The sequence below is a fragment of the Deltaproteobacteria bacterium genome (assembly GCA_016183235.1).
In the GTDB taxonomy this organism is placed as follows: Bacteria; UBA10199; UBA10199; order DSSB01; family JACPFA01; genus JACPFA01.
In genome coordinates, this window is the sequence record JACPFA010000047.1 from 1 (window position 1) to 57,671 (window position 57,671).

The following is a 57,671-nucleotide window of genomic DNA, read 5'->3' on the forward strand; positions in this document are numbered from 1 at the left end:
AGCGGGCACGGAAGCCTTCCGCGTTCTCGCCCAGAGGCGAGCCGCGGTTTTCCGTGCCCGCTAATCCGCATTGGGGGCCCCGGCGATTCCGCGATGGGTCGAAAAAGCTAACTCAACTGCAAAGCCACCTCACTCGCTTTTCAAATAATTCTCAAATATTTGCAGAGAAGTCTTTTCGGGGTGGGTAGAGGTAACTTGAGAGCCTGTAGCGCAGAAAGGAGGCCGTAGGAGGGCTAAAAAATTTTATTGTTTTTTTGAATTAGAGGATGACGAAGGAATACTCTAATTCAATTAAAAACAAAAAATTTTTTAGCCCGAGTAGGCCGACTGGGCGCGGGCTCTTAAGTTACCTCTACCCACCCCGAAAAGACGTGACACTAATTGTAAAGAAAATAAGGTCTGCCGGTGCGATTGGAAAGTTCTTGATGCACAGTTACGCCAAATACTTCGCGAATATTTTGTTCGGTCAAAACCTCTTTAGGATGTCCCATGCAATGAATCATCCCATCTTTAATTAAGAGTATGGTCTTGCACATCGCAGCGGCTAAGTTGAGATCGTGCAATACAGCTAGAATGGTCAAATTTTTTTCGCGATTAAGGCGCGTTAATAAAGAATAGATCACGGTTTTATGACGCAAATCAAGAAAGGTAGTGGGCTCGTCTAGTAATAAGATCCTTGGATTTTGTGCTAAGGCCCGGGCCAACATCACCCGCTCTCGCTCGCCCCCCGACAAGGTACGCACATCACGATCTGAAAATTGCAAACAGTCGGTTTGTTGCATGGCTTCTCGAACAAAGGCTAAATCATCAGCCGAGGGAGTTTGAAACAAACTTAGAAAAGGGGCCCTGCCCATCAAAGCAATCTCCCAAGCGCTAAAGGGATAATCCACATAGGCCTCTTGGGGTAATACGGCTAAACTTTGGGCCAAGGTTTTGCGTGGATATTCTTGCACGACTTTCCCCATCACCCGCACCTCGCCAATGTCGGACCTCTCTACACCAGCCGTCAATTTCAATAACGTTGTTTTGCCACAACCATTGGGGCCCAAAATACCTACAAAGTCCCCCGCCTCGATTTTTAAATCAAGCTTGGGGAAAATCATGCGATTTCGATAGGAAAATTGAACCTGTTGAAATTCGATGGCGCTTACCATTACCATAATTTAAACTTTTTCCGTCGTTTGAGTAGGTACACAAAGAAAGGCCCCCCTAACAAGGCTGTAATCACACCTACGGGGAGTTGAGTCGAATAGGTTTCGCCGGCAAAGAGTGAACGTGCCCCGGTGTCGGCGATCACCAAAAAGGTGGCCCCAAATAGGGCCGAAGCGGGTAATAACACACGATGATCACTGCCCATCCATAAGCGCATCAAATGGGGAATAAAGAGCCCCACAAAACCAATTAACCCCGATACACTCACACAAGCCCCAATAATGAGAGATGCTGCAAAAAAAATATTGCGTCGCACACGATGCGGATCGCACCCCAAGTAGGCTGAGGTTTCTTCGCCCAAAGCTAAAATGTTCATCTGCCCGGTTTGAAAAAATAAAAGCAAAACCCCAAAAATAACAATGCCGCTTACCAGGGCAATGTTAAAATAACTTTCGCCCGCTAATCCCCCCACCATTAAATACCAAATGCGATGGGCATTCTCAAAAGACACCAGTGAATTGATCAACATAATTACGGCAAAGGTAAAAGAATTATAAATAACCCCAGTTAATAATAACGTGTAAACCGGCAACCTCCCCTCCGTGGTTGCAATCCAATAAATGAGCATCATTGAAAAAAAACTGGCAAGAAAACTCAGGAGGCTGATCCAAGGCAAGCTCCACCCCAAAGAAATCCCCAACACACTTCCAAGGGCAGCCCCCCCGGAAACACCTAGAATAAAAGGATCCGCCAGTGGGTTACGCAGCAGGCATTGAAAAGACACCCCGCAGGCCGACAAAGCCATGCCCACCATAGCGCCCAATAAAATTCGAGGGAGGCGTGAATAAAATAAAATGGCATGCTCGACACTTTGGGAATCAAAGAAGGCTTTTTTCAGCGAAATAGTTTCAACACCTACCAGGCTCGCTAGCCCTAGCGTTACAACCAACAAAGCGGTCAAAACCAAAACAATTTTAATGAGTCGCCATTTACTGAAGTGAATGATCGCCATGGGCTAGGTTCCACAGATATTCATAACCTTGAACAACGCGGGAAGAAGCTCGCAATAAACTAATGGGCACTTTATAAACCCGCTTGTTTTTAATGGCAGGGACATTTTGTAGCCCCGGGCCAAAATCAGGGTCTAGACTGTCTTCGCTGCCCATGTACAGGTAAAAAATAATCTCTGGGGCTTTTAGCAAAATCAACTCCGAATCAACTCGCGGGTAAGGCAATTTAGAATTGCCAAACACATTGATCAACCCCACATAATCACAAGCCTCATTAAAAAAATTCCCACTGCCTACTACCACCAAGGGCCGATGCCCCACCACCAGCATGGCTTTCAGGGGTTTAACGCGCCCAGCTTTGTCTTTTAATTGATGAAGCCTTTGCTCCATCTCATTTACAATTTTACCGCCAACCTCTGCTTTGCCTAACAACATGCCCAATTTTAAAAAAGAGGCTCGAATGTCATTCAGGGTTTGAAAATTTAATTGTTCTACTCGCAAGCCCTGTTGCATCAAAAACAAAATATCTTTTTTGGAACTATTTTCTTCACTCGTCAAAATAAGATCGGGATGCAGGGTTAACACTTTTTCGACATTCACATTAATGTAGTCGGCCACCTTGGGTAACGATTTAACCTGCGCCGGGTAATCACAAAATTGGGTAACCCCCACTACTTGATCCCCTACTCCTAAAGCAAAGAGAATTTCGGTAATATTGGGTTTTAATGAGATGATGCGTTCGAAACTGTAGGCAGGCTTAGGGCTTACGATTAAGCAAAGAAACAAAATAATAGGGAACAGAATGGATCCCGGGTCAAGCCCGGGATGACGTTGGGCTGGGACAGCATGTTCAGGTAAGTGTTGTGTCATTTTGCTTTACTAAGGAGACCATAACCTACTGCACATATGACACAGGATCATGAGCCGAGACAAGGAAGATGAGCAAAAAATTCGGAGGCGTGGCCTAAGCCACGTTGATGAATTTTTTGTGAAATCTGACGCAGTCGTAGGCCATGAGCCGAAGTCAGATGTGTAGTAGGTTATGGTCTCCTTAGTAACTCTTGATCCCAATTTTCAAAAGTCTTTACCAGGCTATCGAGCGAAAACCCAATCCCCGCAATTTCTTGATTCTTCGTGTTAGTCAATATTTCTTGTAGTTTGATGGCCCGATCTTTAATTGCCCCAATGGCCTTGCGATACTGAGTGGGATTAAAATTAAAGGTATGCAAACTATCTCGCACCACCAGCAAGCTGGTAAATTCTAAATAAATTTTAGCCGCCTCTTGCACATTCCGATTTTCAATATTCGAAGAACCCTCAGATGTAAACGCACGCTTAAAATATTCTTTGGCTAATTTAAAATCGTTGATGGTTAAGGCAATTCTACCCTTTAGATAAAGGGCCTCTGCATCGAGAGGATGGTTCTCTAAATAATTCTCTAAAAGCTCAGCGGCTCGATCAACTTGGCCTAGATCAAACAATACCTTGGCTTTATAAACAACGATCTTAGGATTGGGCACAATGGCATTGGCAAGATCGTAAAATTTAAAGGCCGAGGCTAACTGGCCAATTTTTCGCAACTTATCAGCGATGCCAACCAAATAAATAGCCACCCTGGGGGCATAAGATTCTTTTAAAACCTCTACTTTTTCGGGATGCGCAAATTCGTTTAAAGGTGGGTCAAAATAAATTCCACTTAAATTTTTAGGCCAGCCTTGTTTGAGGCGATCAATATCTTTAGCTGTGATATGGGAATCACACAGCTCAAGCACGCGAGGGCGTGCTTCGTCTCGAATACTGCAAACATAAATTGATGCCATAACCTAAGCCCATTACGCCCTATGGCTTTCAAATGTCAACCTTGGCTGTCGCTTTAAACTCGGGATGTTCTACCACGACATAGCTGACGCCTTCCCCTTTTACTTTAAAATATCCAGCCGTCGCCAGCTTTTGCAACACGCCGGGAGCGGTTGATTTCCAAGTAATGCTTTCGCCATTATACGTAGAAGTAACCAACTGCTTGGTCCCATCATCAAAAGTGATTTGAACTTTTAATTTTAAGGTCTTGCCTACGGTTAAATTACTGAGCGTACTCACCTTTTTGCCCGTTTCATCAATGACACTTAAAGATGCGATTTCCACTTCTTCAGATTCAGGGGTGACCGTAGGGATAGGGGTCGGTTCGGGTTCTTGGGATGCCGAGGGTGCCGGGGTTGGCGCCTTGGAGGTGGTAGAATCTTCAGGGTCTAAAGGATCCCCCGGCAACTCACCATTATCACAAGGCCCTAAGGCCAAAAGCCATGGCAGAATGATTAAAAAACTAAATAATTTCAATATATTACGCGTTTTCATCGAAACCCCTTTTTGTATCGATATTTCAATATCGACTGGCTCAAGATTAAGTTGCCACCTGCTTTTGGGATTGCCGCTAGACAGACTATCCCTATTTTCGGTAGAATGTACTATTGGGAGGGAGTACTGGGGATGAGGGGAGTCCTTAAATTTCTTGCTGTTGCCTTTATTCAAGGCTTACTGCTTCAATGTAGCGGGGGTGATGCCTCACCACCGGTTACCCTGCCCACACCGGGGGCCGCCAATGCCAATGTTATTATGGTGACCTCGCCCGATGAAAATGGGTCGAGTAAAGTCGTTGGCGAGGCTGGGGCAGTTAATGCATCGGGAACGGTTAAGATTTATTCCCTAGATTCAACCAGTTTATTTCAATTACCAACCCGGTTAATTTCTAACATCGCCTACGCCCAATCGAATTTATTATGCAGCACCCTAGCGGACACCGATGGTTCCTTTAGTTGTTCCTTTTTGGCCAGCATTGGCACCTTGCTCTGCATTACTCAAGTTGATGCCAATGGTCAAAGCTCCGATTGTTTACAAAGAGAAGTCCCGGCTGGCATACCACCTTATAATTTAACCACCCTGATCGATGCCTCGATCGATGAGGCTAGCTCCATGACCTATTTGTTGGGGCAAGATGAAAATAACCAATACAAACTCAAAATTTTTAATAATCAAACCAAGGCTCATGCCGCAACTCTAACCCTGAATAATCTATCTACTTCCTTAGGCACGGCTCATTTAACGAGCGTGACCGCTTACAATGGTGAAGTGGTGATTACGGCTGACACTGAAGGCATGCTTTTCAAGATTACCCTCGATTCATCACTCACACCACAAGGCGAAGTGGCAACCCTGAATGTCGCTAGCGATCAACAATATGGCTGCAGTCTACCCACCTATGTGCGTTTTGACCCTGAACTCAATGCGGGCGAATCGAGCCCACGTTTCTTGCTGGTTTGCCAAAATAGCGGAGTCGAAAATCGCCGCTTCTTAGAATTTGATACTCAGCTTAATGCCGTGCATCGTTTTGGCCAAATCTCGGGCAGCAAATCCTTTGCCTTTGGATCGGAATACATGAGCCTGTCAACCAGTGGTGACCATGTGTGGTATGTAGGGGCAGGGTTGACCAATGGCAATACCGAAATTTATCGCCTCATTCCTAATGATAACAATCTCTTCACCATCAAAACTAAAGAAGTTGAAGGCCGGTTTCGCTCTTTTTCGTCGGGCGACAAAAGTAACGGCAGCGATGTGCATATTGGTATGGGGGTGAATCAAACAACTTCTTTGGCAGGAACCACGTTTTTGGAAAATGACGATGTGAATTTAAGAGATATTCCCTTAACCAACAACGTTACCGCAAACGATGCGGTGTGTTATCGACGTAGCAATTGCTCCACTGGTTATGTTTTATCGAGTAGCGAAAAATCGGTTTTTTCTATCAATTTAAGTTCGGACACCCCCACCGTACAAGGCACGACTTCTATTGGCGGCCTTCAACCCGCACGGCTCTTAGTCGACGAGTCTTCTGGCAAAGTTATTGTGGTGGATTACAAAAGCCAAGCGGTCTATTGGGTAGACTCACTCTAAGATTGCCGTTTCAATTTAATTAGTCTACAACTTTACCATGAAAAAAGGCTGGAAAAGACTCATTATTTTCCTATCTTTTTGTTTGGTGAGTCTCTTTATTTTTTCCATTTTGTTACGCTCGGAATCTTTTTGGCGTTTTGCTTTAAAATATATCAGCGCCTCGGTTCCAGGAAACTTCGATGTTCAAACTATTAAGTTTGATTTAGAAACTGGGACCATCCATCTTAAAAACTTAACCTATCAACGCGATAACAAACTTGTGCTTTCAATTGAAAGTGCGGATCTTAATCTCACCTACGCCTATGTTATTCGGGGCCTGCTGGGTATTAAAAACCTCAAAGTTCAAGGTTTTCTTTTTTACCAAGAAAATTTACCCAAAAAAGACAAGCCTATTTCAGGGCGTAATGTTTTAAAATTTTTATTAAAACACATCGTTATTGAACAAGGTACCATCGACCATGGCTATCTTTCCATGCGCATTGGCCATCAAATAACGGTTCCCCACTTACAGTTTAGTTATCGCAAACGCATCTTTGGCAATCATCGTTCTTCAATTCAAATCCCGCAATGCGACTACACCTTTAAAAATCATCATTTCAAAATCGAACAATTTGATTATGAAGGTAGAACCTCGCTTTCCACTTTTGGAAATTACAAATTTGTCTTGTCGCAAGCCAAGGGCAAGTTGGAGATTGGGCTGCTTACCTTTGATGATCAAGTGCATGCAAAACTAATGGGCACGCTCTTCATTGATGGCGACACGATTGGTTTAACCAAGAGTGCATGGGATGCCAACCTTGGCAAATTTAATTTGGCCTTTTTGATCAACCCTGAAGCAGAAGATTTACAGGTTGATTTTAAATCACAAACCCCGCTTGCCACGGAATCAATTCCAAAACTATCCCGCTACATTAAAAAATTAATTGAAAATTTTGAATTCGATCTTGTGGCCAAGTTACATCGCTATAAAAAATTGGAGAACCTCGACGGCAAACTCTACCTTACCTTAACCACCCATGGGAACAGTGCCAACCCCGCCGATCCCACCCAACAGCTTAATGTGCGGGGCAAAATTGACAATGGCAGCCTTAATCTCGATCAATTTCAAATCAAATCCCAAGAGACAGATCTTGTCGCCCAAGGCAAAATAGATTTTGCTAAGCAAAAATTCGACACCAAAATTCAGGCTAAAAAAATCAATGTAGAAACTTTATTGGGATATTTCACCGACATTAAAGTGGGGGGGCAAGCAAGTAGCGAAGGCACCATCCGTGGCGATTTTAAAAACCCAGAATTTCAATTTAAAACTCAGGCCCAAAAGGCCTTTTACTCCGCTCTCCATTTTGCTTCGAGTAGTGGCGATCTCAGCATCAAAAATCGCCAATTCAATTATAACCTGCAATCGCAAACCCAAGTTGGCAACATTACCTTTGGCGTAAAAATTGATGAGCTTTTTTCTAAACTCGCTCGGCGCGTCCAACTCAAAACTACTTTTGATCGTATTGATATTGGCGCACTGCTCAACAATCCTTTTCATAAGGGCTTGGCCTCGGGTTCTTACGAAATGGAGGTTTTTTCTAATAAAACTAAAAAAGGCATCTTGCGAGTCAATGGTTCAAACTATTACCTTGATCGATTTCACTTTGGCGATCTTAGTGCTGAAGGTGTTTTGGAAAACGATCAATTCACCATAAAAAATGTTAAGCTTGTCGTGCCTCAATATGGAGAAGTCATTTCGCCTGGAGTTGCTATTTTTCAATTTACCCCCGAAGTGGGTTTTACCATGAAGGCAAACCCCTTGTTGGGCATTCAAATTCAAGGCAAATATTTTTATGCCCGCCCGCAAGTGTTTGAAACGGAGTGGGACATTAAAAATGGTGACCTAAGATTGCTCGAGGCCTTGTTAGAATTGCCGCAAATCGAGGCCTATGCCGATGCCAAGATGAAACTCAATTTAGGGGTGGGGCTTGGCAGCACCAGCACCATGGAATTAACCGCCAGTCGATTTTATTTGCCCATCGAAGAGGGTGCCTTGCGCGAAGCCCGGCCTTTACGCCTCAATTATCAAAGTCCGCGGCTTAACTTCGCTGATGTTCAATTGAAATCAGAGGGAGAAATTTTAACCTTGCAAGGCGGTTTTGTCCCAGAAGGCGCTTTAGATATTCGTTTGTTGGGAAAACTAAACCTAAGTTTATTGAGAAATATGCGGAACTATTTTCGTGATGGCGCAGGGAACGCCAATGTTAATGTGGCTATTCGTGGCACGTGGGAAAATCCTTTTCTTGATGGCTCCATTGAATTTTTAAAGAGTTCTTTAGCCATTCGGCGTTTCCGTGGACTTTTTGAAAACATGACTGGGAAATTAATTTTTAAAAATTCTGATTTGGTTTTCGAAAACTTCAAGGCCAATGTGGCCGATGGTGAATTTAAAGCAACCGGGCACGTGCAATTGAATGGGCTTAGCCCCGCTTATTATAATTTAAAATTTTCAGCCCAAGAAACCACTATTGCAGAACCTGGCACTTACAAAATGGTTTTCAGTGGTGATTTCGATTTAAAGGGCCCAGTTGACAAGGCCTTACTGACTGGCACAGCCAACATCTTAGATGGAAAATACATCCGCAATTTTAGCATTGCCGAATCGGTGCTTAAAGCTGAACCTGCCTTTTATGCTGAACCAGGCGCGGCAGGGCCTATCGATAATATTGGGCTTAATCTTAAAGTGCGAAGCCCGGGTGAATTATCGGTAAAAAATAATCTGGCGCAGCTTTTTTTAAAAGCCGACTTAGAAGTTTACGGGACGGTCAAAAATCCAAAATACAAAGGCTTGTTGGAAATTATTGATGGTTACTTCAATTATTTTAATGTCGAATTTGAAAACGCCCAAGGTTATGTCGACTTTAAAGATAATCCCCAAAAAACTTATATCGACATGAAGGCTGAACGAAACTTTGAACGCTTCAACGATATCATAACCGTAAGTGCCCATATTCAAGGTAATACTGAAAATCCCCTCTTAACTTTTCGTTCAAACCCACCTATGGATAGAAAAGATATTTTAAGCCTCTTATTTACCGGCGCTTTCCCCGGAGACAGTCGGCTGGCCTCGCGTTCCAATTTGGCTTCTAACGTTTTGGTCTCTCAACTCACCACCTTCTTTGAAGGCCCGGTCGAACGCTATACCAAACTCGACATTTTTCGTTTAGAAGCCAATGAGCCTGAAGAAGAACAAGCCTCTCGTTTGGTGATTGGCAAACGTTTGACAGATCGACTCACGTTAGAATTTAAAACCGACTTAAACCCCGATAGCAATTTACGCACCGTACAAATGGAATATCTGCTTTTAGATAATATGCTTATTAAAAGCTCTCGCTCTACCGGGAACCGCTATAAATTAGACGTAACCTTTCGTTGGAAGTTGTATTGATGACCGCAATGTTTTATCGGTACCTATCAGCATTGTTGATTTTATGCCTGTTTTTCGACACGCAGGCGAAAAGCTATCCACCGCATCGCTCTCAATTAATTCAGGGTATTGAATTTTCCCCCTCCGTTGACGAGGCTTTATTAAAAGAAGTCATCCACCTCGAAGTGGGGGAACCCTTTAACGAAGAAAAATTAGACCATGCCAAACAAAATTTGCTCAAATGGGGAATTTTCAAAACCGTTGAAGCTGAAATTAAAAGCACGCCTAAAGGCGTTATCATTCAATTTAAATTGGAACCGGGTTCTACCATCCGTGATGTAATCATTAAAGGTAACTACCCTTTTTTAGAAACCAAAATTAAACGGGCGGTTATTCTTCACTCTGGGGATCTATATTACCCTGAAAAGGTGCCGGAACAAATCGATCGTCTCCTGCAATTTTATGAAAAACAGGGTTATTTTAATTCAACGGTTTTTATCGAAGAAGAATATTTTGAAAAAACGGGCAATCTCGATATTAAAATTCGCATCCAAAAGGGCAAAACCTATCGTTTAAGCAACATTGAAATTGAAGGGCCCAAGGGGCCGGGTCACAAACGATTCCGCAATATCCTTTTCACTTATGTTCACTACAAACCTGACCAACTGAAAAAAGATTTAGAAAAAATCAAAGCAAAGCTTGCTAACGATGGCTATGTGCGAACTCGAGTGAAACTTTTAGATGTGCAATTTAATCGTGAAACAAGAAAAGTTGCGGTTAAAGTGGGTGTTTACCCTGGCAAAAAAGTTAACATTGCCTGGGAAGGCAACGAAAAACTACAAACCTTTCAACTTAAAAAAGCCCTCACGCTTGATGAAGATGAAGATTATGACGAATACGCCCTCACCCACACGCAAAGCAAGCTTATTAGCCTTTACAAAGGTTTTGGCTTTACCCAACCCACCATAGAATATCGTAAAGAAAATTTAAGTGATGCTGAAGTGCTGGTGACTTTTGTCATTCAAGAGGGCCCACAAGAAATCATTAAACAGATCGGTTTTACCGGTAATCAGGCCGTATCTGACAAAACATTGCGAAAACAAATGCTCACCCAAGAAGAGGGTATTTTAGCTAAAAAATATTTTATCGAGCCTGTCTTCAACCAAGATTTAATTTCGGTTGAAAACTTTTTAAAAAATAATGGTTACCTTGAGGCCAAAATCAATGAATGGAGAAAAGAATGGAACCACTACAAAGATAAAGTTTTGCTCACCATCGACCTTAGCGAAGGCACCTTAAATTTAGTGGAAAGGGTTTCTTTTGAAACCACAAGTGAAGCCCCCTCAGAAATTGTTAAAAAACAATTGCTCACCCAAAGTGGGCAATATTTCAGCTACCTCAAACTCGAATCGGATGTGCGCTCGCTATTGATCGATTATGCCAACCGTGGCTACCCTTACGCCCAAGCCAAAACCGAACTTCACGAAATAAACCCACAAAAGTGGGAAGTGGTTTTTAAAATCGAGCCAGGGCTCAAGGTCAACATCGGCAAGATTTTGTTTGTGGGTAATATTAAAACCAAGAAATCACTTATCCAAAAAAATCTTTATTTAAAAGAAGGTGAAGTTTTTTCAGCCGAAAAATTAGAAGACTCTCAAAATGCGCTCCGCCGCCTGAACGTCTTTAATGCGGTTTCGATTCAAACCTTAGGGCTCACCGATCAACAAGCAAGGGTGCACTTGGTGGTAAGAATGGAAGAAAAAAAGACCCAACAACTCGATTTTGGCCTTGGCTACGACACCGACACAGGGTTCACCAGCAAACTCATTTACCAAAAAAATAATTTTTTAGGTCTTGCTAAAAATTTGCGTTTCGCCGCCATTGGGGGCGAACAATTACAAAAAGGTGAATTGACCTACATTGATCCTCGTTTGTTTGGCACTGGCTTGCAGTTTGTGAGCGGAATTTTTGCCCAACGTGAAGATCGCCCTTCTTTTGAAGACACTAAGTTTGGTGGATCTTTAGCCCTACTTTACGACCTCACTCACTCACTCACGGCTTTTACCCAATTACGTTTTGAAAATATCAATTTTAACGAGAGTGGAACCGATTTGGCGTTACTGGGCGATAGCGCCAGGGATCGCAATTTACTATCTTTGGAAATTGGTTCTACTTTTGATCGGCGAGATAATTTTGGTGATCCCCACAAAGGCTATTACCTTTCAGCGATCACCAAACTAACCAATGATTTTAATCAAATTGGGCTTGGGTTTGTTAAATTAACCACTCAGGCGGGCGTATGGTATTCACCTTTTTCAAGATTAACCATCGCCAATGCCTTGCGTTTTTCTTACATCCATCAATTTTCCAGCGAAAGTATCCCGGCCAATGAACTGCTTTATTTGGGTGGCGATGACACCCTGCGAGGTTTTGGCCGAGATGCAGTAAACCCCGCCGGTGGCAAATTGAGCTTGGTGCATAATTTAGAATTACAATTTAGACTGGTTAACAAATTTCAACTGGTGGGGTTTCTTGACTCGGGTACTTTAACCAACCATTTTGATGAAATTTCTACTCAATCTTTGCGGCATAGCGCAGGGATCGGCTTTCGTTATGTAACCCCCATTGGCCCGATTCGATTGGATTATGGTTTTATCTTAGATAAAAACCCTGGCGAAACCCCACACCGCCTACATTTCACGTTTGGATACTTTTTTTAATTAAAAGAACCCCCCATGGCTTGCTGAAACTGCCCTGAATAAAAATGAAATTCGACGTGGTTAAAACCTATCTTGTCGCCATCCATCAAGGCGCGAGAATTGATATCGGAAGGCAGCCGAGTCCCATTTAAGAAGGTACCATTTTTAGAGCGTAAGTCGCGCAAATAAAAACAACCATTTTCATGAATGATGGCCGCATGCACCCGCGAAATAAATTCATCATGAATGGCAATCGAAACCGCTGAATCATCACGCCCCACTAAAATAAGTTCATTATCTTGCATGGGCAAAGGCACTTCGAAATTCTTGCGAATAAGCCTGGGTAACCCCAGGGCTTCGGATACCGACACCGACCGCGGTTTAAACTTTAACCGCATGGTTTGATCAACTTGGTAAAATTCTTTTCTTAACCCCATAAACTTTGTGCTCCCTGACCTATTTTAAAGCAAATTTCATTCCAACCGAACGAAAAAAGTTTGGTGGGTTGTGAAATTTTATGAATGATTTCGAATGGTTGTAATATAAATTTAGCCATGGCCCATGGCATAAGGGAAAACTACTAAAATCTGGGGGGTTTTCACTACAGAAGGTATGCCCATCCTACCTACAACTGGGGTCTTAACTCCTCGCTACTTTTTTGCGCAATACGAGAGCTCCCAAGAGGGGAATCAAATAAAACATCCAACTCAAGGTGGAGTAAGCCTGCAGCGGCGCTAAAGTACAGCCACCACCACTTTCTGGCTGAGGGGTAGGCTCTACCACCATGTTTTGATCGCAGGCATCACCAATCTTGTCGCCATCGGAATCGGCTTGGTCGCTATTACCAATAAACTTGCAATTGTCGGTTTCATTGGGGACACCGTCGTTGTCGGAGTCGCCTTGAGGATTATCAGGGTCGCAGGCGTCGCCAATTTGATCGCTATCTGCATCTTCTTGACCTGGGTTTTTGACACTCACGCAATTGTCGCTCGTGTCAACCACACCATCTTCATCCGCATCTTCTTGTGAGACCGCCGATTCACAGGCATCACCCACCCCATCTTGATCGGTATCAGCCTGATCGGCATTGGCCGCTTGCGGGCAGTTATCAAGGTCGTTGGCCACACCATCTAAGTCACTATCGGCCAAGGCATCATCGGGATCGCAAGCGTCGCCCACCTGGTCACCATCGGCATCTTCCTGCCCTGGATTGGCATCGCCCACGCAGTTGTCTTGGTCATTGGCAACTCCGTCATGGTCGGTATCGGACTCGGGGGTGTCAACATCACACACATCACCAATCCCATCACCATCGCTATCGGCTTGAAGCCCATCGGCACCCGAAGGATTAGAATCGAGGGGGCAAGTATCGACGGAATCAATCCAATCATCACCATCGGTATCAACTTCTTTTGGATCCGTTTCGCCCACATCGACTTGGCCATTGCCATTTTTGTCTTCATCGGAATCATTGATACCATCATTGTCATCATCAGAATCACAGGCATCGCCACCTTGGAGGGCATGATCACCATCGGTATCCAATTGATCGGGGTTAGAATCATTAGGGCAATTGTCGCTACAATTTTCTTTTTCACCCGAGGCACAGATTTCTAAGGCTTCATCGTGGTTGATCCCATCACCATCCGCATCAGAGCCGGGGGGGAGATCACCATCTGGGTCGCAAGACTTACCAAACCCATCGCCATCTTCATCTAATTGATCGGGATTAGCATAAGGGCAATTATCAACCAGATCATCTATTCCATCACCATCATCATCGGGGTCACACATGTCACCTACCAGATTATCCCCTTCTTCAAGGGAATCTTGATTCGCTTGATTCGTATTCTCCGTATCCATCCATTGGCCTTCAAATTTACCATCGCCACCCATGATAGGCGGACAATTATCATCGGTGTCGATAACACCATCTGCATCATTGTCATCGTCACAAACGTCACCCATTCCATCCTCATCAAAATCGTCTTGATCTTTATTGGAATCGTTAGGGCAATTATCAGCTAAATCCTGAACATCATCCCCATCGGTGTCTTCAAACGGCGGGAGTGTAGGCGGTGGAGTGGGAGTGGGAATAACTTCTTCTTTTACCGTAATTTCGCCGGTGTTGGGATCAACCGTGGCAATTTCTTCATCATCAGCATCCACAATTCTAATATTTTGAAAGAGATTATAAAATTCTTCCGGATTATCACCCAGACTTGTATCATATCTTACATCATTGTAGATGGCATAAGGAGCAGCGTCTTTATCTTTCACTTTTAAGGTAAAATGAGTAAATGTTGCATTACGATTATAGATACTTAGACCATAAGTGATTGTGTTGCCATTTGGCCCCAAGGGCAAGCCACTCAAATCAATCACTAGTCGATTTTCTGTTTTGTCACTGCCTCTTAAGGTAAAATTGATTTTATCCTTATCACTATCAGAATCGTTCTTATTAGTAAAAGACAGGGGCCCATCAGGCTTAATATTAAGGGGCTTTTCAATACCATAAAGCTCTTCCCCGCACTCTTGGTAATCTGGCTTATTAAAATTAAAAATACCCCGCTCTAGGGTGTGGATTTTACCCACCCCGCCTTTGGCAAAACAAATGGAACATTTTTGAGGCTTACTGGTATCTTCTGGGCAATCAACGGCAGCCTGCCCATAGCCTGCACCCAATTGGATTAAAACCACCACCCCAATAACCACAAGAAATTTTTTGAATTGCATGGGACCCTCAATTTTTTATTAAGCCAACGATTTCAAAGTTCTTTTTCAAACCACCCCACCTTCAGTTAGAATATCGGACAATAGATAGAAAAGTTGCGAGTTGTTTTAGTGCAAAAACACTCATGTTTTCATGAGGATGATTCATGTTTCTTATTGATAGACAGGAATCTAAAACCAAGAGATAATTAAATAATGCAAAATTTCCTTAAGAAAATCATGCTATTCATTGGCAATCTGTTGCAAAGGGTCATGGGGCTTTTTGCTAAATCAAAGGCCAGTTCTGGGGCTGGCAGTACCCCTCGTGAAGAGGAGGCTGATTTGAGGCTCCATGATTTAAGTGAACAGGAGATCTTTCAATTGGTGCAGATTGTCGAACGGCTGGAATGTTCGAATTTGTTACCCAATTTAGCTGACAAAAAAATTCTTTATATTACTCCCAACGAACCGCATTATTTGCCACTCATCACTTCGAAAGGTGGCACCGACATTTACAAAGTGGATGTGTCGCGGGGGGAAATTTCAGAACAGCACAAAGCAGACACCTCTTGGACTTGGACTCGCAGCAGCATTGAATCGCTGCCCTTTAAAGAAAATTCTTTTCATTTTGCCTTTTATGCCTCGGCCCTTACTTGGCGATCGGATTTAGTGCAGCTCATTCCTGAAGCCTCACGTACCTTAGCCGACGGGGGTCGCTTGATTATCACTTGCGTTCACCCTTGTTTTGAATTTATCAACGCGCCCAAATTAGGTTATCAACGCAGCATCGAGAATCTTTACAGCGCTTTGCGAAAATCAGGCGTATTCGTGGAAGAATTTCGAGAAGGCACCATGGAAGAGGCCTTAAAATTTGTGCAGCTCAATCCCAAAAGGATGAAACAACTGCGAAACCTAAAAAAATTGCCCATGGTGTTAGCGCTCCGAGGCTTAAAAATTCGTCAAAGAAAAGGTAACTAAGTAGACCATGTTCTCCTTAGTAAATCACTTATGGATTCTATTGAGAAAAAACTTCAGCACAAACTCATTGCCTTGCCTGTCCCCACCGACCCTTTAGGCAATTACGTACCGGTGCAAATGCTTGACACCATCGCCTATGTTAGTGGCCAACTACCGCTTGTTGATAATGCGCTGATTAATTATCGGGGAAGGTTAGGCCGAGAGATCAATTTAGAAAATGGGCAACGGGCCGCCAAGGCCTGTATTCTGAATGCCCTAGGGCATTTGAAAAAAAGATTGGGCTCGCTCGATAAAATTAAACGCATTATTAAAATGACGGGGTTTGTGAGTGTGATGCCGGGTTATAAAGATCACGCCAAGGTGATGGATGGGGCCAGCGACTTTTTGGTCGAATTATGGGGGGAGGCAGGCAAGCATGCACGTTCAACCGTTGGGGTATCGGATTTGCCCATGGGGGCATGCATCGAAATTGAATTGATGGTGGAGCTTAGATAATGTTTTTGAGCCTTGTGCAGCCATGTCTCAAAAAAAAGATTGCTTCGCTGACGCTCGCAATGACATCACGGAGCTTAAATAAAGGGGCTTAAGGGTGGGGTTTCGCGCGATTCTCTTGAGCCTACTTCGCGTTTCTCAAAGATAAAATTAATTTTCCTAGCCAACGAATCAATATGAAAAGGTTTGGTGATGTAATCGTCGGCCCCGTATTGAAAGGCTTGCAAACGATCGTGTTGTGAATCTTTGGCGGTTAACATGATAATCATGATTTCTCGATATTGCGGATGTTCCCTGACAAATTTGCAAAGCTCAATACCCGACATCCCTGGCATCATGATATCGAGCAAAAGTAAATCGGGCGCAAAATCATCAAAGGCCTTTTTGGCTTCTTCACCCGAACCCACAGTTTGAATTTCGTATTGATCAGCAGGTAATAGACGGCTCACAATTTTGGAGACATACGGATCATCATCAACAACGAGGATTTTCCTCATAGCATTCATCTCCCCCTAAGCATGGGCCCGCAGCTCGGCTATCATGCTCAAATCTTGTAACCTTGACAAGGCTTGTTGCGTCAACGTTTTGAGTACAAAATAGATAGTCGGCTGATTTTACAAACCATTTTGGCCCATTTTACTTTAAGTTAAACCTTAAATTAAAATGAATGGGGCCCGCATAATAAGGCAAGGGTTGGGCTTGTTTCACAGCGGCAAGGGCAGCTTCGTCTAATAAAGAATGGCCCGAAGATTGGACTAACTGCACGTATTTAAGACTTCCATTTTGATGAAGTTCAAAGCGGATTTTGCTGATGCCTTGCCAAAATTGTTTTTTGGCCACGAGCGGATAGGTTTTGTGAGCTTCGATTTTGCGTTTGATGATACCAAGCACTTGATCATTGCCACCCTGACCACCTTTCTCACCACCCTCACCATTGCGTGTGTCCACCTCTGGCGAAAACCATGTCATCCCGGCCTTGAGCCGGGATCCATGACGGTGAAACAATCTCTTTTGTTTGACCGATGGGATTTGAGAGCCTTCCCTGAGGCTTTGTGAAGGGTTATGCCCACCGTTTTCTCCTAAATGAATCTTTAACCCTTGAATGCCCGACTGAATAAAGTGCGGTCGGGATTTTAATAAAAAGATAATTCCAACCCCGGCTAAAATATGCAGAAAAATCGACCCTACGACAAAATAACTCACTCGCCTCATTCTATTGTCTTAGCTTGTAAAACCGCCACAGGTCAATGGCCGCTTAGGTAATGCCTCAGTTTTGGGTGGAGAGTGCTTAGATTGTTTCGTCAGCCGTGCTTTTCGCGGCGACCCTAATGGGATTAGCAGGCATGGAAGCCTTCCGCGTTCCCGCCAAGCCGGGCCGCGGTTTTCCATGCCTGCTAATCCTCATTGGGGGCCCCGCCGCTTCAAGCAATGGCTTCCTCAACAATCTAAGCACTCTCCACCCAAAACCCGCTTAGTCACTAAAGGGGTCGAGGCGAATCCATTCAATGGAGAGGGTTTGTTCTATTTCGGTAATAGAAAGGATAGAATAAACGATCATGTGTTCTTTTTCATAGTAGGGATAGCGGCTCAAAAAAGCCAAGCCACATTGTTTTAAGCGTTTAATTTTCTGCGCCGTTACGGCCTCAAAGGGTTCTCCAAAAAAATTTTGGGTGCGATATTTTACTTCAATAAAATGAAACTCTTGGTCGTTTTTGGCGATCAAATCGATTTCGCCCCAACGGGTGCGGAATCGCCGGGTCAAAACCTTAAACCTTTGTTTAGATAAATATTTTTCCGCCAAGGCCTCGCCGCGCTTGCCTTTGATAACATTGTCGTGACTCATAGGAAAATTTATAAGCAAGAGGCATGCCAGGTAGAAAAATTTTCCCAAAATAATGGAGAACCAAATCTATTTCTCTACGATAACGATAGAAAGGGGTAGAGATATGGGCACAAAAATTGCTTGGCCATTATTTGATATCAATCTAGACGGTACGGTTTTTCCAGAAGAAATCTACACAGTTCGCACCTTTCATGAAGTTAAATTAGAATTGGGAAAGATTATTCCCCAACTCGCCGAAACCCCCCGAGTAGATCAAGCAACTTTAGACGTAGTGGTGAATCAATTGTTGGGGGCTTTTGATGCCATCGAGGCTGTCGAAGCTGAGCATCCTGCAGGGGTCACGCCTGTTTTAGGTACCATGCCAGCAGGCGAGTCAGGTCAAAAATTAGTAAATTTTGCCCAAGCGGTTATTTCCAACTACCGGCAATACTCGCCCGCAGAAAGGGAATATTTTAAAAGCGAGCTAAAGGCTCTTAAGGCATCAGATTTTAATCAAGCCGGCATGGGGCTTTCTAAAGACATTTTAGAAGATGGCCAATGGATCTCCACCCATTACGTAAGAATGGAACTAAACGATGGGGCGATTGGTTTAAGTGAAGATGAATTTAAATATTATGAACTTTATTATGCGGATTATAAAACTCAACCACGGATGGCCGGAAATGTATCGCTGTTATGGGGTGCAGTACCCAAGCCAGATTGGGATTTTACAAATTTTGGTAAAAAAGAAAAATTAACCGCACAAACTAATGCCAATTTATTAAAACAAAAAATTAATATTGAAGACCCTGCCCTTAAAACAAAAGTAGAAAAAATGATCAATACTCTGGCATCGGTTCCAACGGGGGCTAAATTATTGGCCGATGTTGTAGCGAAGCATACAGGGAGTAATTTTCAGATTCGATTACTAACGGAAGAAGAAAAGAAAATTATCCCCTTTAGTGATATTTTAGGTCAATTTTTCCATGATCAAAATGCGCTTGGATTTAACGGCCAAATTTTAAATAATTTACCCGACGAGATTTTGCCTGCCCAGGCCGCTAACCTTGCCCATGAATTGCTGCACTCAATTATCACGAAACGCCCAACCGGTGATGCTGCAACTATTAAAGAAGAGGAGTTATGCAATGAGACCGCCCAATTGGTATTGTGGGAATTGGGCCTTTCCCCCGTGCGCAATCAAGGACCAACCATCATGAGCCCAACGAACCGTTGGTTTGTGCTTTGGCATTCTTATAGCCCTAGAATATATGGGAAAGAAAGTACCGCTCAACAAGTAGCCACACGGGAATCGGCGTTTAGTTTCCTACCTTGGCGAAATTATATTGATCAGCAACGAGCATGGCTAATGAACGCTGCTTTGTCGGTTTATAACTAAAAATCATTTTATATCCATGAGTTAACGAACGTGGTTCAAGCCATGATGGGGGCCTCTAAAAAGGGCCCAGCTGCAAGGCGCCCGCAAAGACGCGACCGGAGCATATATGGAAATACGTGAGGATCGCGGCTTTGCGGGCAATCCTTCGCTTGCGCTCTGGACAGGCTCTGCAGATGGGTCGTTTTTAGAGGTCCCCATATGATGGGGGCCTACCTGACTGCTGAGGAAGATCATACATTCGTTTAGTTTAGATCATTTTATCTTTTCTCTTTTTCGTGTTCTCTAGTAATAGATTGCAGGAATACCTATTTAACTTACGAACTAAAGGGCCCTATTTATGAAAATACATCCATTTATTATTATTTTATTCCTAATACTCACAGCTGCTGGTGCAGGTGTAGGAATCAAAACTGGGGTTCCCTTAATTAGCTTAGGGGGTTTTATCATTGGCTTAGGTTGCTTTTTTATTTTTCGGGTCATCAGCCAGTGGGAACGCGCCATTGTGCTTCGCTTTGGCAAATTCAAAGGTCTTAAAGGCCCGGGGTTTTTTGCCATCATTCCCTTTGTAGATACCCTCCCCTACTTCATCGATTTACGAACCATCACCACGCCCTTTACTGCTGAACAAACCTTAACCAAAGACAGTGTGCCGGTGGATGTTGATGCAGTGCTCTTTTGGCGTGTCGTTGACCCCAAGAAGGCAGCCCTCGAGGTTGAAAATTATCGCAAGGCTATCGCCTGGGCCTCACAAACTGCCCTGCGAGATGTTATTGGTGAGACTTTACTTTCTGACATGTTGGTAGGTCGGCAGCAAATCGATAGCAAACTTTGCAACAAAATCGATTCAAGCACCGAGGCCTGGGGGATCAAAGTTTTATCGGTCGAGCTTCGGGATGTTAAAATCCCCAGTGGGCTTCAAAATGCCATGTCGATGCAAGCCCAAGCCGAACGGGAACGACAGGCTCGGGTTATTTTGGGTGAATCTGAAGTACAGGTTTCGGAGAAATTCCAAAAGGCCTCTGAGCGTTATGCCAATAATCCAACGGCCCTTCATCTTAGGGCCATGAATATTCTCTTGGAGGGTATGCGGGCTAATTCTTCGATCATCATTGTGCCTTCCAGCGCTGTCGAAACCATGGGGCTAGGGGCTATGACGGGCTTGGCGGCTTTAGCGAAAGAAGCCGGGAAATAAAGCTCTACCCGTGTTTAAAGTGACTCGTTTTCTGAAGCAGCCTTAAAAGGGCTGCTTTGAATGAATAGGATTGCCTGTGATGAACCATAGGAAAAAAATTGGGTTGCTATTATTCTTAAGCGTTTTGCTTGCCCTTGAGGCTCGTGGCCAAATTACTGAAACCAAACCAACCCATGACCCAGCGCTTCTCGGTGAGGTGATTGAGCAGATTCCTAAAATGCAAATGTACCCTTGCTCGGATTGTCATAGTGGCCCGGCTGATTTTAACACCACCCCTCGCAAACTCACCCAAGAACATTTAGAAAAGAAAATCCACTTTGGTAAAAATGAACCCGAGAAATGGTGTCAGACCTGTCATGACGAAGGTAATTATCTTAAGATGCGTTTGATAAGCGGTAAAGAGATCAGTTTTAACCAAACTTATCTTTTGTGTGGAGAATGCCATGGCGATGTTTACCAAAATTGGTTGCGCAACGCCCATGGGAAACAAGTTGGGTCTTGGAATGGCGCACGTCAAATCAATGCCTGTCCAGCTTGCCACGACCCCCATGCCCCTAAGTTTAAACCCATGAAAGCCTTAAAAATGCCGCCACCACCGGTCAACACTTTTTGGAGCTTATGAGCATGAGCACAAAAGAAATAAAAGCAAACACACGAGCGGGTATGTTGGTTGAAAAGAAATTAAAAGCCAAGGTCTCACGGCGGCAATTTCTCAAAGGCCTGGTAGCCGTCACTGCCACCGCTGCAGCTACGGGTAGTTCTAGCACCGCCAAGGCTTTTTTGTGGGAAGAGTACTTTCAAAAACATTATAAAAATCTAAGCCCTGAAGACAAACAAAAAGTCTTTGCCCGCATTGAAAATGAAACCAAAAAGAAATACGGCGTTGATGTCAAAGTTTCGGACCCTCCCCCTTTAAAAGGGGTCAAGTTTGCCTATGGTTTAAACCTCACCAAATGCAACGGCAATAGGCTTTGCGTGGCGGCTTGTCAAAAAGAAAATAACCTCGATCGTTCTTTTGGTTATATCAAGGTGTTAGAAATCGACAAAGGAACGATGAACCTTGAAAAGGGTAATCGTTATTATGAAGGGACGGTTCCCAAAGAGGGCAAATTTTATCTGCCTATTCAATGTAATCAATGTGAACAACCCCCTTGCACTCGCGCCTGCCCCATCGAGGCCACATGGAAAGAACCCGATGGGATTGTCGTGGTTGACTACGACTGGTGCATTGGTTGCCGCTATTGCCAAGCCGCTTGCCCTTATGAAGCCAGGCATTTTAATTTTCACACCCCAGAGATCCCTGCTGAAGAAATCAATCCCAACCAGTCTTACTTAAGCAATCGCATCCGTAAGCGTGGAGTGATTGAAAAATGCACCTTCTGCCTACATCGCACCCGCAATGGCAAATTCCCAGCCTGTTTAGAGGCCTGCCCAACAGGGGCTCGAAAATTCGGCAATATCTTAGACCCCAACAGCGATATTTATTACATCATGAAACACAAAAATGTTTTTGTTTTAAAAGAAGACCTTAACACCATACCGCAATTTTTTTATTACTTTGATTAGGAATATTAAAGATGACGACTTATTTGGAATATTGGCTGCGCATGACCCAGTGCGCTTTGAAGGGTAGCCGCGCTTACTATGTTTGGCTGTTCATCTTGCTTGTCTTTATCAGCCTAGGCGGGGTTAGTTATTATCACCACCTCACCGAAGGATTAGAGGTCACCAATATGACCGATCAGGTGAGTTGGGGCCTAGGCATTGCAAATTTTGTGTATTTCGTTGGGGTGGCAGCCTCGGCCGTACTCTTAGTTTACCCCGCCTATATTAAGAAACATAAAGAAATTAAAGAAGTCGTGATTATCGGAGAACAGTTGGCCTTCACTGCTATTGTGATGTGTCTTTTATTTATCTTTACCGATATTGGCCGGCCCGAACGCTTGTGGCATTTGATGCCCTTCTTGGGGGGCAAACTAAATTTGCCAAGCTCTTTGCTCGCTTGGGACGTGGTTGTTTTTAATGTTTATCTTATTTTAAACATGCACATCCCCGGTTATCTTTTATACACGCTTTATCGGGGAGAAAAACCCAAATGGTATCTTTATTCCCCTTTTGTTATGATTTCGATCTTCTTTGCGATTAGCATCCATACGGTCACGGCCTTTTTGCTTTCGGGATTGGGGACACGCTATTTTTGGAACACCGCCATCATGGCACCGCGTTTTTTGGTCAGCGCCTTTGCAGTAGGCCCGGCTATACTCTTCATCATTCTACACGTGGTAAAACGTTACAGTTTGCTCGACGTCAAAGCCCCTGTGTTTGAATATTTTAAAAATGTCATGCGGGTCACGCTGCCGGTTAACTTATTTTTATTGGGCTGCGAACTTTTTAAAGAACTATATCCCGACACCCTCCATGCCTCCTCGGCTCATTACCTCTTCTTTGGGCTGGATGGGCACAACATGCTAACCAAATTCATTTGGCCAGCCATTGCGATGAACATTACCGCAATGATTATCGTGGTAACGCCTAAGCTACGGGCCCACCCGATTTGGTTTTTAGCGGCTTGTATTTTAAGCATTGTGGGTATTTGGGTAGAAAAAGGGATGGGGCTTATTTTCCCAGGATTTATTCCCACCCCCTTGGGTGAAATTGTTGAATATGCCCCCAATTTAGGGGAAATTTTTGTGTCTTTGGGCATTACCGCGCTAGGGGCTTTGATTTTTACCGTTATTACCAAGGTATCCATCACCATTCTAACTGGTGGCTTACGCATGCCATCGGAAGATGACCCCTTCGAACCCCGCATTATCCGCCACGATTAAGGTTTCCGAATAAGTGTATAATTAAAAAAGGTTGGATATTTTGCCACCACGCCCACCTCTCCGGAAAGAATCTCCCAGGGGCTAAAGCTATCATAGGCTTTGACCAAATCCTTTTTGACCACAAAATTGACCATGGTCTCAACGGGGTATTTCTTCTGACAGTCGCCTAACGACCCATCCCCTCGAACATAAGCCACCTTATCAATCAGGATCCCCAACACATAATTCTCTCGTAAGGCCAGAGGGGTCTTTTTCATTTCGCTCTCGGCCAACCTGGGCGGGGCATAAAGGGTATTTTCCATGATAGTGCCTGAGATTTTACACACCAAGGTTGGATCGGGGGCACCCGCCAAAGCCGGATTGAACGAAAATATACCTAACCAAGCAAAAAGTAGGGAGATCATCTGTTTTCATTAGTTGGAGAGCTTCGAAAAGTCAAAACCTAATCGTTGCTTCATTGATTCAAAAAAGTCACATTTGTAACTTATTGAAATTAAAAGATTAAATTAAACAACCGGCTTCGCCCCTTCCAAAGATAGACCCGCGGCATTGACACGTCGCGTTATAAACACCATAATGGGCCTTGGAATAGAAGGAGTATGTATGAAGACTAAGAAAAGAACTCGGGGGCCTGTACAAAAGGTCAAGGCCCCGATAAAAAGAAAAAAGAAGGTCAGCAAAAAGAAACTGGGGTATTTTGATGTGGTAGCTAAGTTAGAATGGCTGCCCGCCTGGTATCAAAGCCAGCTAAGGCCGGCTGCCTAATTTAGCTTTCACCCAACGTACTTTTCGACAAATACCCCGGATAATCTTAATTTCCTTTTGGGATAATGCCGCCCGTTGAAAGATTTCGCGCAAGGGCCGCATCATCAAAAGGGGATTTTTGCCTTTAAAGAAATCAATCGATTGTAGGGTTTGTTGTAAGTCCGCGAACATCTCTTCTAATTGACCACTCGAAATTTTAGGCAAGAGGCCGGGTTTGTAGTTTTGGGGTTTGACTTCAGCGGTAAATAGCTCGTAGGCCACCAACAGCACGGCAGCTGCTAAATTGAGCGAGGGGAAATTTTTGTGGGAAGGGATTTCCATCACATAGTGACAGACATCTAAATCTTCGTTTGAAAGCCCAGATTCTTCATGACCAAAAACCAAGGCTGCTCGGGCTTTATTTGGCAACGCTCGCACCAATGCAACCATGTGTTTTGGATCTATCCAGTTACGTTTTAGCTTTCTGCGGCGCCGGCTTGTGCCAATGACGAGTTGAAAATCTTTGATCGCAGCGGGCAACGAATTAAAATAAACGGCTTTTTGCAAAATATCTTTGGCCCCTACGGCCATGTTTTTTGCATCTTGATGCGCCGGATCGGCCGTGGGATTAACCAGCAATAATTTTGCAAGCCCCATATTCTTCATGGCCCTAGCCACTGACCCTAAATTCCCGGAATACATGGGTTGAACGAGAATGACCGCCACTTGTGGGTTAGTTTTTAAGCCGCTCATTTATTCTTCAGCAAAATTGCCTACCAAAACTTGGCGACCTTTGGCCCCATCGGATGGACCTACCACCCCTTGTTGTTCCATGCGTTCAATCAGGCGGGCGGCACGGTTGTAGCCAATACGTAAGCGCCGTTGGATCATTGAAATAGAGGCCAGGCGGCTTTCGGACACGATGGCCACGGCACGGTCGTACATTTCATTTTCTTCTTCATCCATGGCGTCCATCTCTGAAACTTTTTCAGGGATGTTTAAAATTTCTTCGTGGTATTCGGGTTTGCCTTGTTCTTTGAGCATTTTCACCACGCGCGTGATTTCGTGTTCGCTCACAAAGGCCCCATGAATGCGGGTGAGGCGGGCCAATCCCGGTGGCAGCAGCAACATGTCTCCCATGCCCAACAACTGTTCGGAACCAATGGTGTCTAAAATAGTGCGAGCATCGTGCCTGCTAGTAACTTTAAACGAAATGCGCGCGGGGAAATTGGCCTTGATAACCCCGGTGATAACATCGACCGAAGGGCGCTGCGTGGCGATAATCAAATGAATGCCAGCCGCCCGGGCCATTTGCGCCAACCGCGTCACGGCCTCTTCGACTTCACGACCGGCTACCATCATGAGATCGGCAAATTCATCCACCAAAATAACAATCAAGGGAAGTTTTTCACTGTGCACCAAAGGTTTCATATCGGAAGTGGGATCAAAGTTGGGGATTTCTTTACCGGCTAGACCTGCTTCTTCGAACTTTTTATTGTAAGAGGCAATGTCGCGCACATTGACATCGGCCAATAAACGATAGCGGCGTTCCATCTCAATAATCGCCCAACGCAAGGCTAGGGCCGCTTTTTTGGGTTCGGTGACCACGGGCAATAATAAATGGGGGATCCCTTCATAAAGCGATAACTCAAGGCGTTTGGGATCAATGAAAATAAAACGCACCTCAGAGGGTTTGGCTTTAAATAAAATACTCAAAATAACTGAATTCATGCACACCGATTTGCCAGCCCCGGTGGCACCGGCAATAAGTAGGTGAGGCATTTTTTGTAAATCCGCCACATAGGGAACCCCTTCAATATCTTTACCCAAGGCCAAAGCGATTTTTGAATCCATGCGCTTAAATTTGGTTTCGCTAATAATGTCTTTTAAATACACCACTTCACGCACATGGTTGGGAATTTCAATTCCCACCGCTGGTTTGTTGGGAAGCGGCGCCACGATGCGCACCAATCGCCCGCCCATAGCAAGCGATAGATCGTCTTCTAAATTGACAATGCGATTCACTTTAACGCCACTCGCGGGTTCGTATTCATACATCGTTACCACTGGGCCAGGGTGAATCTCGGTGACTTTGCCCTCAACACCAAAATCGAGTAACTTTTTTTCGAGCAAACGACTGTTGGCCCTTAAGGCCCCTTCATCCACCGCAACATTGGTTTGATCTTCGGAATGTAATAATGAAATGGGTGGAAGATTATAAGTGCCAGACAGTTTATTGAAACTAAGCTGATCTTCTTTGGAAGGTTTGATATTTTTATTTTCTCGTCGATAAATAAGCGGTTCACGATCGTCGCCTGATTTTTCAGATGTCTCTAAATTGGGATTGGTTTTTTTAAGATTAATTTTGGGAGGGGATGATTTTGCTAATTTGCGACTTTTTTCGCGCCTCGCAGCACGGATTTCTAACCACTGTTGCACTTTAATTTGCAGGTCGGTAATAACATCTCTTAACTTAGTAAGCACTAACCACACAAACTTAGCGATCTCTTTGGCTAATTCCACCAGTGAAATTTTGGTGGCCCACAGCAAGGCCATGAGGCCAATGCTGATCACCACAACATAAGCGCCGGTTTTGCTTAAATAGGTTTTTAATAATTCCCCTATATAATGCCCCACGATCCCACCGGCTAACTGCGACTGCCCGGCCAACCACAAGGTTTGGTATTTTAACTGCACCAACACGGCACTCATGATGAGAAAAACAAACAACAAAAAGAATTCGGAAATTTTAAAAGCTGTTTTGCGGCGCATTAAGATGAGATAGCCGGTAATAAAAAAGATACCGGCCACAAAATAACTCGCAATCCCAAAACACATGATGAGAAAATCGGCCGTGTAAGCCCCCACCATGCCGATGAGGTTATGAATTTCAGGCCCACTCGAAGCGGAATTAAAAGAAGGATCTGCGGGAGAATAGGAATATAAACAAAGGGTAACGAGTACCCCAACCGTGAGGCTTAAGATCCCCACGAAATCATTAAAAAAGGAACGATGGAACTCCTTTTTTTTTTCTTGTGCAGTCATTAGTTTGCTTGCTTACGCAAAAATGTCGGAATGTCATATTCATCTTGTTCTAAATCTACCATCCCAATCTCTGCAACGAGCTTTTTGATTTCCGACATCTTGGTTGATTCATTCCCATGATCGAGCAAATCAATTTGAGTAAAACGATCGTTAGGCGCTTCGGCCCTTGTGGTGTGGGGAACATGCTCAACCGGTGGAGGCGTAGGAATGCGCACCGGTGGGGCTTGTCTCTGCACCGGGGATTGATAAACCGGCGGAGCCGAATGAGTTGGATTGACCACCGGCACTTTATATTTTGGCAAGGTGGTCAAAGGTACGCCCGCTTCTCGCTTGGGATTTTTGTTAAAACCCGTTGCAATCACGGTAACGCGAATGCGATCTTTCATTTTTTCGTCGATCACGGCACCAAAGATGATGTTGGCATCTTCGTGGGCCTCTTGTTGCACCAATTTGCTAGCCTCGTTGACTTCAAATAACGTGATGTCGCTGGAACCGGTAATATTAATGATGATCCCGGTGGCACCATTGATCGATACATTCTCTAACAAGGGGGAACTGATCGCCTTTTGAGCCGCCTCAATCGCCCGATTGTCACCCGTGCCATCGCCACTGCCCATGAGGGCCATGCCCATTTCACCCATGATGGTACGCACATCGGCAAAATCTAAATTAATAAGCCCGGGGATGGTGATCAGGTCACTAATCCCGCGCACGGCTTGCAACAAAACTTCATCGGCCATTTTGAAGGTGTCGATCATCGGGGTTTCTTTGCCAGCCACGGTTAATAATTTTTCGTTGGGGATGGTAATTAAAGTATCGACATTGGCCTTGAGGTTATCAACCCCCTCGTCGGCATAGCGAGACCGCTTTTTGCCTTCAAAGGCAAAGGGTTTGGTAACAACCCCCACGGTTAAGGCACCTATTTCTTTGGCAATGCGTGCAATCACGGGGGCAGCGCCGGTGCCCGTGCCACCACCCATACCGGCAGTAATAAAAACCAAATCAGAATCGCGCAACACTTCGGCGATCGAATTTTCGTCTTCTAAGGCGGCCCCTTTGCCAATTTCGGGGTTGGCGCCCGCTCCCAATCCCTTGGTGAGTTGATGACCAATTTGAATTTTAATCGGGGCCTGCGAAAACTTAAGCGCCTGCATGTCGGTATTGACGGCAATGAACTCAACACCTTCGAGGCTAGAACGGATCATGGTGTTGACCGCATTACCACCGCCGCCGCCAACTCCAACCACCTTAATCCTCGCATTTTGGGCTAAGTTTTCGACAAATTCAAACATAGAATCCTCCGAATTTTTATCTTTTTTAGAAGATTTCACCGAACCACTCTTTCATTCTACCCTTAACTTTAGAATAGATATTATTGTCACGAATCTTAAAACGCTGTTCGCTGGCACGCTTGATCCCCTCTAACACCAAGCCCACGCCCGTGGCATACATGGGGCTACGCACTACATCGACCAATCCACCGATCCCACGTGGAATCCCACGCCGCACCGGGACATTAAACACTTGTTCGGCCAATTCGGGCATACCATCGAGCAAGGTTGCCCCTCCGGTTAATACGACGCCCGAGGCAATTCGGTCTTCAAAACCTGACTGAATAATTTGTTGCCGCACCAAACTAAAAATTTCTTCTACCCGGGGTTCAATGATTTCGCTCAAAATTTGCCGAGACAAGACCCGCGGTTTTCTCCCTCCCACCGATGGCACCTCGATGGTTTCATCTTTTTGCACCATCGAAGAGAGGCAACACCCATATTTTTGCTTAATGCGCTCAGCCTCCCCGGCTGGAGTGCGCAAACCCACCGCCACATCATTGGTAATATGATTGCCACCCAAGGTTAACACCCCGGTGTGTACCACAGCACCCTCCGAATAAATGACAATATCGGTGGTGCCACCACCCATATCAACCAAAGCCACCCCTAATTCTTTTTCGTCAGTGGTGAGAACGGCCTCGCCTGAGGCCAAGGGTTGTAAGATGATATCGTTGACATTTAAACCACAGCGATTGGCACATTTCACAATATTTTGGGCGCTGGTGACGGCTGCGGTGACAATATGCACCTTGGCCTCTAAGCGCACCCCCGACATGCCAATGGGCTCTCGAATGCCATCTTGTTCATCAATAATATATTCTTGCGGTAAGACATGAATGACTTCGCGATCTAAAGGGATGGCCACGGCCTTGGCAGCATCGATCACACGAATGACATCTTGATCCCGCACTTCTTTTTCTTTAACCGCCACGATCCCATGACTATTGAGCCCTTTGATGTGCCCCCCCGCAATGCCAGCATAAACCGAAGTAATATCACAACCCGCCATCAGCTCAGCTTCGCTCACCGCATGTTTAATGGATTCAACCGTTGATTCAATGTTAATCACCACCCCTTTGCGCAACCCCTTACTTGGGTGAGAACCGATGCCAATGATATCAATCCCATCTTCGGTCATTTCTCCCACAATCGCACAAACTTTAGTTGTGCCAATATCCAAGCCTACTATTAAATCGTCCCGCTTTGGCATAGACACCCTTTTTTAGAGTTTAACTAAAATCTTTCCTAAATAGTTCAGATCTACCGAACTAATGCTACCATCTGAATGGTTAATTTGATCCAATGCAAGAAATAATTTTTGGAATTTATCATCAAAGTGGTCACTGCCTATCTTAATACTATATTTTTTCTTTTCTGGGTAGAGGGTAAATCCATTATTTTTATCAAAATTCAATTCTGAAATGGGCAAAGCGTTATCTAAACCTTTTTTTTGGTAACTTTCTCTCAAATTAAGCGCGAGCTGAATTGCTTGTGCGTCAACGGTACTCATACCCGTGAGATAAGGGAAATCTCGCGAGTCTTGAGTTTGGGTAATCTCTTTAAAAACGGCCCCACCTTGATCAACATAAAAATAAGCATCGTTGGAACGTAAGATAAAAATGGGCCGATATTCCTCGACATAAATCACCAAGTGCGTGGGCAGTTTTCGATTAACAAAAACGGATTTGATGTCGCCCAATTGCAGGACTTTGCTTTTCAGTTCGTCTAAATTGATTTGAAATAAATTGACGCCAAGCGTTAAGCCTGCAACTTGCTTAACTTTTTCAGGGTCTAATTTGTAAAAAGTCCCTTGGATTTTTACTTCACTCAAGGCAAAAAACTGGGAGCGCTTGGCAAAATAAGCAGCCCCAACCCATAGCGAACTCAAACTCAAAATGAGCAAAATAAATTTATAAACAAACCGATACCTTTGTTTGCGGCGAATTCTTTTGCGATTTCTTTTTTTAAAGAAAATTTTTTTCAATTTTAAGTGCTCTTTATAGTATTTTAACTTTTTGATAGTATGTTTTCTGTCATCCTCGCGAAAGCGGGGATCCAGTTCTGTAAGTAGGGTTAAGCACTGGATCCCCGCCTTCGCGGGGATGACAGACTATTTAAAAGTTAAAACACTATAGTTGTAATGCTTTTAGTTTTTTAGTTTTGCGGTCTCTAAAATAGCTTCTACTAAACTTTCAAAACTCATCCCCATCGCCAGGGCTGCCTTGGGCACCAACGAAGTTGCTGTCATACCCGGCAAGGTGTTGATCTCTAAAAAATAGGGGGTCGCTTCGTGGATAATAAAATCAGCTCGGGCCACCCCTTCACAGCCTAGTTTGTAATAAGATTTAAGACTGTAGGCTTGGAGTTGTGCAGCCATGGTAGCAGAAATTCGTGCAGGGATGAGATATTCGGTTTTGCCTTGGGTATATTTGGCTTCAAAATCATAAAAGCCACTTTGGGGGACAACCTCGATAATAGGAAGGGGCTTACCGTTCAGAATGGCCACCGTAACCTCAACCCCCTTAATAAAAGATTCGACCAAAAGGCGATGGTCATACTTTAAACCCCGATGCAGGGCATCGCTCAGGTTTGCCCTCTCTTGGACAATTTCAATCCCCAAGGTAGAACCCTCTCGGGAGGGCTTCACAATCACGGGAAATTTTAAATCAAAGGCTTTGACAAACTCTTCGACGGTATTGTTTTGGGCATCTAAAAACCGATGCGCTGGGAGAGGAACCCCTTCGTTAAGCAAGACCTCTTTGGTTAAATACTTGTCCATGGCAAGGCTGCTGGCCAAAACACCAGACCCCGTGTAGGGAATGCCCATCATTTCTAAAAGCCCTTGCATAACCCCATCTTCACCCCACCTGCCGTGCAGCGCCAAAAAAGCAACTTCAATCCCAGCTGTTTTAAGCTGAACCGCAGCCTCACGCCCCACATCAATTTTGACAACATCATAGCCCAATTTCACCAAGGCCTGATAAACCGCCTCCCCACTCCGCAAAGAAATCTCCCGCTCCGAAGACAAGCCCCCCAACAAAACCCCGATTTTTTTATTTTTGAAATGTGCCATCTGATAGTTTAATCCTATTTGATCAAAAGTCTTTTCGAAGGAGGGGGAGGCAATTTGAGAACCTTTCAGCGCAGGAGGTCGGCTCCAACGCATGCGCCTCAGGACAGGCTCCGGAGAGCATCTGTCATTGCGAGCCCAACGGGCGTGGCAATCTCACCGGTTAAACCGAGGAGATTGCTTCGTCGCAGACTCCCCGCAATGACAGAGGGCCTCATAGGCCTCCCTCCTGCACTTAAGTTTCTCAAATTGCCTCTCCCTCCTTCGAAAAGACGTGGCGAAGAATTGCACACGACAGAATAAAATGGAAGATTCTTAAGCATCATGGGTCCCCGCCTTCGCGGGGATGACATGGGTTAATTATCCTTCGCCGACGATTTTCACTTCCAATTCTAATTTAATATCAAAAATCTCCCGCACCTTGTCTTTGATGAGCGCAATCAGCGCCAACACATCACTCGCCGTAGCAGCCCCCTCATTGACAATAAAGTTGCCATGCTTAGGGCTAATGCGAGCCCCTCCCACCCGCACATCTTTTAAACCCGCCTCTTCGATCAGGCGGGCGGCATGCTGTTTAGGGGGGTTTTTAAAGACGCTCCCACAATTGGCTACATCTAGGGGTTGGGTTTCATGACGATATTTTCGGTAATCCCCCAATCGTTGGGTAATCTCAGAGATTTCTCCCTTTACTAATCGCAATCTGGCTTCCAGGATCAACGCATGCGGCGGGGTTTTTAAATGCCGATATTCAAATTTAAGTTGATTTGCTCCTTGCGTAAAACATTTCCCTTCCTCGGAAAGAAAAGTGATGGCCTCAACAATATTTTTTATTTCACCCTTGGTCGTGCCTGCATTCATTTTGAGGCTACCCCCCATATTTCCGGGAATTCCATAAAGATATTCCAAACCCTTAAGCCCTTTATTTTTTGCAAACTCCACCACCTTGGGCAGTGGAAACCCGGCACCCACTTTAACCCACATCGCTTCGCTGGTTTCTTCGACTAACTCAAAATAATTGAGGGCCCTCGTGAGCTTAAACACCACGCCACGAATGCCGCCATCGCGCACCAAAAGATTACTGCCCAAACCCACTACCATCCAGGGTACTTGATAAGTTCTAGCCAAACCTAAACCCGTTTTAAGATCGCTTAAATCTTCGGGTATAATCAACAAATCCGCCCTGCCGCCAATTTTAATCGAGGTATGGTTTTTCATGGGTTCACCCACTCGAACCTCGCCCCGAAGCTGTGACATGAAGGCTTCTTTCCAACCAACCAGCGGGCCTTGGACACGATCCAAAGCTTTGAGAGCCGATAATATTTCCATAAGGTTTAAACTCTTTTCTCCAGTGCCAATTTTTTCTTAAGGCCCAAGGCTATCTTGTGGCCAAGCTTAGTAATATCGCCCGCCCCTAAAGTTAGCAAGATATCTCCCGGCCCACATTTTGCCAATATCTCCACGAGGGCATCTTCTAATTGTTCGTAATAATAGGCCTCTAAATTATTTTTGGATTTAATTTCACGGTAGAGATTTTCTGAACTAATCCCAGCAATCGGTGCCTCACCCGCCGCATAGATTTTCCCCAAATAAAGTTGATCTGTCCCCGTAAACGCTTGAGTGAATTCTTGGAATAAATCGCGGGTTCGGGTGTAGCGATGCGGTTGAAAGAGGGTCACAATTCTTTGTTTAGGAAAGGATTCGCGTAGGGCACACAAAGTTGCCTTGATTTCTTGCGGATGATGCCCGTAATCGTCGATGACTTTTAGATCAGGTGAATCTAATAAAATTTGCATGCGCCGTTGAATACCCTTAAACTGACTCAAACCCCGCCCAATTTTTTTAAAGGGGATGTCCATTTCAATGGCAATGGCAATCGCCGCCAGGGCATTGGCCACATTATGTCGCCCCATGAGGTTAAGGGTCACACTGCCCAGCGAATTACCTTTGAAATGCACCTCAAAGGTTTGGCCATAACCCACCGACTGAATACGTTTAGCCGTAAAATCAGCCGGGCTATCGATGGCATAGGTAATCACTTTGCGGGTGATCTTGGGTAAAATCGCCTTCACCACCGGATGATCCACGCAGGCCACCACATAACCATAAAAAGGCACCTGGTTGGCAAAATCAATGAAGGTGTTTTTTAAATCTTCGAAATCACGATAATGATCCATATGTTCAGGGTCGATGTTGGTAATCACCGCAATGGTGGGCGATAATTTCATAAACGAGCCATCTGACTCATCGGCCTCGGCCACCAAATACTCGCCCTTTCCCAGCCTGGCATTGCTACGAATTTTATTAAGAATGCCCCCCGACACCAACGTGGGGTCAAAGCCACCTTCTTGTAATAAAGTGCCCACCAACGAAGTGGTGGTGGTTTTGCCATGACTCCCCGCAATGGCAATGCCATATTTTAATCGCATGAGTTCGGCCAACATCTCGGCTCGGGGAATCACGGGAACGCCTAAGCGTTTGGCGGCAATCACTTCCGGATTGTCGGGTTTTACCGCCGAAGAAAAAACCACCACATGGGCCGATTGCACTTGGCTTGCCTTATGCCCATAAAAAATCTTGGCCCCGATTTTTTTTAAATGGCTCGTGACCTTCGATTTTTTTTGGTCGGAACCTGAGACACGGTAGCCTAAGTTGATCAACACCTCCGCTATGCCACTCATGCCAATGCCGCCAATGCCTACAAAATGAATATTTTGAAATCGCTTAAACATGAAACCTCTTTCTTACACCGGCGAAAGCATATTCAGGCTTTCTTCTAGCACGTCACTAGCCGCCATGGGGCGCGCCAACGTTTTGGCAATTTGGCTTCTCTTCGCCAACTCTTCAGGGTGATTCATAAAAAACTTAATGCGTTCAGCAATGCGTTCCCCGGTTAAATCCCAATCATAGATGATCTCGGCACAACCCGCATCTACCAAATCCATGGCATTATAAAATTGATGATCATCGGCCGCAAAGGGATAGGGTACCAAGATGGCGGGTTTTCCCAACATCGTCAACTCTGTAATGGTGCCAGCCCCCGATCGACAAATGACCAGGTCTGCCCGGGCATAAAAATCCTTCACGTTGGCAATAAATTCAAAGACTTCAGCTTCGATGTTATCGCGGGCATACACCTCTTTTACTCGCTCAAAATCAGCCTTCCCAGTTTGATGCAAAATGCAAAGCTGATCTTTAATGTCATGCAGATAAAGCAAAGACCCAAGCATAGCCAAATTGAGGCGATTGGCCCCTTGCGATCCCCCCAAAACAAAAATGGTAAACCGCTCAGAGGTTTGCCTTGCCGCCTCATCGTTCAAAAACCCCAGGCGCACCGGATTACCGGTTACAAAAACCTTATGTGGTTTAAAAAAACTCGCCGCCCTTTTGGAGGCCAAAAAAACTTTGTGCACAAATTTTCCTAAGATGCGATTGGCAAAACCAGGGTAGGCGTTCTGCTCAATAATAGCGGTCTTAATGCCCAACCACCGGGCCGTTAAGGTAAGCGGCCCACTGGCATAACCTCCAATGCCCAACACAATGGTGGGTTTAAATTGTCGGATGATTTGGCGAGACTGCCGAAAGGCTTTGGGCAATTGAGCCAAACTTTTTAAGCGACGCTTGAGACTTGACCCCTTCAAGGGTGCAACTTCAATGCACTGCAGTTCATAGCCTTCTTGCGGCACAATGGTTTTTTCGAGCCCATACTCCGTCCCCACAAATAAAATCTCTGCATCCGGATATTTACGCTTCAACTCCTGCGCCACCGCAATCCCCGAATAAAGGTGCCCCCCCGTCCCCCCGCCAGCAAATATAATGCGAATCGGATTTTTCATAATATAATAATAGACAGCTTCGGTATTGTGCCATAGACCGTGGCATTTTTACCGAGTTAATTCTTTGATTTTTTCTTTCGGCTCCTTTTCATAGATAACTCCGTCTCAATTTGTTCAATTGTCGGCAGACTGCTTTTCAATTGTTTTGGCAAAGCACGAGTCAACTCGTATTGCGAAACCCCGATAGGTTTTTTGATGCTTCGCAGGGTATACTCAGCCAAAACCTTCTCGCGATCCTGGCAGAGAATTAACCCAATAGTTGGGTTGTCCGCCTCATGCTTCAAATAATCATCGATGACATTACAGTAAAAATTCATCTTACCTGCGTAATCCGGTTTGAAGGGGCCTTTTTTCAAATCGATGACCACAAAACATCGAAGCCTCAGATGATAGAAAAGCAAGTCAAGATAGAAATCATGCTCGCTGACATCGATATGGTATTGCCTACCAACAAAGGCAAAACCTTGCCCGAGTTCGACCAGAAATTTTTCAAGGTGCCGAACCAGGTTTGTTTCCAGTTCTCGTTCACGAAACGGTTCTTCTAGGGTCATGAAATCAAAAATGTAAGGATCTTTGAGGGTTTGTTGGATCAGATCGGATTGAGACATAGGCAAGCGTTTGCTGAAATTTGAGATAACCTTGCCTTCCCGCTTGTGCGTTTCACTTTTGATCATGAGGGATAATACATCACGACCCCAACCTTGCTCGATGGTTTTTTGCATGTACCAAAAGCGGATCGAGAGGTCTTTGATCTTCTCTAAAAGTAAAAAATGATGGCCCCAAGGCACACTTGCAATCAAGTCCCAGTGATCCCGATTCAATTTTGCCACGGCCCGTGGCAATTTTTGAACAGGGGATAATTTTGCCACAGCGTGTGGCAAAATTAGATGAAGCTCAGGATAGGCCCGATAAAAAGCGATCATTCGGTTAAGATTGCGCTCGGAAAAACCTTTGACCTGCGGGAGTTCATTGTGAATGTCTTTCGAGAGTTTCGGGATAACGGCAGTTCCCCAACCCCTCACCAATTGCTGGTTATGAAGCATAGCACCGATATCCCAATATGTGTGGATTATCGCAGCATTCGCTGACAACACAGCACGAGTCTGCCCCTGACGAATCCTAGCCTTAATCTTGTCCAGTAGTTCGCTGTAATGAATGAGCTGATTTTTCATGAGCGTTGATTAGCTTGGCTGCTGATATTTAGCAAGATTCCTACCAAAACCATCATCACGATAAGCGAGGTGCCACCGTGACTGATGAAGGGTAAAGGCAATCCCTTCGTAGGCAGGATACCCAGGGTGACCCCAAAATTGAATAGGGCTTGGATTATAATGAGGGAGGTAATCCCCAACGCAATATAAGTACCGAAAAGATCGGGCGCTTTAAAAGCAATTTTGAAGCCTCGAATCATGAGAAAGAAAAATAACCCAATGACAAATAACACCCCAATAAGGCCTAGCTCTTCTCCAATGACTGAAAAAATAAAATCGGTATGAGCCGCTGGCAAATAAAAAAGTTTTTGTTTGCCCTCGCCTAAACCTTGACCCCATAAACCCCCGGAGTTAAAGGCAACATAAGATTGAATGATCTGAAAACCCGCGTCGGACTTATGTTCCCAAGGGTCTAAAAAAGCCAAGATGCGTTTACGCCGATATTCCACTGAAAAAATCATAAAATATAAAAGCGGCACCGCGGCAAGCAAGGCATAACCCAAATAACGAAAGCGCGTTCCACCCACAAAGAGCATCACCATCACCACGAGGGTTATAGTAAGGGCGGTACCCAAATCTTTTTGTAATAAAATAATACCGGCAAACAACATTGAAATGACAATGGCTGGCAAAAACCCAATCAGAAAATCTTCCATTTTTTCTTTTTTCTTGGCTAGCGTGTAAGCCAAAAATAAGACCACCCCTATTTTAGTTAGCTCGGAGGGTTGAAAGGTAAACCCGGCTAACTTCACCCAACGCTGCGCGCCCCCGGCCGAATGCCCCAGGCCCGGAACGAAAATCAGAAAAAGTGCCAATAGAATAAAAAATAAAATGGGATAAATAAATTTCCAATAAAGATGATAGTCGATGCTCATGAAAACAACCATCAAACCCAGGCCCAAAACGGCAAACAAAACTTCTTTTTTGAGATAATGATAACTGTCATTGAATTTTTCGAGGGAAAGAATGGCGCTCGAAGAATAAACGATGAGCACGCCAATCCCCAAAAGCAACAAGACTGCTGTCATGAGATAATAATCGATGACTCGTTTTTCCATGAAAGCCTCAAGCATTCTACAAACGATCTACGCAACGCCTAAAATCATTACCCCGTTCGTGATAATCTCGATACATATCAAAGCTAGAACAAGCCGGAGACAACAAAACATAGCCGCAGCCTTTAGCCAATTGGTTGGCTTTTTGAACGGCTTCTTCCATGCTTTTGACCCTTTCAATTTGGCAATAACCCTCCAATGCACGGGCAATCAAAGGGGCCGCTTCACCTAGCACCACTACCCCGCGACATTTATTTTTTACCAAGGCCTTAAGCGGTGAATAATCGCCACCCTTATCCCTGCCACCTGCTATTAATACCACATCTTGCTCAAAACTGGCGAGCGACATCACGACCGCACCTACATTCGTGCCCTTGGAATCATCATAAAACTCAACCCCTCCTACCTTCCGAACAAATTCCAAACGATGCGGCAGCCCACGAAAACTTTCTAAGGCGGTTTGAATGCAAGCTGGTTCTATTCCCGCCAGGCTGGTCGCCGCCACGGCTGCCAACATATTTTCTAAATTGTGCACACCTTTAAGTTGAACTTTTGATAAATCCCAAGCAGCTTGCTTCCCGCGATAAGAAAAAGTGAGTTTGCCTTTGTCTTCGTAGGCCCCTTCTACTTTACGAATACTGCTAAAAGGCACCAGCGTTGCCTTGGCACCTTTCACGGCCTTGAGCACCTGCAAATCGTCGGCATTATAAATCAAATAATTTTCGGCGGTTTGATTCGAAAAAACCTTGGCCTTGGCTTGCGTGTAGGCATCGATCCCGGCATGACGATCGTAGTGATCATCGGTGATATTGAGCAAAACTGAAATTCTGGGTTTAAATTTTTGGGCTAGCTCGAGTTGAAAACTCGAAACTTCAACCACTAACCAATCCACATCTGAAGAATTTTTAACTAAATCGAGAAAAGGTGTGCCTAAATTACCTCCCATCCGTACTTTAAGCTTGGCTTGTTCGAGGATATGCCCAATGAGCATGGTGGTGGTGCTTTTGCCATTGGTACCCGTGATCGCAATAATGGGGGCTTTGGTTAAGGCCGCGCCTAAATCAAGCTCGCCTTGCAACTTCACACCTTGCGCCCGAGCCTGCGCCGCGAAGGGATGATCATGTGAAACCCCGGGGCTGATATAAACCTCATCGATCTCCGATAAAAGCGGAGCCGCGCCTGCTAAATAAAATTTGATCTTCAATTGTTGAGCAGCTTCAGACAATTGACGCACCTCTGGCTTATCATCAATGCCGATCACTTCATTCCCCGAGGCAATAAAATGCTCGGCTAACGAAACACCAACCTTGCCCAAACCCAGAACGGCAATTCTCATATCCAACCCTTTATCGAATCTTTAAAGTTGCCAATGCCATTAAGGCTAATAAAAAACTAATAATCCAAAAACGGGTAATGACTTTAGGCTCGGCCCAACCCTTTAATTCATAATGATGATGCAAGGGGGCCATGCGAAAAACACGTTTCCCCGTCAATTTAAAAGAAATAACCTGCGTAATCACCGAAACGGTTTCCAACACAAAGATTCCCCCTACCAACACTAACAAGATTTCGGCCTTAGCTAATAAAGCCACCGTTCCCAAAGATGCCCCAATGGACAAAGACCCCACATCACCCATAAATAATTCCGCTGGATAAGAATTGAACCAAAGAAACCCCATTACCGCACCTGCAATGGCACCACAAAAGATGGCCAATTCGCCCACCCCTTTAACAAAAGGAACCTGCAAATAGCCCGCCAACTTATAATTACCAATGACATATACAAAAATCCCATAAGTAATAAATGCCACGATATTGGGCATTGCCACCAGGCCGTCGAGCCCATCGGTTAGATTCACGGCATTGCTGGAACCCACAATGACAAACACGGCCATTAGAATATAAAACCCTTTTAAGTCAGGATGAAAATTTTTGAAAAAAGGCACGTTGAGTTCGGTGGAAAAATCTAAAAAGGCCACCATGATAAACCCAACCACAAAGGCAAAGGTGAGTTGCAAAAGCAATTTGGTTTTTCCATCCAGGCCCTGGTTTTCTTTTTTAACCTGCTTTTTGTAATCGTCTAAAAACCCAATGAACCCAAAAAAAATAAATACCGACACCACTAACCAAACATAAGAATTATGAAGATCCCCCCATAATAGGGTAGAGACTAAGCCCGCTATTGAAATCAAAACCCCGCCCATGGTGGGTGTCCCCTTTTTTTCAAAATGAGACTTAGGCCCTTCGCCACGAATGAACTGCCCCACTTCATGGGCAATTAAAAATCGAATGAATTTTTTTCCAAAAATCATGAAAATGAGTAGCCCGGTAAAAAATCCCCCCACCGTACGTACGGAGATATATTTTAATACATTGAAAAGAGGAAATTCTTCCCCCAAGGGGAAGAGAAATTCATAAAACATATAAGTAAATGACCTTTCTAATAGGAGAGATTGCTTTGTCATCATGGATCCCGGATCAAGTCCGGGATGACATGGATCGCAATGACAGCCATCCATCAATTATGACGTAAGCTCAGCAACAATCCTTTCCAAGTGAATCCCTCGTGAGCCTTTGACTAATAAGACTTCTGCCTTGGCTAAAAAATTTTTAAAAGTGGGGTGCTCCAACGTTATATCTTGAGTTAATAATACCTGGTCAGGATTCATCCCGCTCGCAATGGCGGCCTTTGCCAGCCAGTGCGCATGAGAACCCACTGCAACCAAGTAATCGATCTTCAAATCAGCCACCCTCTTGCCAACACGGCGATGGCCTGCCTCGCTATAGTCGCCCAACTCTAGCATGTCTCCCAAAATCGCTAAGGTCTTTTTGTTAGAATCGATATCCCGCAATACTTGCAAGGCTGATTCCATGGAAAGGGGATTGGCATTGTAGCAATCATCAATCAGTAAGGCCCCATTTTTAAGCTGCAAAACTTCTAAACGATGAGCATGGCCTCGATATTGCAACAAGGCGTGCAAGGCCTGTTGAATGGGCACTTTCAGCAATTTGGCCACGGTTAAGGCCACCAATACGTTGTAAACATTATGCGTGCCCAACATGGGCAGACTAACGGCAAACGGCTCTTTGAAAAGAGTCCCTTCAATTTCTAATTGTAACCCTGTTTGTCGCACTTTCGTTGCTTGAACATCGGCCGAATCCTTGGTGCCATAAACAATTTTTCGAGCCAGGGTTGTAAGTTGAACCACAGCAGGATCATCGCCATTCACTAAGGCCACTCCTTCGGTATTTAATCGAGCAAACAATTCCCCTTTTGCTTTGGCCACCCCGCTAAGATCGCTTAGTTTTTCCAAATGCGCCGGCCCAATATTGGTAATCACTCCCATGGTGGGCTCGGTGATTTCGGCTAAGCGATCAATTTCGCCAAAATCATTCATGCCCATTTCAATCACGGCAACTTGATGATTCGCATTTAACCCAAATAAAGTAAGCGGCACTCCAATAAGGTTGTTCAAATTCCCCGTCGTTGCCAAACATTGATATTGAGAAGCTAAAACCAGGGCACAAAAATCTTTGGTGGTCGTCTTGCCACTACTGCCGGTGATGGCCAAAATAGGAATATCAAAGCGCCGCCGCCAAGCCCTGGCTAAATCACCCAAGGCGCTTAGCGTATCAGGCACGATGATAAAATTTTTTTTAGGATGTTGGGCTATTAAATTCGCATGGGCTTGATCGATCACCACACCACTGGCACCTTTAACCAAAGCCTCGGCAATAAATTCATGCCCATCCCTTTTACCCAACAAACAAAAAAACAACTCTTCTCTCTTAAGTAAACGAGTGTCGGTGCTAACGCCCCTGAAGGTAGCTTCAGGATTGCCTTGGCCAACTTTACCCAACATCGCATGATTGGCTTGAACAAGGGTTTGATGAATCATAAGCAAAATTCCTTAGCGACTTCTGCATCATCAAAGTGGGTTTGGGTTGTCCCAATGATTTGATAATCTTCATGCCCCTTGCCAGCAATCAACACAACATCCCCCGATTTAGCCATCGCCAGGGCTTGAGCAATGGCCTGGCGACGGTTAGGTTCCACGAGATAAGACTTGCCTTTTACCAAACCCCCGGCTTCAACCCCAGGGATGATTTGATCGATAATATGCAGCGGATCTTCGGTGCGAGGATTGTCACTCGTAATCACGGCAAAATCAGAAAATTTTGCGACTTCGCGGCCCATCTCGGGGCGCTTCGATGCATCTCGATCGCCACCACAACCAAACACTGTAATGATCTTTTTACAACGCAAGCTGTGCATCGCTGTTAAAACATTTTTTAAGGCATCAGGGGTATGAGCATAGTCGACAAATACATAAACTCCCCGCGGATGCGCAATTCGCTGCAATCGCCCCGGCACCCCTGGAAAAGTTAAAAGAGCTTCGCGAATGGTATTGAAAGGTATGTCTAAATTAATAGCCGCTACAATAGCTGCCACAAGGTTCGATAAATTAAAGGCACCTATCAATTGGCTCGCAATAGGTAGTGGCCCAAACGGGGTCTCGACTTGTGCGGTTAAACCATCAAGAGAAATAGAAAATTGACTCACCCGATACGTCCATTTGGGATTGGGCGTTAAAGAAAAAGTGTCGATAATGCCATTTGTCACACAATCAATGAGCCGCCTACCATAGGGGTCATCAACATTCACAATGCCTTTACGCACCCCTTTGCCTTTTTTGAGTAATAATTCTTTGAATAAACGTTTCTTACTCTCAAAATAAAGTTCCATACTTTTATGGTAATCTAAATGTTCTTGGGTAAGATTGGTAAAAATACACAAATCAAAGGGAATGTCTTCAACCCGATAAAGATCTAAGGCATGCGAACTCACCTCCATCACACCCACTTGCACTCCCTGTTGATGCATGTCGGATAAAATTTTGTGAATAAAAATGGGATCGGGGGTGGTAAGAGGGGAAGGAATGATTTGATCTAAATAGCGGCAATTAATCGTGCCTAACACGCCTGAAAAAATACCGGCTTGTTTTAAAATCCACTCAATCAAATAGGTAACGGTTGTTTTGCCATTGGTGCCGGTAACACCTATTATTTTCATCGCCCAAGCAGGATGACGATAAAAATTAGCCGCTATCCGGCTCAAGGCGCGCCTGGAATCTTTGAGTTGCAAATAGGGCACATAAGGGGGCAGGTCCATATTTTTTTCACCTAGCAAGGCCACGGCCCCATTCTTTAACGCCTCGCCTAAAAAATTATGCCCATCTATTTTGAGCCCGGTGACCGCCACAAATAGCGAACCCGGCCCGACCTCTTTAGAATTACCCACAATTTTACGAATCACTAAGGAAGGAATCGGTGGGTTCCCTACCAACTCCACGCCTTCTAAAAGCTCCGTCAAAGGAATTGCATCTAACATTGGATCAACTTCTACTTAAATAGGTTCAAAATTCAAGACGATCTCGGTCCCTTTGTTCACCAAAACCCCGGCCTCTGGTTCTTGACTTACCAACATCCCAGAGCCCTGCATTTTTGCACGTAGTGACTTGGCCTCGACGGTACGAATCGCTTCTCGCAACGACAGCCCTTGTAAATCGGGAACTTTTATAAGATCGGTTGTTTCTAATTCTTCGGCAACTGCTTTTTTGACAACCAAATCTTCCGATGGGTTTGTTTTATCGGTTACTCCAAAGCCTTCGGCTACAACGGTTTCTTTTTTGCCCTGTTTATCTTTTTTGTTTTTATCTTTTTCATTCTTTACTACTTTAACCGTAGCTTCTTGCGGTATCGCTAAATAAGCCAAGGTTTGTTGGGTGATTTTGCTAAAAGTTGGGGCGCTAACCGTGCCACCATAATAATCCCCCTTGGGTTCATCCACCGACACTAAAACCGCAATTTTAGGATCTTTGGCGGGGGCAATCCCCACAAAGGATGCTATATATTTATTACTAGCATAACCCTTTTTCCCCTCAATCACTTTTTGTGCCGTGCCGGTTTTGCCACCCACAATATAGCCATCCACTGCTGCTTGGGTTCCGGTCCCGCCAGGTTCTACCACGCCCACCAACATCTCCACTAATTCTTTGCTATGCTCTTTGCTCAACACCTCGCTCACCACTTGGGCTTGAGTTTTTTGCAAGGTGTTACCTTCGTGATCCATAATCTCTTGCACCAAATAAGGTCTCATTAAATGCCCTCCATTGGCAACCGCTGAATAGGCGGCGATTAGCTGCAGTGGCGTTACCGAAATACCCTGCCCAAAGGCAATGGTGCCCATTTGCACTTCTGACATTCGATCGAGGGGGTTTAAAATCCCTCGAATCTCTCCGGGAATATCAATTTTTGTGGTTTCTCCAAAACCCAACTTTTTAACAAATTTATAAAATCGTTCTTTGCCTAATTTTTGGGAAATTTTATAAGAACAAATATTGCTGCTCTTCTTAATCACCATCGCCAAAGTCATTTGCCCATAACGGCCATGGTCATGAATCACGTGTTTGCCTACAGGATAAGCCCCATTTTCACAGAACATCGAAGAATTTTTATTCATACCCAAAAGTTCCAATGCCGCTGCTGCCGTAATAATTTTAAAGATGGAACCTGGTTCATAAGAATCGGTGATGTTTCTATTTCTCCACTGATCCTGCGGAAATTCCCAATAACGATTGGGGTCAAAAGTAGGATACGAAGCCATAGCTAAAATGGCCCCCGTGTGGATATCCATGACCAAGGCAATGCCCCCACGAGCATTTTTTCTTTCTACAACCTCCTGTAGTTCTTTTTCTGCAATATATTGAATGGTCTTATCTAAGGTCAGCTTGATGCTTTTCGGTTTAAAGGTAGACATCAGGGCCTCTGAATCAAAGGGCCTGCCTTTAGCATCTGTTTCCACCAAAATCGGTTGGTCTTGTGTTTTTAAAAAACTATCGTAGGCCAGCTCTACCCCACTTAAGGCCTTGGAATCATAACCCACCGCCCCTAGCAAATTAGCGGCTAGCGCCGCATTAGGATAAAGCCGTTTACTTTCTTTAATAATCCCTAAACCTTTGAACTGTAATGAACGAACTTTTTCACTTTGAGTTTGCTCAATCCGCCGTTTGATCCAAACAAATCTTTTTTCGGGATCTAGTTTTTCTTCTACCTCACTCGGTTTTAAGTCTAAAGCCATGGCCACTTCGCGAATAAATTTGTCTTTATCTTCTACTAAATGCGGGTGCACAAAAACACTGTCGACTTTAATATCGGTGGCTAAAATTCCGCCTTTCGAATCAAAAATATTTCCGCGCCGCGGGGCCAAATTGATTTTACGATTATACTGATGGGTCGCCAAATTACGCAGTTTGGCATCACGAGTTAGGTGAAGTGTCATGGCACGGGCTATCACCAAAGCAAAAACCATTGTGAAAACCCCTGCCAAACAAAAAACCTTAACTTTAACTTTTTTGAGTGAAAATTGCCCTATGGCCTTAACCGGTTTGATTTTCTACATCCTCTTTTTTAAGATCGTCGCTGGCACGACCAACTTGGATTCTTGTTTAGGTTTAGCCGCAATTTTTAACTCAAGTGTACCCTTGGTTGACTCAGTCTTAGAATTTTTTGCCACCTTCATTTTTTCTTTGCTTGCTCCGGTTGGTTTTTTCACTTTCGGTACCGGCACAACAGGGGAGGGAGGTTCTTCAGCATGCAACAATTGAGCTAAATTAACTTCACCAGGTTGCGCCTGGAGTTGGCTTAAATAAACAATTTGCCCTTTCGCTGGCATGTTCATCTTAAATTCGTTTTTTGCAATTTCTTCAATGTGGGTCAGGTTTTTCAATTTTTGAACTTCAAAAGTAAGCATTTTGTTTTTTTGAACGAGTTCTTCTTTCAGTTCAATTTGTCGATTGATACTGTAGCCAAGATTAACCAACTGAATATTAAACCAGGTACGTAGCAAGGCAATGGCAACCGTAAACAAAAACACCACCGCTACAAAACCTAAAAATCTGGTTCGAACGCGGGCAAACTTAGATATTTTAGTTTGATTACGAACAGTGCGGGGCCGATAACGTGCACCCGTGACGGCAAGAGGCATATTAATCACCTATCTTTTCAAACACTCTTAGCTTGGCACTTCGACAACGCGGGTTGTGTTTTACTTCTTCAAAACTCGGGGTTAAGGGCTTTTTGTGGATCTTTTTGAAAGCTTCGCGATTTTTCCCAAACTGTTTTACCCTGCGATCTTCTAAAGAATGAAAACTTAAAACAGCTAATCTTCCGCCTTTTTGTAAAAAGGGCATGGGGGCTGCTAAAAATTTTTCTAAAATTTGCAGTTCTCGATTCACCTCAATCCGCAAGGCCTGAAAGGTGCGCGTTGCGGGATGAATTCTACCGCGCTTCAACCACGGCATGGCCTTAATGACTAACGTTGCTAATTGCTTGGTTGTGGTAATTGGATTTTTCCTTCTTTCAAAAAGAATCCGCTCGGCTATTTTGGGCGCTGCTGTTTCTTCACCATAATCTCGCAACACTTGAACCAAGCGCGCCTCCGAATAATGATTAACTATTTCGGCTGCTGTTAATTCATCTTCGCAGTTCATTCGCATATCCAACGGAGCATCCTCCAAAAAACTAAAGCCACGACTAGCATCATCGATCTGCAAACTACTTACTCCCAAATCCAACAAAATAGCCGAAGCAGCAGGGCTTCCCGAAGACCGCCAGCGCTCTTCCATGCGATCGTAGGTCGAATGATAAAAGAGCGTCTGGCTCTCCCAGGCCTTCAGGTTGACTTTTGCCCGCTCCAAAGCTGCTTCATCTCGATCCAAAGCAAGCATTCGCCCACTCGGGGCAATGACTTTTAAAATCTCCCCTGCATGACCACCTAAACCCACGGTTCCATCGATGACCACCATGCCGGGCTTCAACTGCAGGTGGGTTAATACCTCCTGCACCATCACCGGTTGGTGAATAAATTCGCCCTGCTCAATGCCAGGTTTGATTGTCATCGTTCTTGTAGTCAAAACTCATAACCGCATCGTCAACCGAATCATAAATCTTCAAAACTTGATCGGCGCCCACAAACTTAAAGATCTCCCAGGTGTAAGTGCTCATGTGGGCACACTTGATATCGCCACTCAGTTTTCGGATTTTTAAAGTTTGATCGAGCAAGGCAGCCAGCGATTTATAATTTACATGTTCCACCAGCTCAAAGTTAAGCACGACCTTGTTCATGCTTACTTCAAGCAGATCGTGAATCATGTTGCCAACAATGTTAAGGCTCAGGTCATCAATCTCTCCTAATAAATTGATGACCGCCACATCTTGCACCTGTCGCAAAGAAAACATGTTTGACTCCCCGATTTTAAATTCCTAAGTCAGGCAATCCGCCGTTTGATTCTGAAATTTTTTCTTGGGCGGTCTTAAACACTTGTTCCCATTTTTCTTTGGCCCAAATTTCAATCTTGCGAGTCATGCCCACAAAAACTACTTCTCGTTTAAAAAAGGCATAATCCCTTAAACTGGGGGGGACGATGATCCTGCCTTGCCGATCGATAGGGCATTCCATGGCGCCTGAAACAAACACGCGCTGCAGTGCCTTCACCTCAGTTTTAAATTGGGGCAAGGCAGCTACTTTTTCTTCGATTTTGGTCCACTCTTTGGTGGGGTAGGCCCATAGACAATCATCAAAGGTGGTCACGATGAGTTTTTCATCATCTTGGGTAGAAAGAATCTCTCGAAACTTAGCCGGTACCGAGACCCTACCTTTTTCATCAATATTAGCTTCGAATCGACCGCGAAACATCGTCATAGTTTACCACTTTAAACCATCTTTTGCCATTTTTTGGTATTTTAGACCACGAGGCTTGTACAAGTCAACGGAGAAATTTAAAAAATCTTCTCAGATTTTAGGGAGTTAGCCTTATCCACTCATTTATACACTCTGTGGATAAGTGAACTGTGGATAAATTAGGGGATGACCTTGTTTAAAGGATATTCAACAATCCCTTGGGCTCCCGCGCGTTTCAGGGCCGGGATAATATCTCGCACAATTTTTTCATCCACAATGACTTCCACACTTACCCACCCTTTTTGGCTTAAGTGTGAAATCGTTGGGGCATTGATGGCCGGAAGCAGTTTGGAAACACTTTCTAAATTTTTTTCTAAAACATTCATTTTAAGCCCTACTTTGGCCTCCGCCAAAATAGACCCTTTGAGCAATATCGCAATGTTTTCAAGTTTTTCGCGCTTCCAAGGGTCTTTCCACGCATTTTTATTGGCAATCAGCACGGTCACCGATTCTAAAATAGATTCTACAATCCGCAAATTATTGGCCCGTAAACTCGAACCGGTTTCGGTCAATTCTACAATCGCATCGGCCAACACCGGCGGCTTCACCTCGGTTGCACCCCAAGAGAATTCGACATCAGCGGTGACCCCCTGCTTTTTAAGATAGCGCTTGGTGTAATTAACCAATTCCGTGGCAATCCGTTTGCCTTGCAAATCTTTCACCCCTTTGACGGGAGAATCATTAGGCACGGCGATCACCCAACGCACCGGGTTTAAAGTTGCCTTCGAATAACGCAGTTCACTAACCTCGTGCACATTGGCATCATTTTCCATCACCCAATCTCGGCCACACAGCCCAGCATCCAACACCCCTTGCTGCACATAGCGAGCCATTTCCTGAGAACGGATGAGCAATGACGAAATTTCTGGATCATCAAACTTGGGCACATAGGACCTGCTCCCCAAGGTAATGCGATACCCCGCCTTTTTAAACAAATTCACGGTCGACTCTTCTAAACTCCCCTTAGGCACACCCAAACGTAATTCTTTTTTCTGACTCATGATAATCACTCCAAAAAATAAAAATTTGAGAAATTTCCATATTCTTTTTTCGACTGGACTGCAACTGGCTAATTTATTAAGGAAAAGATCCCTTGTTACGAACCAAAAATCTCCCCATCACTCTAATTTATATTTTATATTGCTTTAGCTTGGCTTTCTATTTTGGCTTAAGCACCCAATTCGAAAAAACTTGGGGTTTGTGGGGTGTTGCCATAGGGCAGGGAGTCATCTTTGCACTTATTCCCTTTCTTTTTGTAAAACTCTTTTCAACCACTTCCCTCCGTTATGTTTTCCCGCTTACTAAACCCCGTTATCAGGATTTATTACTCGTTATCTTATTGAGTGCTTTGGTGATCGTTTTGGCTAACTTTGTGCTTAACTTGCAAAATCAATATTGGCCATTGCCTAAACCCGAAGTGCAATATTATCAAAACCTCATTCGTCATAAGAACTGGTTTGTGTTAAGTAAAAAACTACTGTTACTAGCGTTCGTCCCAGCTTTTTGTGAAGAAATTTTTTTTCGGGGACTGATTCAATTTAGTTTGGCCAAAAGATTTTCAAATATGGTAACGATTGGTTTATCAGGTTTACTATTTGCCATTGCCCATTTTGATATTTATTATTTTGGCTATTTTCTTTTATTAGGGATTTTTTTCGCGTATTTACGGCATTATTATCGTAGTGTCACTCACCCTATGCTTGCCCACTTACTCAATAATCTTTATAGCTTGATATGAAAAAATCTTTTTTAGTCGCCCTTACTCTATTTATTATTTTAGATATGATCTTCGTGTTGGGATGGTTTGGAGTGAGTGGGCGAGTTTTATTAAAAGGGGGAACCTGCGAGGCCAGTTACCCCCGTTACATTATCAAGCCTTTTCTAAAAGATTTTGTGCAATGCAGCTACCGCAAACCCTGCGGAACACCTAGCCAAGACATGCTCGTTTATAATGCCCAGGCCGAACTTTTCACCTGCCTCTGCCAGAATAAAGAAAATAACCGAGCCCTCATCACCCAACTCTATAACCAAGAATTTCACCCCAATCTACCCTCAACCAAAACCGTTGATTTTATCTGCTCCGAAGCGATAAAAAAGGTTTACACAGAATAAAGGCAAAAATAATTTCATAGTCGAGCCTATCACTTAACCCTCGCTCCAACGCATGCGCCTCAGGACAGGCTCCAGCGGCGGGCCCCTCTGTCATTGCGAGGCCAGCCAGCCGAAGCAATCTCTTCTGTCTGACCGGTGGGATTGCTGAGTTTATCCTGAGGCTTTGCGAAGGACCCTTGTATGATCTCGCAATGACAGGAAGTCCGTAACGGTCATCCATGTGAAGGTCGCCGCTGCAGGCCGGGTCATAGAACAGCTTTTAGTTGTAAAATTATTTTTGTAAGTGCCTTTAAGCTTTCTTATAAACCGCCGCTAATAAAATGCCCGCCAAAATACATTCAACGGTCGTCCCCCCAACCCAAGCCCCGATGAGCTTAGGAGGATAAGGTGTCACCGCATACATAATGAGGTTAGGGGCGTTTAATAGAAGGCTGATATAAAAACCATAGCGAAACCCTTCGCCTAAGCCTTTACCTTCATGGCCCTTGGCAAAGATGAAACAAAACATCACGCTAGCCAAGATCTGCCCAAAGATCATCCAAAACATATACTGCTGCATGTCAGCTTCGGTACGCCACAAATGGGCTGTTTCAATATACATAGGTCTAAGGAGTATGTGATGAAAGCCCCACTCAAAGGCAAAAATAAAGGCAAACACCGCTACACTGGAGTAAATCAGTCTTTTGGTATTCATGAAATATCCTTTCGTTATGGCAAGTTTTTAGGTTTGGGCCTCTTATACTCTGAATTAACCACTAGCTGAACTAAAATTTTTTGGCTAAATTACAGCCATGGCAACGATTCGTCCCATGGCAGTGGCAGGTCTATTTTACCCAAGCAAGCCCCAAGAGTTACGCCAAGAAGTGCAAACCCTATTCTCGGAGGTAAAAAAGGCACCTCCCTTTAAGGCCGGAAATCTAAAGGCCCTGATCGTCCCCCATGCTGGCATTATTTATTCGGGGCTTACCGCGGCTTATGGTTATCGTTTATTACAAGAAAAAACCCCCGCGCCACAGCGTATCGTTCTGTTAGGCCCTTCCCATCATGCTTGGATCGAAGGGCTTGCCCTATCTCATTATCAATCTTTTGCCAGCCCCTTGGGTTCTGTCCCCATCGATCAAGCGGCCATCAAAAAACTCGAAGGCTTCTCCCAAGTTTCCCTAGCTGAAGCCACCCACACCCAAGAACATTCCCTAGAAGTACAACTGCCTTTTTTACAAATGATGTTAGAAAAATTTTCTTTAATTCCTTTTGCGGTAGGCGAAGCCAGCCCGCAAGCGATTGCTGAAATTTTGAATGTTTTATGGGGTGGCCCCGAAACCATGATCCTCATCAGTTCTGACCTATCCCACTATCTCGCTTATCAAGCAGCTAAAATAAAAGATGCCGCTACCATTCGTAACATTTTAGATTTAAGATTTCTTAATGAAGATAATCAAGCCTGTGGGGCGGTGCCTATTAATGGGTTGATTGAAATAGCTAAACAACGTCACCTAAAACCTGAATTGATCGATTATCGAAATTCAGGGGACACTGCAGGTGATAAATTTCGCGTCGTGGGTTATAGTTCGATTGCTTTTTATGAATGATAAAGGAAAAAATTTAATTATCATTGCCCGCAATGCCATTGGAGAGGCTTTTGGTTTTGAGCCTAAGGCTTACGAAGAAGGCCCATGGCTGCTTGAACCTGCGGCCACCTTCGTCACCTTGACCATGAGCGATGTCTTACGAGGATGTATTGGTTCGCTTGAAGCCCGGCGCCCTTTATTAGACGACCTTAAAAATAATGCCAAGGCCTCGGCATTCAATGACCCACGTTTTCCGCCTTTGGCCCAAGACGAATTCAATCTCATTCGGGTGGAGGTGTCTTTACTCTCAGCCCCTGAAGCGATAGAATCTAGCGATGAGGCCACTGCCACCGAACAACTAAGGCCCTTTGTGGATGGAATAATTTTTGAATACGGCAAATATCGCAGCACTTTTTTGCCCCAAGTTTGGGAACAATTGCCAGACCCCAAAGAATTTCTCATCCATTTAAAAACCAAGGCAGGGTTGTCGAGTGGTTTTTGGGCCGAAGGCGTTAAACTACAACGCTATACGGTGATCAAATGGAAGGAAACATAGAAACAATCCATCCTGGCCGTTACTGGCACCTTTTAACCGACGGCCGAATTCAATGTGACCTTTGCCCACGCGACTGTCGATTGCAAGAAGGCCAACGAGGTTCTTGTTTTGTAAGACAACGGGTCAATAACCAAATGGTGCTAACCACCTATGGTCGCTCCTCAGGCTTCTGCATCGATCCTGTTGAAAAAAAACCCTTGAATCACTTTTTCCCAGGCAGCAGCGTTTTATCCTTTGGCACTGCGGGTTGCAACCTTGCCTGTAAATTTTGCCAAAACTGGGATATTAGCAAATCACGCGACATGGACCGCCTGGCCGATCAGGCCAGCCCAGAAAAAATTGCCCAAGCCGCTCAAGCAGCCGGATGCAAAAGCGTGGCTTTTACTTATAACGATCCGGTGATCTTTTTAGAATACGCCCTAGATGTCGCAGATGCCTGCCATGCCTTAGGCATTAAAACCATCGCTGTAACTGCCGGTTATATTCAGCCTGAACCTCGAGTTGAATTTTACTCTAAGATGGATGCCGCCAATGTAGACCTCAAGGCCTTTACCGATGAGTTTTATTCTAAAGTTTGTGGCGCCCATTTAGCACCCGTGCTCGATACGCTAAAATACCTGAAACATAAAACCAAGGTATGGTTTGAAATCACCAATTTAATGATCCCGGGAAAAAATGATTCCGAAGCTGAAACCCGCCAAATGTGCCAATGGATTCATCAAGAACTAGGCGATGCTGTCCCTTTACATTTTACCGCCTTTCATCCCGACTATAAGATGATGGATATCCCACCTACCCCACCCACCACCTTGAAAAGAGCCCGCGAAATCGCTTTGAGTGAGGGACTGCAGTTTGTTTATACCGGCAATGTGCACGATGCCGAAGGCGGCACCACTGCTTGCCCCCATTGCAAGTCGCCTCTGATCGTGCGGGATTGGTATGAAATTTTAGCCTATCACATCCAAGCCGATGGCATTTGCTCTTCTTGTCATCAAAAGGTGCCAGGTCATTTTGAAAATTTTACAAAAGCCTTCGGTGCCCATCGCATTCCGATTACCATGACTTCTTAGGTTCTAACAGGAAAGGCTTTTGAGATAGGTTGCGCTGTCTTTAATTTTTATATTTTCAAATTGCTGTTCTGTTTTTAAGTGATGAACCAATTGGATGCCTGCAAGGTGATATTTTTTGCAAAAATAATTAAGCCCTTTGTGGAGATGATCATCGGTCCATTTGGCTTCAATAATATTTTTGATTTTATCATCAATCACCAAACAAAAATCAACTTCATTGCCGGCCTTGGTTTTAAGGTAATACAAACCAACCGGTTTGCCTTTTTGATCTGCAATTTGTAGCAAATATTTATATAAGCTTAACGCCACATAGTTTTCATATTTGGCACCCACATCACCTACTACTGCTCCTGTATCATAAAAATAAAGCTTAGGCTCTTTTTTGAGTGAATGCCTGATTTTACTAGAATAAGGGATAAGCCGAAAAACAATGTGAAGATCTTCTAAAATCTGAATATATTTTTTAACCGTATTGAGGGCTACACCCACATCTTCGGCTATGGATTGATAAGAAATAGTAGACCCCACCGAACGACGGAGAATTTCCAAAACATTTTGGATGGCCTTAAAATCATGGATTCGTTCAAAATCCAAAACATCAAAACGAATCAGGCCTTGCAAATATTGCGAACGCCAACGATCAGCGTCTTCATCAGAATTTGCCAAAAAGGCCTCGGGGAAACCGCCACGCTGAATTAATTTTTCCTCTTCGGCCACACTCGAACTGTTCATTTCTGCCAAAGACAAGGGTAACAAATGATGCAAAAAATACCGCCCCGCTAAAGAATCACCCGAATAACGAAAAGTATCCAACCGTGCACTCCCCGTCACCAGGATATGTAAATTTTGTGGGCGTGTATCATAAATACCCTTGAGATAATTTTTCCAACCAGGCATTTTGTGGATTTCATCAAAAATGATGAAATCAATTTCTCTCAACCAAGTTCGCTTTTTAATGATTTTGAGATGGTCAGGATCATCATAATTTAAATATAAAGGCTTTTTAAAAGTTTTCATTAATTCTTGCGCCAACCAAGTTTTACCCACCTGCCGTGGCCCAGTGAGAAAAACCATTTTTTTGCGGAGGTCTTGTAAAATGATGGTTTGCTGTGAACGAAACATATTACTATTATGCAATACTTTGCATAATAATCAATACTATTCTGCAAAATGTTGCAGAATGGATAAATTTCATGAAAATTGAGCTCAATTTAATATTTTAATAAGTAGGAATCGTGAAATTTGAGCCATCATTAGCAATCAAATCGGTGTCGTTGCCTGCAAAGAATGATTTGTCTTCAAAATTGGTGGGGATGCTCGGAGAAAGTGTAAAAGGAAAGTCGCTACTCCAAACATAAGCCGTTTCGTAGGCCGTGCAATTGCTAGAATCCACCACCGTAGGGGTTCCGGAACTCGCTTGTTGAATACAAAAAACATCGGTGGAACCACTCAACCCGCCGGCCGTAGAATCAACTTGAAAAATCGAGTTTTGCCCGGTGGCAAATTGCCCGCGCCCCATCGTTTGGGTAACTTCGGTATAAGTAGAACTATCTTGGTTAACCCCTTGGTCATACTTGGTTACCGTAAAATCACCTTCGCCATCCGAAACCGTGCTGCTACTACTAAGCACAACCCGACCCGTAATGCGGCTACGACTTTTAAAAACTACGTTATCGGAAGCACTGGTGAAACTGCCATCCACACCGTTGTAAATTGACGCTTGAGTGTATTGTAAATCAATATACAAAACTGTACTGCCCGATTCGGTGGTTTGTTGAAACGTGGTATAAACGACTTGTTTAATGTTGGATTCATCCCCACGGGTGCCTGTTTCTTCGGTATTTGTCGAAGTGTTGTCGCTCATTTGGACCACACGTATAATGCCACTGCTATCTTGGCCATACAAAAGAGTTTCGGAATTGTCTCCAGTCGTAACCGCCAAGCAATCAAAATAGCGATCGCTGCTGGTGCCATTGCTAATGCTGCCATAAAAGGCAATCGTCACCTCGTCACTGCCCGAGAAAGCTGTCGCGCCGGTACAGTCAAGCAATGCATCGGTAGAAAGAATTTCCCCCACCCGACTGGCAAATTGATCGAGCAATACCCTTATCTTAGTCACAACCGCAGGGCTAACATTGGGGTCTCCAAAGACATCGGTTAAAACGTAATAGGTGCTGTCACCAGTATAGCTACTCCAACCCGAATCTGCACCATAGGTGAGGGCTGCTGATAACTCGTCTTTTGAAATGGAAGAATTTCCGCTCGTCATCAAAGGCACAAGCCCACCCGCTGCCGTCTCAAAATTAGTCGCTAAATTTGTGTTGTCAGTATCATCATTATTATTGCTGGACGAACCGCCACATCCCACTAAACCCAAAATAACAAACCCTAGAATTATCTTAACCCGCATAATACCCCCTCATCAAAGTAATGCTTGAAAAATGATTTTGAATGAATCAGGATAGCTTGTCGATGGGTAATTTTTGCCATGCTTTAGAACCCGTTGTAATTATGAAAAAAATTAGAATTTTTTTAAAAATAGGCGTGGGTTTGTTTTCTTTACTTTTAGGGGTAAATTTTGCCCAAAGCGAAGAGCTTGCCCAATTTGCCATCGGCACAGATAGCCTTACAATCAGCCCTAGCACGACTACAGTCATCAAAGGCTCCACCCAACAATTTGCCGCCACCCAAACCACCGCTTCGATTAGCCAAGGAGGTACGGCTTGGGGTTGTGGCAATGGTGGATCAACGGGATGGTCGGTAGTAGGCGGTGACAGCAATGGGACTATTTCAACAGCAGGTCTTTATACACCGCCCTCTACGTTACCGGCCGACCCTGAAGTGACCATACGATATACGAATGCAGGGCTTACGGCCCAAGCCACCGTCAATTTAAGAACGGCTACCAGTATTAGTTTTGGCACCACCACCCAAACCAACACCACCGCAATCCTCATTAATGTTGTAGTGGTTGAATCTCTCTTGGGAGGATCGGGTAATCGCATTGCCAGTCGAGTAGGAAGTTTGCAAACTGGTTTTTCGTGGCTAGGGATTGATAGTGGTGGTTTTGCTGATGTCTTCTTCAATCAACAATCGGGGCTGTCTGGTTTAGTAGGCCTACAAAATATTTCGAATGATCCAACCGGTAATCAAATTCCACAAAGTGTGATCATTGATAGTGATCTCAATCCCGGCGTTTTTATAACTGGGGCTAATGGGTTGCAATACTTGAGTAGTCAAAATGATGGTGCCAGCTTTGGCACCCCCGTCGCCATTCAGTCGGTCAGCACTCAGCCTGCCACAGCAGCTTCTGCCATTGATGCAAATAATAATCTCCACGTGGTTTACACAAATAATTTTGATTCTGATGAAGATGACAACGATGGCAATGGAGATGATGGGTTAGTTGAAACTGGCCAAGTTAAATATGCCCAAAGCACCGATGGTGGCCAAACTTGGAGCACCCAGGTGATTCAAAGCTCTACCAATGTCCAAATAGATCCCGCCTTGGCTGTGAGTGAAGATGGCCAAGAAATTTATGTTTGTTATGCTGACGATCTAGGTACAGATGAAACCTTTGAAATGATGTTTACCAAAAGCACCGATGGTGGCACCACCTGGGCCACTCCTCTTGAATTAAAAGAAAGTTTAGGGATTAGCCCTCAAGAAGGTTTTTCGGCTTTCTGTCAAATTGCTCTAGGCCCCAACAACGAGGTTTATCTCACCTATAATGAGACTTTAACCGGCAGTGCCGTTGACCATCATCTTTATTTTACCCAAAGCACCAATGGAGGCAGTAGTTTTTCAACCCCCATACAAGTAAGTTCACAAGCCCTGACTCAAAGACCCTATATCTATTTTAATCATTTTATGGCGGTGGATTCCCTGGGTCGCATCGATATCATTTGGCCCCTTGATGTTGGGGCAACCAACGCCCCGCCCGATACCATCATGTACGCCCGTAGTACCGATGGCGGTGTAACTTTTTCCTCAAATACCACCCTCGCCGGTGGGCTTGCTACCATTCGCGCTATCCCCATTGGCCTAACCCACGATATTTCGGGGCGAGTTCACGTGCTCTATTTAGATAGTGGAACCAGCACCACCGAATACAATGTTTTCTACATCCGCGGTGAATAACAAATTCACTTTGCAAATCCCCCTTAAATCCACTAGAATTATTTGATACAGTTAATTGTAATGAGAGGTTGGTGATGAGGTATTTTTTGCGGGGGGCGTGTTTAATCCTTATTGGCATTACGACGCTTTTAACCAATAAAGGGATGGGGCAGACTATTGGTCCTTCCCAAGGTGGTGGGGGTTTTGGTTGTTCTAACTCTACTTCCAGCAGTGGAGGTAGTGGGACCGATGCGCTCACGATCTCGCCTTCCGGCACTGTAACCGTCACGAAAGACGATACCCAACAGTTCACGGCTAATAAAAGCGATGTCACATGGTCTATTGTAACTTCTGCTGATATTAGCCTAAGCGAATCTTTTGGTGAAATTTCAACAACGGGCCTTTACACACCTCCTAGCACCTTGCCTTTAAATCCAAGCACCACACTCCGCGGTTGTGCCGGCTCCGAATGTGTGGATGTAACCATTAACCTCCGCACGGGCGATTCCATCACCTT

At 44.5% G+C, this 57,671-nt stretch carries 53 protein-coding genes (1 of these 53 running past the window's edge); 18 read left to right on the forward strand and 35 right to left on the reverse strand.

The annotated features are described in order from the left end of the window. Window positions 1-377: 377 nt before the first annotated feature. The 5 genes from HYU97_11725 to HYU97_11745 form a co-directional block, all read right to left on the reverse strand. Complete coding sequence (locus HYU97_11725; protein ID MBI2337417.1) at window positions 378-1,160, reverse strand: ABC transporter ATP-binding protein; 783 nt, start codon at window positions 1,158-1,160, stop codon at window positions 378-380. Beyond that, on the reverse strand, window positions 1,154-2,164 hold the full coding sequence (locus HYU97_11730; protein ID MBI2337418.1) for an iron chelate uptake ABC transporter family permease subunit: 1,011 nt from the start codon (window positions 2,162-2,164) through the stop codon (window positions 1,154-1,156). Before HYU97_11730 ends, HYU97_11725 begins: the two co-directional genes overlap by 7 nt. Then, complete coding sequence (locus HYU97_11735) at window positions 2,142-3,032, reverse strand: ABC transporter substrate-binding protein (GenBank protein ID MBI2337419.1); 891 nt, start codon at window positions 3,030-3,032, stop codon at window positions 2,142-2,144. Before HYU97_11735 ends, HYU97_11730 begins: the two co-directional genes overlap by 23 nt. A 170-nt stretch (window positions 3,033-3,202) precedes the next feature. Further along, the gene (locus tag HYU97_11740; protein MBI2337420.1) at window positions 3,203-3,982 is read right to left on the reverse strand and encodes a tetratricopeptide repeat protein; all 780 of its coding nucleotides are present in this window, start codon (window positions 3,980-3,982) and stop codon (window positions 3,203-3,205) included. Window positions 3,983-4,010: 28 nt separating this feature from the next. After that, window positions 4,011-4,514 (reverse strand): hypothetical protein, encoded by a 504-nt coding sequence (locus tag HYU97_11745; GenBank protein MBI2337421.1) that lies wholly within the window; start codon window positions 4,512-4,514, stop codon window positions 4,011-4,013. A gap of 132 nt (window positions 4,515-4,646) precedes the next feature. Here HYU97_11745 and HYU97_11750 point away from each other — a divergent pair, with 132 nt between their 5' ends. The 3 genes from HYU97_11750 to bamA are packed head-to-tail and all read left to right on the forward strand — an operon-like array spanning window position 4,647 to window position 12,233. Next, on the forward strand, window positions 4,647-6,107 hold the full coding sequence (locus HYU97_11750) for a hypothetical protein (protein MBI2337422.1): 1,461 nt from the start codon (window positions 4,647-4,649) through the stop codon (window positions 6,105-6,107). Window positions 6,108-6,144: 37 nt separating this feature from the next. After that, the gene (locus tag HYU97_11755; protein MBI2337423.1) at window positions 6,145-9,534 is read left to right on the forward strand and encodes a translocation/assembly module TamB; all 3,390 of its coding nucleotides are present in this window, start codon (window positions 6,145-6,147) and stop codon (window positions 9,532-9,534) included. Further along, entirely contained in the window at window positions 9,534-12,233 is a 2,700-nt protein-coding gene (bamA, locus tag HYU97_11760; GenBank protein ID MBI2337424.1) for an outer membrane protein assembly factor BamA, read from the forward strand. The genes HYU97_11755 and bamA overlap by 1 nt, the downstream gene beginning before the upstream one ends. On the opposite strand, the gene HYU97_11765 is transcribed toward bamA, so the two are convergent. Together HYU97_11765 and HYU97_11770 are read right to left on the reverse strand one after the other, a co-directional pair. Continuing rightward, window positions 12,230-12,649 carry an FHA domain-containing protein gene (locus tag HYU97_11765; GenBank protein ID MBI2337425.1) on the reverse strand — a complete coding sequence of 140 codons (420 nt, stop codon included), beginning with the start codon at window positions 12,647-12,649 and terminating at the stop codon, window positions 12,230-12,232. The two genes, bamA and HYU97_11765, sit on opposite strands and share 4 nt — an antisense overlap. Before the next feature lie 202 nt (window positions 12,650-12,851). Beyond that, window positions 12,852-14,948: a thrombospondin type 3 repeat-containing protein gene (locus HYU97_11770; GenBank protein MBI2337426.1), complete on the reverse strand. Its 2,097-nt coding sequence runs from the start codon at window positions 14,946-14,948 to the stop codon at window positions 12,852-12,854. 192 nt (window positions 14,949-15,140) lie between these two features. Between HYU97_11770 and HYU97_11775 the strand changes: the two genes are divergently transcribed. Together HYU97_11775 and HYU97_11780 are read left to right on the forward strand one after the other, a co-directional pair. After that, window positions 15,141-15,902, forward strand: a complete 762-nt coding sequence (locus HYU97_11775) for a methyltransferase domain-containing protein (GenBank protein MBI2337427.1) — start codon at window positions 15,141-15,143, stop codon at window positions 15,900-15,902. Between the two features lie 30 nt (window positions 15,903-15,932). Continuing rightward, window positions 15,933-16,397 (forward strand): RidA family protein, encoded by a 465-nt coding sequence (locus HYU97_11780; protein ID MBI2337428.1) that lies wholly within the window; start codon window positions 15,933-15,935, stop codon window positions 16,395-16,397. A 74-nt stretch (window positions 16,398-16,471) separates the two neighbouring features. On the opposite strand, the gene HYU97_11785 is transcribed toward HYU97_11780, so the two are convergent. The 3 genes from HYU97_11785 to HYU97_11795 form a co-directional block, all read right to left on the reverse strand. Further along, complete coding sequence (locus HYU97_11785; GenBank protein MBI2337429.1) at window positions 16,472-16,891, reverse strand: response regulator; 420 nt, start codon at window positions 16,889-16,891, stop codon at window positions 16,472-16,474. 139 nt (window positions 16,892-17,030) lie between these two features. Then, window positions 17,031-17,606, reverse strand: a complete 576-nt coding sequence (locus tag HYU97_11790) for an energy transducer TonB (protein MBI2337430.1) — start codon at window positions 17,604-17,606, stop codon at window positions 17,031-17,033. Between the two features lie 259 nt (window positions 17,607-17,865). Next, window positions 17,866-18,237: a YraN family protein gene (locus tag HYU97_11795; GenBank protein MBI2337431.1), complete on the reverse strand. Its 372-nt coding sequence runs from the start codon at window positions 18,235-18,237 to the stop codon at window positions 17,866-17,868. Between the two features lie 103 nt (window positions 18,238-18,340). Here HYU97_11795 and HYU97_11800 point away from each other — a divergent pair, with 103 nt between their 5' ends. The 5 genes from HYU97_11800 (at window position 18,341) to nrfD (ending at window position 23,635) form a co-directional block, all read left to right on the forward strand. Next, window positions 18,341-19,615 carry a hypothetical protein gene (locus HYU97_11800; GenBank protein ID MBI2337432.1) on the forward strand — a complete coding sequence of 425 codons (1,275 nt, stop codon included), beginning with the start codon at window positions 18,341-18,343 and terminating at the stop codon, window positions 19,613-19,615. 337 nt (window positions 19,616-19,952) lie between these two features. Beyond that, window positions 19,953-20,807 carry a slipin family protein gene (locus HYU97_11805; GenBank protein MBI2337433.1) on the forward strand — a complete coding sequence of 285 codons (855 nt, stop codon included), beginning with the start codon at window positions 19,953-19,955 and terminating at the stop codon, window positions 20,805-20,807. A gap of 79 nt (window positions 20,808-20,886) precedes the next feature. Further along, a complete protein-coding gene (locus HYU97_11810; protein MBI2337434.1) occupies window positions 20,887-21,429 on the forward strand; it encodes a hypothetical protein in 543 nt (180 codons plus the stop codon). Window positions 21,430-21,470: 41 nt separating this feature from the next. Further along, the gene (locus tag HYU97_11815; GenBank protein ID MBI2337435.1) at window positions 21,471-22,373 is read left to right on the forward strand and encodes a 4Fe-4S dicluster domain-containing protein; all 903 of its coding nucleotides are present in this window, start codon (window positions 21,471-21,473) and stop codon (window positions 22,371-22,373) included. Window positions 22,374-22,384: 11 nt separating this feature from the next. Then, a complete protein-coding gene (gene nrfD / locus HYU97_11820; protein ID MBI2337436.1) occupies window positions 22,385-23,635 on the forward strand; it encodes a polysulfide reductase NrfD in 1,251 nt (416 codons plus the stop codon). Here nrfD and HYU97_11825 read toward each other — a convergent pair. Then, a complete protein-coding gene (locus HYU97_11825; protein MBI2337437.1) occupies window positions 23,632-24,039 on the reverse strand; it encodes a hypothetical protein in 408 nt (135 codons plus the stop codon). The genes nrfD and HYU97_11825 overlap by 4 nt on opposite strands. A 199-nt stretch (window positions 24,040-24,238) precedes the next feature. Here HYU97_11825 and HYU97_11830 point away from each other — a divergent pair, with 199 nt between their 5' ends. Next, the gene (locus tag HYU97_11830) at window positions 24,239-24,400 is read left to right on the forward strand and encodes a hypothetical protein (protein MBI2337438.1); all 162 of its coding nucleotides are present in this window, start codon (window positions 24,239-24,241) and stop codon (window positions 24,398-24,400) included. Here HYU97_11830 and HYU97_11835 read toward each other — a convergent pair. From HYU97_11835 to HYU97_11935, 21 genes are all read right to left on the reverse strand, one after another. Then, window positions 24,383-25,132 (reverse strand): RNA methyltransferase, encoded by a 750-nt coding sequence (locus HYU97_11835; protein MBI2337439.1) that lies wholly within the window; start codon window positions 25,130-25,132, stop codon window positions 24,383-24,385. The two genes, HYU97_11830 and HYU97_11835, sit on opposite strands and share 18 nt — an antisense overlap. Continuing rightward, on the reverse strand, window positions 25,133-27,424 hold the full coding sequence (locus tag HYU97_11840) for a DNA translocase FtsK 4TM domain-containing protein (protein MBI2337440.1): 2,292 nt from the start codon (window positions 27,422-27,424) through the stop codon (window positions 25,133-25,135). It abuts the gene before it with no gap. Then, window positions 27,424-28,716 carry a cell division protein FtsZ gene (ftsZ, locus tag HYU97_11845; GenBank protein ID MBI2337441.1) on the reverse strand — a complete coding sequence of 431 codons (1,293 nt, stop codon included), beginning with the start codon at window positions 28,714-28,716 and terminating at the stop codon, window positions 27,424-27,426. Before ftsZ ends, HYU97_11840 begins: the two co-directional genes overlap by 1 nt. 25 nt (window positions 28,717-28,741) lie before the next feature. After that, entirely contained in the window at window positions 28,742-29,968 is a 1,227-nt protein-coding gene (gene ftsA / locus HYU97_11850) for a cell division protein FtsA (protein MBI2337442.1), read from the reverse strand. 12 nt (window positions 29,969-29,980) lie between these two features. Further along, the gene (locus HYU97_11855) at window positions 29,981-30,742 is read right to left on the reverse strand and encodes an FtsQ-type POTRA domain-containing protein (protein ID MBI2337443.1); all 762 of its coding nucleotides are present in this window, start codon (window positions 30,740-30,742) and stop codon (window positions 29,981-29,983) included. Between the two features lie 162 nt (window positions 30,743-30,904). Then, entirely contained in the window at window positions 30,905-31,831 is a 927-nt protein-coding gene (locus HYU97_11860) for a D-alanine--D-alanine ligase (GenBank protein ID MBI2337444.1), read from the reverse strand. A gap of 357 nt (window positions 31,832-32,188) precedes the next feature. Further along, window positions 32,189-33,154: a UDP-N-acetylmuramate dehydrogenase gene (murB, locus tag HYU97_11865; protein ID MBI2337445.1), complete on the reverse strand. Its 966-nt coding sequence runs from the start codon at window positions 33,152-33,154 to the stop codon at window positions 32,189-32,191. Window positions 33,155-33,159: 5 nt separating this feature from the next. Beyond that, complete coding sequence (locus HYU97_11870; GenBank protein MBI2337446.1) at window positions 33,160-34,557, reverse strand: UDP-N-acetylmuramate--L-alanine ligase; 1,398 nt, start codon at window positions 34,555-34,557, stop codon at window positions 33,160-33,162. A gap of 12 nt (window positions 34,558-34,569) precedes the next feature. Next, complete coding sequence (gene murG, locus HYU97_11875) at window positions 34,570-35,661, reverse strand: undecaprenyldiphospho-muramoylpentapeptide beta-N-acetylglucosaminyltransferase (protein MBI2337447.1); 1,092 nt, start codon at window positions 35,659-35,661, stop codon at window positions 34,570-34,572. 56 nt (window positions 35,662-35,717) lie between these two features. Then, a complete protein-coding gene (locus HYU97_11880; GenBank protein MBI2337448.1) occupies window positions 35,718-36,833 on the reverse strand; it encodes a DUF1016 domain-containing protein in 1,116 nt (371 codons plus the stop codon). Next, on the reverse strand, window positions 36,830-37,930 hold the full coding sequence (ftsW, locus tag HYU97_11885; protein MBI2337449.1) for a putative lipid II flippase FtsW: 1,101 nt from the start codon (window positions 37,928-37,930) through the stop codon (window positions 36,830-36,832). The genes HYU97_11880 and ftsW overlap by 4 nt, the downstream gene beginning before the upstream one ends. A 16-nt stretch (window positions 37,931-37,946) precedes the next feature. Next, window positions 37,947-39,263, reverse strand: a complete 1,317-nt coding sequence (gene murD, locus HYU97_11890) for a UDP-N-acetylmuramoyl-L-alanine--D-glutamate ligase (GenBank protein ID MBI2337450.1) — start codon at window positions 39,261-39,263, stop codon at window positions 37,947-37,949. A gap of 10 nt (window positions 39,264-39,273) precedes the next feature. Further along, window positions 39,274-40,350: a phospho-N-acetylmuramoyl-pentapeptide-transferase gene (locus HYU97_11895; protein ID MBI2337451.1), complete on the reverse strand. Its 1,077-nt coding sequence runs from the start codon at window positions 40,348-40,350 to the stop codon at window positions 39,274-39,276. Window positions 40,351-40,449: 99 nt separating this feature from the next. Then, window positions 40,450-41,826, reverse strand: a complete 1,377-nt coding sequence (locus tag HYU97_11900) for a UDP-N-acetylmuramoyl-tripeptide--D-alanyl-D-alanine ligase (protein ID MBI2337452.1) — start codon at window positions 41,824-41,826, stop codon at window positions 40,450-40,452. Beyond that, window positions 41,823-43,319, reverse strand: coding sequence for a UDP-N-acetylmuramoyl-L-alanyl-D-glutamate--2,6-diaminopimelate ligase (locus tag HYU97_11905; protein MBI2337453.1), 1,497 nt, complete (start codon window positions 43,317-43,319; stop codon window positions 41,823-41,825). The genes HYU97_11900 and HYU97_11905 overlap by 4 nt, the downstream gene beginning before the upstream one ends. 15 nt (window positions 43,320-43,334) lie before the next feature. Continuing rightward, window positions 43,335-45,299, reverse strand: a complete 1,965-nt coding sequence (locus tag HYU97_11910) for a transpeptidase family protein (GenBank protein ID MBI2337454.1) — start codon at window positions 45,297-45,299, stop codon at window positions 43,335-43,337. 84 nt (window positions 45,300-45,383) lie between these two features. After that, the gene (locus HYU97_11915) at window positions 45,384-45,974 is read right to left on the reverse strand and encodes a cell division protein FtsL (protein ID MBI2337455.1); all 591 of its coding nucleotides are present in this window, start codon (window positions 45,972-45,974) and stop codon (window positions 45,384-45,386) included. Window position 45,975: 1 nt separating this feature from the next. Beyond that, window positions 45,976-46,887, reverse strand: coding sequence for a 16S rRNA (cytosine(1402)-N(4))-methyltransferase RsmH (gene rsmH, locus HYU97_11920; protein MBI2337456.1), 912 nt, complete (start codon window positions 46,885-46,887; stop codon window positions 45,976-45,978). Beyond that, window positions 46,865-47,227, reverse strand: coding sequence for an STAS domain-containing protein (locus HYU97_11925; protein ID MBI2337457.1), 363 nt, complete (start codon window positions 47,225-47,227; stop codon window positions 46,865-46,867). Before HYU97_11925 ends, rsmH begins: the two co-directional genes overlap by 23 nt. Before the next feature lie 16 nt (window positions 47,228-47,243). After that, entirely contained in the window at window positions 47,244-47,690 is a 447-nt protein-coding gene (gene mraZ / locus HYU97_11930; protein MBI2337458.1) for a division/cell wall cluster transcriptional repressor MraZ, read from the reverse strand. A gap of 158 nt (window positions 47,691-47,848) precedes the next feature. Continuing rightward, a complete protein-coding gene (locus tag HYU97_11935; GenBank protein MBI2337459.1) occupies window positions 47,849-48,730 on the reverse strand; it encodes an ATP phosphoribosyltransferase in 882 nt (293 codons plus the stop codon). Window positions 48,731-48,822: 92 nt separating this feature from the next. Between HYU97_11935 and HYU97_11940 the strand changes: the two genes are divergently transcribed. Both HYU97_11940 and HYU97_11945 read left to right on the forward strand, forming a co-directional pair. Next, complete coding sequence (locus HYU97_11940; GenBank protein MBI2337460.1) at window positions 48,823-49,467, forward strand: CPBP family intramembrane metalloprotease; 645 nt, start codon at window positions 48,823-48,825, stop codon at window positions 49,465-49,467. Continuing rightward, window positions 49,464-49,841, forward strand: coding sequence for a hypothetical protein (locus tag HYU97_11945; GenBank protein ID MBI2337461.1), 378 nt, complete (start codon window positions 49,464-49,466; stop codon window positions 49,839-49,841). The genes HYU97_11940 and HYU97_11945 overlap by 4 nt, the downstream gene beginning before the upstream one ends. Window positions 49,842-50,130: 289 nt before the next feature. On the opposite strand, the gene HYU97_11950 is transcribed toward HYU97_11945, so the two are convergent. Continuing rightward, complete coding sequence (locus HYU97_11950) at window positions 50,131-50,535, reverse strand: hypothetical protein (protein ID MBI2337462.1); 405 nt, start codon at window positions 50,533-50,535, stop codon at window positions 50,131-50,133. A 97-nt stretch (window positions 50,536-50,632) separates the two neighbouring features. On the opposite strand from HYU97_11950, the gene amrB reads away from it, so the two are divergent. Genes amrB through amrS form a run of 3 tightly spaced genes read left to right on the forward strand, consistent with a single transcriptional unit; the run spans window position 50,633 to window position 53,035 of the window. Then, window positions 50,633-51,430: an AmmeMemoRadiSam system protein B gene (amrB, locus tag HYU97_11955; protein ID MBI2337463.1), complete on the forward strand. Its 798-nt coding sequence runs from the start codon at window positions 50,633-50,635 to the stop codon at window positions 51,428-51,430. Continuing rightward, a complete protein-coding gene (gene amrA, locus HYU97_11960; protein MBI2337464.1) occupies window positions 51,423-51,965 on the forward strand; it encodes an AmmeMemoRadiSam system protein A in 543 nt (180 codons plus the stop codon). Before amrB ends, amrA begins: the two co-directional genes overlap by 8 nt. After that, window positions 51,950-53,035, forward strand: coding sequence for an AmmeMemoRadiSam system radical SAM enzyme (gene amrS, locus HYU97_11965; GenBank protein MBI2337465.1), 1,086 nt, complete (start codon window positions 51,950-51,952; stop codon window positions 53,033-53,035). The genes amrA and amrS overlap by 16 nt, the downstream gene beginning before the upstream one ends. A 3-nt stretch (window positions 53,036-53,038) precedes the next feature. On the opposite strand, the gene HYU97_11970 is transcribed toward amrS, so the two are convergent. Both HYU97_11970 and HYU97_11975 read right to left on the reverse strand, forming a co-directional pair. Further along, window positions 53,039-54,157 carry an ATP-binding protein gene (locus HYU97_11970; protein ID MBI2337466.1) on the reverse strand — a complete coding sequence of 373 codons (1,119 nt, stop codon included), beginning with the start codon at window positions 54,155-54,157 and terminating at the stop codon, window positions 53,039-53,041. 97 nt (window positions 54,158-54,254) lie between these two features. Beyond that, complete coding sequence (locus tag HYU97_11975) at window positions 54,255-55,445, reverse strand: hypothetical protein (protein ID MBI2337467.1); 1,191 nt, start codon at window positions 55,443-55,445, stop codon at window positions 54,255-54,257. Window positions 55,446-55,486: 41 nt separating this feature from the next. On the opposite strand from HYU97_11975, the gene HYU97_11980 reads away from it, so the two are divergent. Both HYU97_11980 and HYU97_11985 read left to right on the forward strand, forming a co-directional pair. Beyond that, the gene (locus tag HYU97_11980; GenBank protein MBI2337468.1) at window positions 55,487-57,175 is read left to right on the forward strand and encodes an exo-alpha-sialidase; all 1,689 of its coding nucleotides are present in this window, start codon (window positions 55,487-55,489) and stop codon (window positions 57,173-57,175) included. Window positions 57,176-57,249: 74 nt separating this feature from the next. Then, a protein-coding gene (locus tag HYU97_11985) for an exo-alpha-sialidase (protein ID MBI2337469.1) crosses the window boundary here: on the forward strand, window positions 57,250-57,671 show its 5' portion. It continues 1,255 nt past the right edge of the window; the window shows 422 of its 1,677 coding nt (coding positions 1-422); its start codon is at window positions 57,250-57,252; its stop codon lies off the right edge, out of view.

What these genes read in the sequence shown, in the direction of transcription:
- HYU97_11775 (MBI2337427.1), top strand. Translation starts at nt 15,141, where the DNA reads ATGCAAAATTTCCTTAAGAAAATCATGCTATTCATTGGCAATCTGTTG.
- HYU97_11770 (MBI2337426.1), bottom strand. Translation starts at nt 14,948, where the DNA reads ATGCAATTCAAAAAATTTCTTGTGGTTATTGGGGTGGTGGTTTTAATC.
- HYU97_11755 (MBI2337423.1), top strand. Translation starts at nt 6,145, where the DNA reads ATGAAAAAAGGCTGGAAAAGACTCATTATTTTCCTATCTTTTTGTTTG.
- HYU97_11835 (MBI2337439.1), bottom strand. Translation starts at nt 25,132, where the DNA reads ATGAGCGGCTTAAAAACTAACCCACAAGTGGCGGTCATTCTCGTTCAA.
- HYU97_11730 (MBI2337418.1), bottom strand. Translation starts at nt 2,164, where the DNA reads ATGGCGATCATTCACTTCAGTAAATGGCGACTCATTAAAATTGTTTTG.
- murD (MBI2337450.1), bottom strand. Translation starts at nt 39,263, where the DNA reads ATGAGAATTGCCGTTCTGGGTTTGGGCAAGGTTGGTGTTTCGTTAGCC.
- HYU97_11725 (MBI2337417.1), bottom strand. Translation starts at nt 1,160, where the DNA reads ATGGTAATGGTAAGCGCCATCGAATTTCAACAGGTTCAATTTTCCTAT.
- HYU97_11910 (MBI2337454.1), bottom strand. Translation starts at nt 45,299, where the DNA reads ATGGTTTTTGCTTTGGTGATAGCCCGTGCCATGACACTTCACCTAACT.
- HYU97_11840 (MBI2337440.1), bottom strand. Translation starts at nt 27,424, where the DNA reads ATGACTGCACAAGAAAAAAAAAAGGAGTTCCATCGTTCCTTTTTTAAT.
- HYU97_11970 (MBI2337466.1), bottom strand. Translation starts at nt 54,157, where the DNA reads ATGTTTCGTTCACAGCAAACCATCATTTTACAAGACCTCCGCAAAAAA.
- HYU97_11860 (MBI2337444.1), bottom strand. Translation starts at nt 31,831, where the DNA reads ATGGCACATTTCAAAAATAAAAAAATCGGGGTTTTGTTGGGGGGCTTG.
- HYU97_11815 (MBI2337435.1), top strand. Translation starts at nt 21,471, where the DNA reads ATGTTGGTTGAAAAGAAATTAAAAGCCAAGGTCTCACGGCGGCAATTT.
- HYU97_11765 (MBI2337425.1), bottom strand. Translation starts at nt 12,649, where the DNA reads ATGGGGTTAAGAAAAGAATTTTACCAAGTTGATCAAACCATGCGGTTA.
- HYU97_11745 (MBI2337421.1), bottom strand. Translation starts at nt 4,514, where the DNA reads ATGAAAACGCGTAATATATTGAAATTATTTAGTTTTTTAATCATTCTG.
- HYU97_11915 (MBI2337455.1), bottom strand. Translation starts at nt 45,974, where the DNA reads ATGCCTCTTGCCGTCACGGGTGCACGTTATCGGCCCCGCACTGTTCGT.
- ftsA (MBI2337442.1), bottom strand. Translation starts at nt 29,968, where the DNA reads ATGCCAAAGCGGGACGATTTAATAGTAGGCTTGGATATTGGCACAACT.
- amrS (MBI2337465.1), top strand. Translation starts at nt 51,950, where the DNA reads ATGGAAGGAAACATAGAAACAATCCATCCTGGCCGTTACTGGCACCTT.
- ftsW (MBI2337449.1), bottom strand. Translation starts at nt 37,930, where the DNA reads ATGGAAAAACGAGTCATCGATTATTATCTCATGACAGCAGTCTTGTTG.
- HYU97_11950 (MBI2337462.1), bottom strand. Translation starts at nt 50,535, where the DNA reads ATGAATACCAAAAGACTGATTTACTCCAGTGTAGCGGTGTTTGCCTTT.
- HYU97_11810 (MBI2337434.1), top strand. Translation starts at nt 20,887, where the DNA reads ATGAACCATAGGAAAAAAATTGGGTTGCTATTATTCTTAAGCGTTTTG.
- HYU97_11975 (MBI2337467.1), bottom strand. Translation starts at nt 55,445, where the DNA reads ATGCGGGTTAAGATAATTCTAGGGTTTGTTATTTTGGGTTTAGTGGGA.
- bamA (MBI2337424.1), top strand. Translation starts at nt 9,534, where the DNA reads ATGACCGCAATGTTTTATCGGTACCTATCAGCATTGTTGATTTTATGC.
- HYU97_11795 (MBI2337431.1), bottom strand. Translation starts at nt 18,237, where the DNA reads ATGAGTCACGACAATGTTATCAAAGGCAAGCGCGGCGAGGCCTTGGCG.
- HYU97_11750 (MBI2337422.1), top strand. Translation starts at nt 4,647, where the DNA reads ATGAGGGGAGTCCTTAAATTTCTTGCTGTTGCCTTTATTCAAGGCTTA.
- HYU97_11800 (MBI2337432.1), top strand. Translation starts at nt 18,341, where the DNA reads ATGGGCACAAAAATTGCTTGGCCATTATTTGATATCAATCTAGACGGT.
- HYU97_11925 (MBI2337457.1), bottom strand. Translation starts at nt 47,227, where the DNA reads ATGTTTTCTTTGCGACAGGTGCAAGATGTGGCGGTCATCAATTTATTA.
- HYU97_11980 (MBI2337468.1), top strand. Translation starts at nt 55,487, where the DNA reads ATGAATCAGGATAGCTTGTCGATGGGTAATTTTTGCCATGCTTTAGAA.
- HYU97_11935 (MBI2337459.1), bottom strand. Translation starts at nt 48,730, where the DNA reads ATGAGTCAGAAAAAAGAATTACGTTTGGGTGTGCCTAAGGGGAGTTTA.
- HYU97_11740 (MBI2337420.1), bottom strand. Translation starts at nt 3,982, where the DNA reads ATGGCATCAATTTATGTTTGCAGTATTCGAGACGAAGCACGCCCTCGC.
- ftsZ (MBI2337441.1), bottom strand. Translation starts at nt 28,716, where the DNA reads ATGTTTGAATTTGTCGAAAACTTAGCCCAAAATGCGAGGATTAAGGTG.
- HYU97_11785 (MBI2337429.1), bottom strand. Translation starts at nt 16,891, where the DNA reads ATGAGGAAAATCCTCGTTGTTGATGATGATCCGTATGTCTCCAAAATT.
- murG (MBI2337447.1), bottom strand. Translation starts at nt 35,661, where the DNA reads ATGAAAAATCCGATTCGCATTATATTTGCTGGCGGGGGGACGGGGGGG.
- HYU97_11805 (MBI2337433.1), top strand. Translation starts at nt 19,953, where the DNA reads ATGAAAATACATCCATTTATTATTATTTTATTCCTAATACTCACAGCT.
- HYU97_11900 (MBI2337452.1), bottom strand. Translation starts at nt 41,826, where the DNA reads ATGATTCATCAAACCCTTGTTCAAGCCAATCATGCGATGTTGGGTAAA.
- HYU97_11905 (MBI2337453.1), bottom strand. Translation starts at nt 43,319, where the DNA reads ATGTTAGATGCAATTCCTTTGACGGAGCTTTTAGAAGGCGTGGAGTTG.
- nrfD (MBI2337436.1), top strand. Translation starts at nt 22,385, where the DNA reads ATGACGACTTATTTGGAATATTGGCTGCGCATGACCCAGTGCGCTTTG.
- HYU97_11880 (MBI2337448.1), bottom strand. Translation starts at nt 36,833, where the DNA reads ATGAAAAATCAGCTCATTCATTACAGCGAACTACTGGACAAGATTAAG.
- HYU97_11945 (MBI2337461.1), top strand. Translation starts at nt 49,464, where the DNA reads ATGAAAAAATCTTTTTTAGTCGCCCTTACTCTATTTATTATTTTAGAT.
- HYU97_11825 (MBI2337437.1), bottom strand. Translation starts at nt 24,039, where the DNA reads ATGATCTCCCTACTTTTTGCTTGGTTAGGTATATTTTCGTTCAATCCG.
- HYU97_11780 (MBI2337428.1), top strand. Translation starts at nt 15,933, where the DNA reads ATGGATTCTATTGAGAAAAAACTTCAGCACAAACTCATTGCCTTGCCT.
- HYU97_11895 (MBI2337451.1), bottom strand. Translation starts at nt 40,350, where the DNA reads ATGTTTTATGAATTTCTCTTCCCCTTGGGGGAAGAATTTCCTCTTTTC.
- mraZ (MBI2337458.1), bottom strand. Translation starts at nt 47,690, where the DNA reads ATGACGATGTTTCGCGGTCGATTCGAAGCTAATATTGATGAAAAAGGT.
- HYU97_11830 (MBI2337438.1), top strand. Translation starts at nt 24,239, where the DNA reads ATGAAGACTAAGAAAAGAACTCGGGGGCCTGTACAAAAGGTCAAGGCC.
- HYU97_11735 (MBI2337419.1), bottom strand. Translation starts at nt 3,032, where the DNA reads ATGACACAACACTTACCTGAACATGCTGTCCCAGCCCAACGTCATCCC.
- murB (MBI2337445.1), bottom strand. Translation starts at nt 33,154, where the DNA reads ATGGAAATATTATCGGCTCTCAAAGCTTTGGATCGTGTCCAAGGCCCG.
- rsmH (MBI2337456.1), bottom strand. Translation starts at nt 46,887, where the DNA reads ATGACAATCAAACCTGGCATTGAGCAGGGCGAATTTATTCACCAACCG.
- HYU97_11790 (MBI2337430.1), bottom strand. Translation starts at nt 17,606, where the DNA reads ATGAGGCGAGTGAGTTATTTTGTCGTAGGGTCGATTTTTCTGCATATT.
- HYU97_11870 (MBI2337446.1), bottom strand. Translation starts at nt 34,557, where the DNA reads ATGTTTAAGCGATTTCAAAATATTCATTTTGTAGGCATTGGCGGCATT.
- amrB (MBI2337463.1), top strand. Translation starts at nt 50,633, where the DNA reads ATGGCAACGATTCGTCCCATGGCAGTGGCAGGTCTATTTTACCCAAGC.
- amrA (MBI2337464.1), top strand. Translation starts at nt 51,423, where the DNA reads ATGAATGATAAAGGAAAAAATTTAATTATCATTGCCCGCAATGCCATT.